54 protein-coding genes and 1 pseudogene (2 of these 55 only partly in view) are annotated in these 56,741 nt (G+C 65.2%); 36 read left to right on the top strand and 19 right to left on the bottom strand.

The window, feature by feature from the left end:
* Positions 1–694 carry the 5' portion of an extracellular solute-binding protein gene (locus tag JQ572_RS11895; protein ID WP_211383192.1) on the bottom strand. 566 nt of this gene lie to the left of the window's left edge, so 694 of the gene's 1,260 nt are visible here — the first part of the coding sequence; its start codon is at positions 692–694; its stop codon lies beyond the left edge, outside the window.
* Between the two features lie 168 nt (positions 695–862).
* Here JQ572_RS11895 and JQ572_RS11890 point away from each other — a divergent pair, with 168 nt between their 5' ends.
* From JQ572_RS11890 to JQ572_RS11790, 21 genes are all read left to right on the top strand, one after another.
* Positions 863–1,621, top strand: a complete 759-nt coding sequence (locus tag JQ572_RS11890) for an SDR family NAD(P)-dependent oxidoreductase (protein ID WP_211383191.1) — start codon at positions 863–865, stop codon at positions 1,619–1,621.
* A 200-nt stretch (positions 1,622–1,821) separates the two neighbouring features.
* The gene (locus JQ572_RS11885) at positions 1,822–3,072 is read left to right on the top strand and encodes an ABC transporter substrate-binding protein (protein WP_211383190.1); all 1,251 of its coding nucleotides are present in this window, start codon (positions 1,822–1,824) and stop codon (positions 3,070–3,072) included.
* 129 nt (positions 3,073–3,201) lie between these two features.
* Positions 3,202–4,029, top strand: coding sequence for a helix-turn-helix transcriptional regulator (locus tag JQ572_RS11880; RefSeq protein WP_211383189.1), 828 nt, complete (start codon positions 3,202–3,204; stop codon positions 4,027–4,029).
* Between the two features lie 201 nt (positions 4,030–4,230).
* A complete protein-coding gene (locus tag JQ572_RS11875) occupies positions 4,231–5,241 on the top strand; it encodes a branched-chain amino acid ABC transporter permease (protein ID WP_211383188.1) in 1,011 nt (336 codons plus the stop codon).
* Position 5,242: 1 nt separating this feature from the next.
* Positions 5,243–6,331, top strand: coding sequence for a branched-chain amino acid ABC transporter permease (locus JQ572_RS11870; protein ID WP_211383187.1), 1,089 nt, complete (start codon positions 5,243–5,245; stop codon positions 6,329–6,331).
* Entirely contained in the window at positions 6,324–7,106 is a 783-nt protein-coding gene (locus JQ572_RS11865; protein WP_211383186.1) for an ABC transporter ATP-binding protein, read from the top strand. Before JQ572_RS11870 ends, JQ572_RS11865 begins: the two co-directional genes overlap by 8 nt.
* Entirely contained in the window at positions 7,099–9,315 is a 2,217-nt protein-coding gene (locus JQ572_RS11860) for an ABC transporter permease (protein WP_211383185.1), read from the top strand. Before JQ572_RS11865 ends, JQ572_RS11860 begins: the two co-directional genes overlap by 8 nt.
* Positions 9,316–9,318: 3 nt before the next feature.
* Positions 9,319–10,152 carry a phosphoenolpyruvate hydrolase family protein gene (locus tag JQ572_RS11855; protein ID WP_211383184.1) on the top strand — a complete coding sequence of 278 codons (834 nt, stop codon included), beginning with the start codon at positions 9,319–9,321 and terminating at the stop codon, positions 10,150–10,152.
* 26 nt (positions 10,153–10,178) lie between these two features.
* Positions 10,179–13,085 carry a flotillin family protein gene (locus JQ572_RS11850; protein ID WP_211383183.1) on the top strand — a complete coding sequence of 969 codons (2,907 nt, stop codon included), beginning with the start codon at positions 10,179–10,181 and terminating at the stop codon, positions 13,083–13,085.
* A 9-nt stretch (positions 13,086–13,094) separates the two neighbouring features.
* Positions 13,095–13,532: an SRPBCC family protein gene (locus tag JQ572_RS11845; RefSeq protein ID WP_211383182.1), complete on the top strand. Its 438-nt coding sequence runs from the start codon at positions 13,095–13,097 to the stop codon at positions 13,530–13,532.
* 3 nt (positions 13,533–13,535) lie between these two features.
* The gene (locus JQ572_RS11840) at positions 13,536–13,979 is read left to right on the top strand and encodes an SRPBCC family protein (protein WP_211383181.1); all 444 of its coding nucleotides are present in this window, start codon (positions 13,536–13,538) and stop codon (positions 13,977–13,979) included.
* A 1-nt stretch (position 13,980) separates the two neighbouring features.
* Complete coding sequence (locus tag JQ572_RS11835; RefSeq protein WP_211383180.1) at positions 13,981–14,799, top strand: FAD binding domain-containing protein; 819 nt, start codon at positions 13,981–13,983, stop codon at positions 14,797–14,799.
* Positions 14,800–14,805: 6 nt separating this feature from the next.
* A complete protein-coding gene (locus tag JQ572_RS11830) occupies positions 14,806–15,282 on the top strand; it encodes a (2Fe-2S)-binding protein (protein WP_211383179.1) in 477 nt (158 codons plus the stop codon).
* Between the two features lie 13 nt (positions 15,283–15,295).
* A complete protein-coding gene (locus JQ572_RS11825) occupies positions 15,296–16,885 on the top strand; it encodes a xanthine dehydrogenase family protein molybdopterin-binding subunit (RefSeq protein WP_211383178.1) in 1,590 nt (529 codons plus the stop codon).
* On the top strand, positions 16,886–17,908 hold the full coding sequence (locus JQ572_RS11820; protein WP_211383177.1) for a xanthine dehydrogenase family protein molybdopterin-binding subunit: 1,023 nt from the start codon (positions 16,886–16,888) through the stop codon (positions 17,906–17,908).
* Positions 17,909–17,918: 10 nt separating this feature from the next.
* Positions 17,919–18,800 carry an AAA family ATPase gene (locus JQ572_RS11815; protein ID WP_211383176.1) on the top strand — a complete coding sequence of 294 codons (882 nt, stop codon included), beginning with the start codon at positions 17,919–17,921 and terminating at the stop codon, positions 18,798–18,800.
* Complete coding sequence (locus tag JQ572_RS11810) at positions 18,797–19,918, top strand: vWA domain-containing protein (protein ID WP_211383175.1); 1,122 nt, start codon at positions 18,797–18,799, stop codon at positions 19,916–19,918. Before JQ572_RS11815 ends, JQ572_RS11810 begins: the two co-directional genes overlap by 4 nt.
* Complete coding sequence (locus JQ572_RS11805; protein WP_211383174.1) at positions 19,915–20,799, top strand: amidohydrolase family protein; 885 nt, start codon at positions 19,915–19,917, stop codon at positions 20,797–20,799. Before JQ572_RS11810 ends, JQ572_RS11805 begins: the two co-directional genes overlap by 4 nt.
* Positions 20,800–20,830: 31 nt before the next feature.
* Positions 20,831–21,679 carry an N-acyl homoserine lactonase family protein gene (locus JQ572_RS11800; RefSeq protein ID WP_211383173.1) on the top strand — a complete coding sequence of 283 codons (849 nt, stop codon included), beginning with the start codon at positions 20,831–20,833 and terminating at the stop codon, positions 21,677–21,679.
* 75 nt (positions 21,680–21,754) lie between these two features.
* Positions 21,755–23,329, top strand: a complete 1,575-nt coding sequence (locus JQ572_RS11795; RefSeq protein ID WP_211383172.1) for an isochorismatase family protein — start codon at positions 21,755–21,757, stop codon at positions 23,327–23,329.
* Between the two features lie 3 nt (positions 23,330–23,332).
* Positions 23,333–23,959, top strand: a complete 627-nt coding sequence (locus tag JQ572_RS11790; protein ID WP_211383171.1) for an FMN-dependent NADH-azoreductase — start codon at positions 23,333–23,335, stop codon at positions 23,957–23,959.
* A gap of 433 nt (positions 23,960–24,392) precedes the next feature.
* Here JQ572_RS11790 and JQ572_RS11785 read toward each other — a convergent pair whose 3' ends face one another.
* From JQ572_RS11785 to JQ572_RS11775, 3 genes are read right to left on the bottom strand one after another with little or no spacing between them, the layout of a single operon-like run.
* Entirely contained in the window at positions 24,393–24,833 is a 441-nt protein-coding gene (locus JQ572_RS11785; protein ID WP_211383170.1) for a RidA family protein, read from the bottom strand.
* 17 nt (positions 24,834–24,850) lie between these two features.
* The gene (locus JQ572_RS11780) at positions 24,851–26,029 is read right to left on the bottom strand and encodes an acyl-CoA dehydrogenase family protein (RefSeq protein ID WP_211383169.1); all 1,179 of its coding nucleotides are present in this window, start codon (positions 26,027–26,029) and stop codon (positions 24,851–24,853) included.
* Positions 26,030–26,045: 16 nt separating this feature from the next.
* On the bottom strand, positions 26,046–28,367 hold the full coding sequence (locus JQ572_RS11775) for a bifunctional salicylyl-CoA 5-hydroxylase/oxidoreductase (RefSeq protein WP_211383168.1): 2,322 nt from the start codon (positions 28,365–28,367) through the stop codon (positions 26,046–26,048).
* 290 nt (positions 28,368–28,657) lie between these two features.
* Here JQ572_RS11775 and JQ572_RS11770 point away from each other — a divergent pair, with 290 nt between their 5' ends.
* The gene (locus JQ572_RS11770) at positions 28,658–29,164 is read left to right on the top strand and encodes a MarR family winged helix-turn-helix transcriptional regulator (protein ID WP_211383167.1); all 507 of its coding nucleotides are present in this window, start codon (positions 28,658–28,660) and stop codon (positions 29,162–29,164) included.
* Between the two features lie 115 nt (positions 29,165–29,279).
* Here the strand turns inward: JQ572_RS11770 and JQ572_RS11765 are convergent, their stop codons facing one another.
* The 7 genes from JQ572_RS11765 to JQ572_RS11735 are packed head-to-tail and all read right to left on the bottom strand — an operon-like array spanning position 29,280 to position 36,651.
* Complete coding sequence (locus tag JQ572_RS11765) at positions 29,280–30,911, bottom strand: ATP-dependent acyl-CoA ligase (RefSeq protein WP_211383166.1); 1,632 nt, start codon at positions 30,909–30,911, stop codon at positions 29,280–29,282.
* Positions 30,912–30,946: 35 nt separating this feature from the next.
* Positions 30,947–32,104, bottom strand: coding sequence for an ABC transporter substrate-binding protein (locus JQ572_RS11760; protein ID WP_211383165.1), 1,158 nt, complete (start codon positions 32,102–32,104; stop codon positions 30,947–30,949).
* 57 nt (positions 32,105–32,161) lie between these two features.
* Positions 32,162–32,944 carry a cyclase family protein gene (locus JQ572_RS11755; RefSeq protein WP_211383164.1) on the bottom strand — a complete coding sequence of 261 codons (783 nt, stop codon included), beginning with the start codon at positions 32,942–32,944 and terminating at the stop codon, positions 32,162–32,164.
* Between the two features lie 34 nt (positions 32,945–32,978).
* Positions 32,979–34,220, bottom strand: a complete 1,242-nt coding sequence (locus JQ572_RS11750; protein WP_211383163.1) for an SDR family NAD(P)-dependent oxidoreductase — start codon at positions 34,218–34,220, stop codon at positions 32,979–32,981.
* Positions 34,217–35,395 (bottom strand): thiolase family protein, encoded by a 1,179-nt coding sequence (locus tag JQ572_RS11745; protein WP_211383162.1) that lies wholly within the window; start codon positions 35,393–35,395, stop codon positions 34,217–34,219. The genes JQ572_RS11750 and JQ572_RS11745 overlap by 4 nt, the downstream gene beginning before the upstream one ends.
* Before the next feature lie 11 nt (positions 35,396–35,406).
* Positions 35,407–35,835, bottom strand: a complete 429-nt coding sequence (locus JQ572_RS11740) for an organic hydroperoxide resistance protein (protein WP_349643092.1) — start codon at positions 35,833–35,835, stop codon at positions 35,407–35,409.
* Positions 35,836–35,868: 33 nt separating this feature from the next.
* Entirely contained in the window at positions 35,869–36,651 is a 783-nt protein-coding gene (locus JQ572_RS11735; protein ID WP_211383161.1) for an aspartate/glutamate racemase family protein, read from the bottom strand.
* Between the two features lie 518 nt (positions 36,652–37,169).
* On the opposite strand from JQ572_RS11735, the gene JQ572_RS11730 reads away from it, so the two are divergent.
* From JQ572_RS11730 to JQ572_RS11690, 10 genes are all read left to right on the top strand, one after another.
* Complete coding sequence (locus JQ572_RS11730) at positions 37,170–38,318, top strand: ABC transporter substrate-binding protein (RefSeq protein WP_211383160.1); 1,149 nt, start codon at positions 37,170–37,172, stop codon at positions 38,316–38,318.
* A gap of 44 nt (positions 38,319–38,362) precedes the next feature.
* Positions 38,363–39,406 carry a branched-chain amino acid ABC transporter permease gene (locus tag JQ572_RS11725; RefSeq protein ID WP_211383159.1) on the top strand — a complete coding sequence of 348 codons (1,044 nt, stop codon included), beginning with the start codon at positions 38,363–38,365 and terminating at the stop codon, positions 39,404–39,406.
* On the top strand, positions 39,403–41,172 hold the full coding sequence (locus JQ572_RS11720; RefSeq protein WP_211383158.1) for a branched-chain amino acid ABC transporter ATP-binding protein/permease: 1,770 nt from the start codon (positions 39,403–39,405) through the stop codon (positions 41,170–41,172). The genes JQ572_RS11725 and JQ572_RS11720 overlap by 4 nt, the downstream gene beginning before the upstream one ends.
* Positions 41,169–41,882, top strand: coding sequence for an ABC transporter ATP-binding protein (locus JQ572_RS11715; RefSeq protein WP_211383157.1), 714 nt, complete (start codon positions 41,169–41,171; stop codon positions 41,880–41,882). The genes JQ572_RS11720 and JQ572_RS11715 overlap by 4 nt, the downstream gene beginning before the upstream one ends.
* A 418-nt stretch (positions 41,883–42,300) precedes the next feature.
* Positions 42,301–43,164, top strand: coding sequence for an outer membrane protein (locus tag JQ572_RS11710; RefSeq protein ID WP_211383156.1), 864 nt, complete (start codon positions 42,301–42,303; stop codon positions 43,162–43,164).
* A gap of 273 nt (positions 43,165–43,437) precedes the next feature.
* Complete coding sequence (locus JQ572_RS11705; protein ID WP_211383155.1) at positions 43,438–43,920, top strand: cupin domain-containing protein; 483 nt, start codon at positions 43,438–43,440, stop codon at positions 43,918–43,920.
* 46 nt (positions 43,921–43,966) lie between these two features.
* Complete coding sequence (locus JQ572_RS35055) at positions 43,967–44,242, top strand: hypothetical protein (protein ID WP_249128957.1); 276 nt, start codon at positions 43,967–43,969, stop codon at positions 44,240–44,242.
* Complete coding sequence (locus JQ572_RS35510; RefSeq protein WP_433996200.1) at positions 44,202–44,309, top strand: DUF3606 domain-containing protein; 108 nt, start codon at positions 44,202–44,204, stop codon at positions 44,307–44,309. Before JQ572_RS35055 ends, JQ572_RS35510 begins: the two co-directional genes overlap by 41 nt.
* 396 nt (positions 44,310–44,705) lie before the next feature.
* Complete coding sequence (locus JQ572_RS11695) at positions 44,706–44,882, top strand: hypothetical protein (protein WP_211383153.1); 177 nt, start codon at positions 44,706–44,708, stop codon at positions 44,880–44,882.
* A 246-nt stretch (positions 44,883–45,128) separates the two neighbouring features.
* The gene (locus JQ572_RS11690) at positions 45,129–45,395 is read left to right on the top strand and encodes a hypothetical protein (protein ID WP_211383152.1); all 267 of its coding nucleotides are present in this window, start codon (positions 45,129–45,131) and stop codon (positions 45,393–45,395) included.
* A gap of 38 nt (positions 45,396–45,433) precedes the next feature.
* Here JQ572_RS11690 and JQ572_RS11685 read toward each other — a convergent pair whose 3' ends face one another.
* The 6 genes and pseudogenes from JQ572_RS11685 to JQ572_RS11665 form a co-directional block, all read right to left on the bottom strand.
* Positions 45,434–46,141, bottom strand: a complete 708-nt coding sequence (locus JQ572_RS11685; RefSeq protein ID WP_211383151.1) for a hypothetical protein — start codon at positions 46,139–46,141, stop codon at positions 45,434–45,436.
* Entirely contained in the window at positions 46,138–46,575 is a 438-nt protein-coding gene (locus JQ572_RS11680; protein WP_211383150.1) for an acyl-CoA thioesterase, read from the bottom strand. Before JQ572_RS11680 ends, JQ572_RS11685 begins: the two co-directional genes overlap by 4 nt.
* Positions 46,575–47,063 carry a fumarylacetoacetate hydrolase family protein gene (locus JQ572_RS35340; protein ID WP_283814073.1) on the bottom strand — a complete coding sequence of 163 codons (489 nt, stop codon included), beginning with the start codon at positions 47,061–47,063 and terminating at the stop codon, positions 46,575–46,577. Before JQ572_RS35340 ends, JQ572_RS11680 begins: the two co-directional genes overlap by 1 nt.
* Before the next feature lie 67 nt (positions 47,064–47,130).
* Positions 47,131–47,364 (bottom strand): annotated as a pseudogene (locus JQ572_RS35335) (fumarylacetoacetate hydrolase family protein); the annotation flags it as partial.
* A gap of 163 nt (positions 47,365–47,527) precedes the next feature.
* On the bottom strand, positions 47,528–48,634 hold the full coding sequence (locus JQ572_RS11670; protein WP_211383149.1) for a cupin domain-containing protein: 1,107 nt from the start codon (positions 48,632–48,634) through the stop codon (positions 47,528–47,530).
* A gap of 84 nt (positions 48,635–48,718) precedes the next feature.
* Complete coding sequence (locus JQ572_RS11665; RefSeq protein WP_211383148.1) at positions 48,719–49,747, bottom strand: carbon-nitrogen hydrolase family protein; 1,029 nt, start codon at positions 49,745–49,747, stop codon at positions 48,719–48,721.
* Between the two features lie 124 nt (positions 49,748–49,871).
* On the opposite strand from JQ572_RS11665, the gene JQ572_RS11660 reads away from it, so the two are divergent.
* The 4 genes from JQ572_RS11660 to JQ572_RS11645 all read left to right on the top strand — a co-directional run bounded on the left by JQ572_RS11660 (position 49,872) and on the right by JQ572_RS11645 (position 54,724).
* Positions 49,872–52,031 carry a thiamine pyrophosphate-dependent enzyme gene (locus JQ572_RS11660; protein ID WP_211383147.1) on the top strand — a complete coding sequence of 720 codons (2,160 nt, stop codon included), beginning with the start codon at positions 49,872–49,874 and terminating at the stop codon, positions 52,029–52,031.
* Positions 52,028–53,593, top strand: coding sequence for an indolepyruvate oxidoreductase subunit beta family protein (locus JQ572_RS11655; protein WP_211383146.1), 1,566 nt, complete (start codon positions 52,028–52,030; stop codon positions 53,591–53,593). The genes JQ572_RS11660 and JQ572_RS11655 overlap by 4 nt, the downstream gene beginning before the upstream one ends.
* Before the next feature lie 154 nt (positions 53,594–53,747).
* Positions 53,748–54,242, top strand: coding sequence for a MarR family winged helix-turn-helix transcriptional regulator (locus JQ572_RS11650; RefSeq protein ID WP_211383145.1), 495 nt, complete (start codon positions 53,748–53,750; stop codon positions 54,240–54,242).
* The gene (locus tag JQ572_RS11645; protein WP_211383144.1) at positions 54,242–54,724 is read left to right on the top strand and encodes a MarR family winged helix-turn-helix transcriptional regulator; all 483 of its coding nucleotides are present in this window, start codon (positions 54,242–54,244) and stop codon (positions 54,722–54,724) included. Before JQ572_RS11650 ends, JQ572_RS11645 begins: the two co-directional genes overlap by 1 nt.
* Before the next feature lie 11 nt (positions 54,725–54,735).
* Here the strand turns inward: JQ572_RS11645 and JQ572_RS11640 are convergent, their stop codons facing one another.
* Together JQ572_RS11640 and JQ572_RS11635 are read right to left on the bottom strand one after the other, a co-directional pair.
* Positions 54,736–55,464: an SDR family NAD(P)-dependent oxidoreductase gene (locus JQ572_RS11640; RefSeq protein ID WP_211383143.1), complete on the bottom strand. Its 729-nt coding sequence runs from the start codon at positions 55,462–55,464 to the stop codon at positions 54,736–54,738.
* Between the two features lie 2 nt (positions 55,465–55,466).
* Positions 55,467–56,741, bottom strand: the 3' portion of a protein-coding gene (locus tag JQ572_RS11635; RefSeq protein ID WP_211383142.1) for an ATP-dependent acyl-CoA ligase. It continues 342 nt past the right edge of the window; 1,275 of the gene's 1,617 nt are visible here — the last part of the coding sequence; its start codon lies beyond the right edge, outside the window — the gene reads right to left on this strand; the stop codon is at positions 55,467–55,469.

Genomic DNA, 56,741 nt, shown 5'->3' with positions numbered 1-56,741 from the left:
GCTTGAACAGCTCGCCGGATTTCTGGAAGGTTTCGCCGGCGAAGCCGCCATTCTCGCCGCGCAGCGCCGCGTCGAAGGCCGGCTTGCCGCCGATCCGCACGGCGAGATGCGTCCAATAGAAGTGCAACGGCCATTTGTCGGCGCCGCCGACCACGATCGGCGTAACGCCGGCGGCCTTCAACGCCTTGACGGCGGCAAGCAGGTCATCCCAGCTCTTGATCCCCGCAGGATCGACCTTCGCCTTGGCCATCAGTTCCCTGTTGCAGAGGAAGCCGACCTGCGACAGCGCGGTCGGCAGACCATAAACGCGGCCATTGCTGGTGAAGGCGGCCAGCGCAGCCGGCGTGAGACTGTCGCTGTAACCCTTCACGGAATCGGTGATGTCGTCGAGGACACCAGCCTCGATCTGCGTCTTCAGAACGCCACCGGCCCAGCTGTAGATGATGTTCGGCCGATCCCTGGATTGCAGGATGGTCGGCAGCTTGGCCTTGTAGGCCTCGTTCTCGAGAAACTGCATCTCGACCTTGACGCCCGGATGCGACGCCTCATAGGCACGCGCAACCTCCTCCCAGATCTTCACCTGGGCCGGATTGGCCTCGATGTGCAGCCATTTCACGGTTGTGTCGGCTGCGGCAGAGTTGGCCCAAAGCAGGCATGCGGCAGCGGCGAGTCCCAGCTTCCCGAGCAGTCTCATCACATCCCTCCCAACAGGCTCTTATTTCTTTGGCTGCAATCCTGCCTTCGATTTTTGAGGTACGCAACTAAAATTCTGATCTATGAACCTCACGACCGAAATGGCTAAGGTCTGCGGCAGAATCGGGCGACGCCTCGCACCGCCCACAACGCAACACAAGAGGTGCCCATGGCCGCCGTTTATTCCGACCTCGCCGGCAAGGTCGTTCTCGTCACCGGTGGCGCATCGGGAATTGGCGCTGCGATCGTGCGGCGCTTCGCGCAGCAGAAATCCAACGTCGTATTCTTCGACATCAAGACCGACGAAGGCCAACGCCTCGCACGCGAGTTGTCGGATCAAGGTCTGGCTGCGCATTTCCAGCGCGTCGACCTGACCGACATCGCCGCGTTGCGCGCGGGTGTCGCGGAGGCGCGAAACGCGCACGGCGCGATCAGTATCCTCGTCAACAATGCCGCGCATGACGAACGGCACGAGACCGAGGGGGTGACGCCGGAGTATTGGGACGACCGCATCGCGGTGAACCTGAAGCACCAGTTCTTTGCGGCGCAAGCCGTGCTGCCGGACATGAAGGCGGCGAATGCCGGCGCCATCATCAATTTCGGCTCGGTGTCATGGATCGCCGGACAAGGCGGCATGGCCGCGTACACGGCAAGCAAATCCGGCGTCATCGGCCTCACGCGCTCTTTGGCGCGCGACTACGGTCCCTACAATATCCGCGTGAACGCGATAGCGCCGGGCTGGATCATGACCGAGCGCCAGCTCGAGAAATGGATGACGCCACAGGGAGAGGTCGAGCTGATGCAGCGGCAATGCCTTAAGCGCAAGCTCGTACCCGATGAGGTCGCCAAATTCACCGTCTTCCTCGCGTCAGACGAGGCCTCCGCCTGCACCGCTCAGCACTACATCGTGGATGGCGGCTGGGTGTGAGATGCTTCGAGTTGCACCGCAAAACCACTTGCGCCGCAACATTCAAAAATGAGACTGCCCGTCAAACCGGACGAGGCGCCCACGCAGGCGCCGCGTTCGACTTCGGCTAGCTTCCCTCCAAAGCCGCGGGCCGTTCGAGAGCCACGGGCGTCGCGCCCGGTTCGGCGCGGCAACAAAGCGACGACACAGGGAGGAGCACAATGTCGAAATGCAGTATGGGACTGCTCGCGCTGAGCAGTCTGTTTCTTTCGGGCGCAGCGATCGCCCAGGAAAAGATCAAGGTCGGCGTCACCGCAACGCTCGAAGGCACCTACACCGTGCTCGGCGAAGACGGTATCCGCGGTTTCCAGACGGCGCTCAACGTGCTCGGCAAGAAGGTCGGCGACAAGGAGCTCGAATTCGTCATCGCGTCCACCGACGCGACGCCCGATTCCGCGGTTCGTGCCGTGCGAAAACTGATCGAGCAGGACAAGGTGCAGATCCTGTTGTCGCCGCTGTCTGGTGACGAAGGCATCGCCGTCAAGAATTTCGCAAAGACCCATCCGGAGCTGACCTTCATCAACGCCGCTTCGGGTGCCCAGGAAACGACCTATGTCGACCCCGCCCCGAATTTCTTCCGCTACAATATGGACGGCGCACAATGGCAGGTGGGCCTCGGCAAATACGCCTATGAAGAAAAGAAGTATCGCAAGATAGCGACCGTCGGCGAGGACTACTCCTTCATCTACACCCAGGTGTTCGGCCTCGTGCTCGAGTTCTGCGGCGCCGGCGGACAGGTCACCAACCGGCAATGGGTGCCGCTCGGCACCAAGGACTTTGCCTCGGTCATCGCGGCGCTGCCCGACGATGTCGACGCGATCTATCTCGGCCTCGGCGGCGCCGACGCCGTCAACTTCCTCAACCAGTACCAGCAGGCCGGCGGCAAGGCGCATCTGATGGGTGGCTCGATCATGATCGACCAGACCATTCTCTCGTCCAAGGGCAACGCCAAGAACGCGCTGGTCGGCACGCTGGCCGCGAGCGGTCAGGCCGATACCTGGGAGGATCCAAGTTGGCAGAAGTTCGTCAAGAACTATCAGGACGCCTTCCCGCCGAACAAGCGCTTCCCGAGCCCGTCGCTGCTCGCCACCAACTATTACGACTCGACCATGGCGCTGATCCTGGCGCTGCGTCAGGTCAATGGCGATCTCTCCAACAACCAGGCCAAGTACAAGGAAGCCCTTGCCAAGATCGAGCTCGACGCGCCCAACGGCAAGATCAAGCTCGACTCCAACCGACAGGCGATCGGCACAAACTTCGTCACCGAAGTCGTCGACGACGGCAAGGGCGCGCTGTTCTCGAAGGTCGTGAAGGTGATTCCCAACGTCAACCAGACGCTGGGCTACGACCCTGCGGTATTCGCCAAGATCGGTTTGCCAAGCCGTACAGTACCAGAATGTAAGAAGTACTGACGTAGTCTCGTTCGCGAGCGATGACTGACCGGGGAGAGATTTGCAAAGAGCGCGACTCCTGCGCCCTTGCATTCTCTCCCCGGTTGTTGAACGCTATAAAAAAAAACAAGAGCTTCTGGGAGGGAAGGCATGAGCCGGGCGCTCGCCGTCTTCCACGGCCGCTTCGGCCGGGCGACGGTCTATCAGTTGAACCGCCCTTTCAACATCCACGCGCATCGTGAAGGTCATTTGATCTTCCATGTCGGGGGGCGTCCCGCATGCATCGATGTCAGCGATGGACGTTACGAGCTCACCGAAGGTTCCGTCGTCGCGGTCAATCCATGGGAGCCGCATAATTTCCTGCCGTCCGATCTCGAAGGCGGCGCCGTTTTCTTCGTGCTCTATGTCAATGCGGAGTGGTTTGCGCCCGATGCACCGGGTACCGACCGCCTGCGCTTCGGCCGTACCCAGTTCACGCGGTCGATCGCACTGGACAAGCATATCAGGCACGCAGCCGCCCTCGTGTGCGGCGCACCCTCGCTCAATAGCCTCGATGGCGAGCTGAGAAGGCTGATCGACATCTGCTACGACGAGAGCTGGCAACAGGCGGAGGCCGCGCGCGATCCGCGCGCAAACGGCTCCGTCACCGATTTTCGCGTGCGCAAGTGCATCAAGATGATGTCGGAAAGCCCCGGCGCCGAGATCGAGCTCGACACCATCGCCCGCGAATCCGGCCTGTCGCGACCGCATTTCTACCGCCTGTTCCGTACCCAGACCGGCGTCACTCCGCACCTCTATCTCAACACGCTGATGATGGAGCAGGCGCTGGAGGCGCTGGTGGCGAGCGAGGCGCCGATCGCCGATATCGGCTTCGATCTCGGCTTCTCCTCGCAAAGCGGTTTCACGCGCTTTTTCGCCGCCAATGTCGGGATGGCCCCGACCGATTATCGCCGCGCCGCCAAGGTTTTGCGAGCCTGAGGGGCGCGCGAAAAGATACTGTCGATCAAGCACCTCCCTTGCAGTCTCATTAGGATGTGCGGAACGCGGTCCCGAAAAGAGGATCGCGCTCGATAGGGAGCGCACGTTCATGGCAGGGCTTGCGGCCGGTGACGGTCTGCGTGCTCCCTCGCCCTGCTTTTGGGGCGAGAGTTGGAGTGACGTTAAGACGGAGCGGCAATCATGACCCGCTTTGTCGAGCGCCATCCCGCCTGGGCGCTGATCGTCATCATCGCTGTCGCCGTGGCGCTTTGGCTCATCTTCGCGGTGTGGCCGCCGGCACTGGAAGAGACAATCGGCCGCAAGCGGGTCTTCCTCAATGCGCTCTTCAACGGCATCACGCTTGGCGGTCTGTATTTTCTCGTGGCCAGCGGCTTTACGCTGATCTTCGGCCTGATGCGCAACGTCAACCTCGCGCACGGCTCGCTCTATCTGTTCGGCGGCTATGTCGGCTATGCCATCAGCGCCTCGACCGGCTCCTGGATCCTTTCGTTCATCGTCGCCTTCTTCATGACTGCACTGGTTGGCGTCCTGCTCCAGGTTCTCGTCTTCCGCCGCATGGAGGGCCAGGATCTGCGCCAGACCATGGTGACCATCGGGCTCTCGATCGTGTTCGCCGATCTGATGCTGTGGGCCTGCGGCGGCGACTTCTACCAGATTCAGACCCCGAACTGGCTGATCGGCCCGATCGAGCTGCCGCTGATCACCGCGGTGAAATCCTCGGGCGAGCCAGTGTACCTGCGCTATCCGCTGGTGCGGCTCGTGATCTTCCTGGCTTCCGTCATTATCGGCATCGCGATGTGGCTCGCGCTCAACCGCACCCGGATCGGGATGATCATCCGCGCCGGCGTCGACGACCGCGACATCCTCGCCGCAACCGGCGTACGCATCCAGATCGTCTTCGTGCTCGTGTTCGCGCTCGGCGCAGGGCTTGCCGGCATCGCCGGCGTCGTCGGCGGCACTTTTCAGTCCCTCTCGCCCGGCGAGGACATCCGCTTCCTGCTCGCCTCGCTCGTGGTCGTGATCGTGGGCGGCATGGGCTCGATTCCCGGCGCCGCGCTCGGCGCGCTGATCATCGGCCTCGCCGAGCAGCTCGGCTCGGTCTACATCCCGACCTACGCCATCGTCGTGACATTCCTGATCATGGTGCTGGTGCTGGCGCTTCGGCCGCAGGGCCTGCTTGCGAGGCGCTGACATGTCCGTCACCCATGACGCCCGCGTCCAGATTCACAAGCCCGCCTCCACGGGCCAGCGGCCCGCCGTGCGAGGGTGGCCCGACATCAACAATCCCGCGGCCTGGGTCGTGGCGGTCATCCTCCTGATCATGCCGCTGATCGCCAACGGCTTCTTCCTGATCGAGATCTTTGCGACGACGCTGATCCTCGGCACCATCGCGCTCAGCCTCATGTTCCTGGCCGGCTATGGCGGCATGGTCAGCCTGATGCAGCTCACCATCGCGGGCTTTGCCGCCTACATGGTCGCGGTGTTCGGCGTCAGCGGCAACGCCAATATCAGCCTGGGCTGGCCGTGGTGGCTCGCCGTCCCGATGGCACTCGCGCTCGCGACCATCTTCGGCACGCTCGGCGGCGCGCTCGCGGTGCGCACCGAGGGCATCTACACCATCATGATCACGCTCGCGATCGGCGCGGCGTTCTATTACTTCACCAACCAGAACTGGGCGATCTTCAACGGCCACACCGGCATCAACACCGTCGCCACGCCGCACTTCTGGGGCGTCAACTGGCGCTCGGATATCCCGTTCTACTATATCGTGCTCGCGGTCGCCGCGCTGTGCTACTTCGCCGTCGACTACATCTCGCGGGCCCCGTTCGGCCTGGCGCTTCAGGGCGTGCGCGACAATCCGCGCCGCATGGCCGCGCTTGGCTTCAACGTCAATGCGCACCGCGTCGCGGCCTATGCGGTGGCATCCTTCATCGCGGGCCTCGCCGGCGTGCTCCAGGTCTGGAACTACCGCCAGATCTCGCCAGGCTCGGTCAGTGTCGGCGCGTGCATCGACGTCCTCATCATCGCCGTCGTCGGCGGCATCACGCGGCCGATCGGTCCCTATATCGGCGCGCTGGTCTTCGTCCTGCTGCGCACCTTCGCGCTCGACTTCCTGGTCAAGATCGGGCTCGACGGCAACCGTTTCCGCCTGCTGATCGGGCTTGGCTTCCTCGCCATCGTGTTCTGGTCGTCGGACGGCGTCATCGGCCTCTGGCAGCGCTGGTGCCAGGGCCGGCGTCCGACCGCAAACCGGCCGGCCGGAGGACACGGTCATGGATAGCGTCGCGCAACGCCTCTCCGCCGTCGGTGCCGGTGCAGCGCTGGAACTTCGCGGCGTGACGCGGCTGTTCGGCGCGCTTGCGGCGTTGACCGATGTCACCATCACGGTGCGCCCCGGTGAGCGCCGGGCCGTGCTCGGCTCCAATGGCGCGGGCAAGACCACGCTGTTCAATTGCATCACCGGCGATTTCCCGCCCTCGTCCGGCACCATCCGATTCTTCGGGGAGGACGTCACGCACTTCCCGCCCTATGAGCGCATCCGGCGCGGGCTGCGGCGCACCTATCAGATCTCCGCCCTGTTTCCCGGCCTCACCGTGCAGGACAACGTCTACCTCGCCTGCCGCGGCGTCTCGCGCGGACGGTTCTCGTTCCTGCGTCCCGGCCAGAACGACGCACTGATGCACGCAGCCGACAGTCTGGTGCACGCCGTGCATCTGGCTGCGGTCAAGGACCAGCGCGTCGCCGAGCTCGCGCACGGCCAGCAGCGTCAGCTCGAGATCGCGCTGGCCCTTGCCGGAGCGCCACGCTTCGTGCTGTTCGACGAGCCGGCCGCCGGGCTCTCGCCGACCGAGCGCGCCGAGCTGGTCGAGATCCTGACCTCGCTGCCGGCACATATCGGCTACATCATCATCGAGCACGACATGGACGTGGCGTTGCGCGTCGTCGAGAGCGTCACGATGATGCACAACGGCCGCATCTTCAAGGAAGGCCTGCCGCAGGAGATCCAGTCCGATCCCGAGGTGCAGGAACTCTATCTCGGAGGCGGCCATGAATGAGGCCCGCCGCAGCGCCGCAGCCCTCGAGGTCCGGGGCCTCGACGTCTATTACGGCCACTCGCACGCGCTGCAGGGCGTCGACCTCTCGCTCGATGCCGGCGTGTTCTCCGTCGTCGGCCGAAATGGCATGGGCAAGACCACGCTGTGCAAGGCCATCATGGGCCTTGTGCCCGTGAGCGGTGGCTCGATCCGCGTTCGCGGCGAGGACATCACGCGGCGGCCACCGGCGCAAATCGCCCGGCTTGGCGTCGGCTATGTGCCGCAGGGCCGCCGACTCTGGCGCTCGCTCACCGTCGACGAGCACCTGCGGCTCGCCGGCGGAATGCGATCCGGCGCCTGGACCGTCGAGCGCATCTACGACACATTTCCGCGGCTGGCCGAACGCAAGAGCCATGGCGGCGGCCAGCTCTCCGGCGGCGAGCAGCAGATGCTCGCGATCTCGCGCGCCCTGCTGACAAATCCGCAACTCCTGATCATGGACGAACCGACCGAAGGGCTCGCGCCCGTCATCGTCGCCCAGGTCGAGGAGATGCTGCTGCGGCTCGGCGAGGACGGCGACATGGCCGTGCTCGTGATCGAGCAGAACATCGGTGTCGCCACCGCGGTCTCGCGCAACGTCGCAATCATGGTCAACGGCCGCATCAATCGCATCATCGAGTCGGCGCGGCTGGCCGCCGACCGCGAGCTGCAGCAGCGTCTGCTCGGCGTCGGCTTGCATGCCGAGCTTACGCCAGATCTCGACGTGCCGGCGGCAGGCGCCGAGGCGAATCCGACGCCGCAGGCCACCCGACCGAGCGGCCCGATCCGGATCTACATCTCCAACCCGACGCCGCCGACACGCTGGTCCCAACCCGCACCGATCGCACGGATCGAAGCGGCCGCACGCACGCTTTCGACGCAGGTTGCGCGCTTCGACGAGACGGCGCGGCGCAGGCTCGAGCCGACGACGTCCCCGTCGTCAGGGCCGCCGGTCGTCCTGGTCGTCGGCACGCTCGACACCAAGGGCACCGAGCTGCGCTTCGTCCGCGACATCATCGCCGCCACCGGGCTGCGCACGCGGCTGGTCGACGTCTCCACCAGCGGCAAGCAGGCAAGCTGCGACGTCTCCGCGCAGGAAATCGCGCTCAACCACGGCCGCGGCGGATCGGCCGTGTTCGTGCCAGATCGGGGCGTCGCGGTCACGGCAATGGCGGAAGCGTTCGCCAACTGGCTGCGGCGCCAGGGTAGCATCGCAGGCGTGATTTCGGCGGGCGGATCTGGCGCAGCATCACTGGTTGCACCGGGCATGCGTACCCTGCCCGTCGGCGTGCCCAAGCTGATCATTTCATCCGTCGCCTCCGGCGATGTCGGGCCCTATGTCGGTCCTGCCGACATCACCATGATGCACTCGGTCACCGACGTTCAGGGGCTCAACTCGATTTCGCGCGCAGTGCTGTCGAACGGTGCCAACGCGATCGCGGGCATGGTCAGGGCGCGCCTCGATCAGCGCGAGGCCAGGGAGCGGGCGGCCAGCACCGGACTGCCTGCCGTCGGCATCACCATGTTCGGCGTGACGACGCCGGCCGTCCAGAAGATTGCGGGCGATTTGGGCGGGGACTTCGAATGCCTCGTGTTTCACGCCACCGGCGTCGGCGGCCGCGCGATGGAGAAGCTCGTCGAGTCCGGCCAACTCGCAGGCGTCGTCGATGTTACGACAACCGAGATCTGCGACCTCCTGATGGGCGGCGTGTTTCCGGCGACGGACGATCGCCTCAGTGCGATCATCCGCACCCGCGTGCCCTATGTCGGCTCGGTCGGCGCGCTCGACATGGTCAATTTCGGCGCGCCGGACACCATTCCCGAACATTACCGCACGCGAAAGTTCCACGTCCACAATCCGCAGGTGACGCTGATGCGCACCACCGCAGAGGAGAACGAGCGCATGGGCCGCTGGATCGGCGAGCGGCTCAACCAGATGGACGGGCCGGTGCGCTTCTTCCTGCCCGAGGGCGGCGTCTCTGCACTCGATGCCCGCGGCCAGCCGTTCTGGGATCCAGAGGCCGACGCCGCACTCTTCCGCGCGCTGGAGCGCACGGTGCGGCAGACCGGCAACCGCCAGCTCATCCGCGTCAAGCAAAACATCAACGATCCCGAGTTCGCCTCGATCGTCGTGAGCGCTTTCCGAACGCTGTTCGGCCGCTCCGGGGTGCGCCGGAGACTAGCGAGGTGACCGATGGCCCGGTTTGAACGCGCAGCACTCCTGAGGCGGTTTCGCGAGATGGCGAAGCGCGGCGAGCCTATCGTCGGCGGCGGCGCTGGCACCGGCCTGTCAGCCAAATGCGAAGAGGCCGGCGGCGTTGATCTCATCGTCATCTACAATTCCGGCCGCTACCGCATGGCGGGGCGCGGCTCGCTTGCAGGACTGATGCCCTATGGCGACGCCAACGCCATCGTGCTGGAGATGGCCGGCGAAGTTCTGCCCGTGGTCAGCAAGACACCGGTGCTCGCCGGCGTCAATGGCACCGACCCGTTCCGCGACATGGACGTCTTCCTTGACCAGTTGAAGACGCTCGGCTTTGCGGGCGTGCAGAATTTTCCGACCGTCGGGCTGATCGACGGCGTCTTCCGCGCCAATCTCGAAGAGACCGGCATGTCCTACGCGCTTGAGATCGACATGATCGCCAAGGCGCGCGAGAAGGATCTGCTGACGACGCCCTACGTTTTCAGCGAGAAGGAAGCCGCCGCGATGGCGATCGCCGGCGCCGATATCATCGTCTGCCACCTCGGGCTCACGACCGGCGGCACGATCGGCGCGCAGACCGCACCAAAGCTGAAGGACTGTCCGGCGCGCATCGACACCTGGGCTTCGGCCGCGCTCAGCGTCAATCCCGATATTCTGGTGCTCGCCCATGGCGGGCCGATCGCGGATCCCGAGGATGCCGACTTCATCATGAAGAACACCCGCTACTGCCACGGCTTCTACGGCGCCTCCTCGATGGAGCGGCTGCCGGTCGAGCGGGCTCTGACGGACCAGGTACGCAAATTCAAGGCGATCGGCGCGCGATAACGCCGGAACGGTTGAGGGAGAGAAACATGTCAGGGATCCTGGTCGGCGAGCTCATCCTCTGGCTGATCGTCGCGATCATCGTCATCGTGGTTGGCGTCTACATCGTCAACTGGCTCTACCACCGCTCCTCCAAGGAGGTATCGTTCGTCCGGACCGGCTTCCTCGGCGAGCGCGTGGTGATCAACGGCGGTGCCTTCGTGCTGCCCTTCATCCACGACTACACGCCCGTCAACATGAACGTGCTGCCGATGGGCATCGTGCGTTCCAGGCAGGATGCGGTCATCACCCGCGACCGCATGCGCGTCGACATCGAGGCCGACTTCTACGTCCGCGTCCAGGCAACCCGCGAAGCCGTCTCGATCGCGGCCGCGACGCTCGGTCGCCGCACCATGGAGCCGGAGCAGTTGCACGCGCTGCTGGCCGGCAAGTTCATTTCCGCGATCCGCTCTGTCGCATCGGAAATGACGCTGGAGGAGATGCACGAGCGGCGCGGCGACTATGTCGCGCGCGTCAAGACCAATGCGGCGGAGGCGCTCGCCCAGAATGGACTTGAGCTCGAGTCGGTCGCGATCACCGACCTCGACCAGACCGATCTCGAATTCTTCAACCCGTCGAACCGCTTCGACGCCGAAGGTCTGACGCGGCTGATGGAGGACATCGAGGCCAAGCGGAAGCTGCGCAACGATATCGAGCAGGATTCGATGATCAGGATCCGCACCCGAAATCTCGAAGCCGAGCGGCAGGCGCTCGACATCGAGCGCGAGAGCGAGACCGCGAGGCTGGAGCAGGAACGCGACATCGAGATGCGCCGTGCGCTGCAGCGCACGGAAGTGGCCCGCGAACGCGCGCTGCGGGAGACCGAGGCCGAGCAGGCCCAGATATCGGCGCGCGAAGCCATCGAACGCTCGCGGATCGCCAACGAGCAGGCGATCGCCGAAGCCCGCATCGCCTCCGAGCGGGAAACCCGCCAGAAGGAGATCGAGCGCACGCGTACCATCGAGGAGAAGGAGCTGCTGGCGCGTGAGGAGATCGAGAAGACCAGGATCGCCAACCAGCGTTCGATCGACACGACGCGGATTGCGTCGGAGCGCGAGGTCCGCCAGCGCGAGATCGAGCGGATGCGCACCGTCGAGGAAGCCGAGATCGCGGCCCGCGAGGCGATCGAGAAGGCCCGCATCCAGCAGGACCGCGTCGTCACCGATGCGCGTATCGCCAATGAGGAGGAGACGCGCCGTCGCGAGATCGAGCGCACCCGCGCCGTCGACGAGGCCGAGATCGCCGCGCGCGAGGCCACCGAAAAGGCACGGATCGCCCAGACCATGATCGTCAACGTCGAGCGCATCTCTTCCGACGAGCGTACCCGCGCCCTGGAGATCCAGCAGGTCCGAACCATCCAGGAGGCCGAGATCGAGGCGCAGCGCGCCGTCGAGGCCGCCCGCATCGCCCGCGAGCGAATGCTTGCCGCGGAGCGCATCGCCGCCGAGCAGAGCACGCGACAGCTGGAGATCGAGCGCAACCAGTCGCTGGAGGTGGCAGGCATCGCCGCGCGCGAGGCCACCGAGGCTTCGCGCATTGCCCAGGAAGAGCGCGTCCGCTCGCTGGAGATCGCTCGCAACCGTGCCGTCGAGGAAGCCGACATCGCCTCCCGCGAAGCGATCGAGGCGGCCCGCATCGCGCAGGAGAAGGCGGTTGCGGCCGAGCGTATCCAGGCCGAGCGCGACACGCGTTCGCTCGAGATCGAGCGCACCGGCGTGCTGGAGGCGGCCGAGCTGAAGCGGCGCGACGCCATCGAGCGCCAGCGCATCACCGTTGATCTCGCCCTCGAAGCCGAACGGATCACCTCGTCCAAGAAGCGTGAAGTGCTCAACATCGAGCAGAAGCGGGCAATCGAGATCGCCGACGAGGAGCGCGTCATCGCCCTCTCGGCCAAGCGTTCCGAGCGCATCGATGCCGATCGCCAGGTCAAGCAGGCCGAGATCGTCGCCCGCAAGGAGGTCGAGACCACCGACGTCTCCCGCGAGCAGGCGCTCGAAGCCGCCCGGATCGAGCGCCGCCGCGCCATCGAGCAGCTCGAGGTCGCCCGCGTGCAATCGCTCCAGGAGGCCGAGATCGCCTCCCGCGAGGAGGTCGAGCGCGCGCGCATTGCGTCGGATCGCGGCCTCGACGAAGCCCGCGTCGGCCGCGAGCGCGAACTGCGCAAGCTCGAGGTCAACCGCGAGAAGGAGGTCGAGACGGTCCTGATGGAGAAGGCGATCGCCATCCACCAGAAGTCGCTGGAAGAATCCGCAGCCAAGGCGATGGCCGAGGAGGCACGGATGCGGGCGACAGAGGCGACCGAGCGCGTCATCACCGCGCGCGAGAGCGAGATCGCCAAGCGGCGCAGGACCGTCGAGGTGATGCTCGCCGAGAAGCAGGCCGAGGAAACGCGCATCGCCGCGGAAGCCGAGCGCGTCCGGGCCGCCGTCGAGGCCGAAGCGCAGCGCATGCTGAACGAAGCCGAGAACGTCCTTACCGACCAGGCGCGCTACTCGCTGTTCCGCCGCAAGCTGCTCGACCGCATCGAGGGCATCGTCCGCGAGAGCGTCAAGCCGATGGAGAAGATCGAAGGCATCCGTATCCTCCAGGTCGACGGCCTCAACGGCAACGGCCATGGCGGCAACGGCGGCCGCAGCGCCACCGACGAGGTAATCGATTCCGCCCTGCGCTACCGCGTGCAGGCGCCGCTGATCGACTCGCTCCTGGCGGACATCGGCGTCGAGGGCGGCAGCCTCGCGAAGATGCCGGGCCTGATCCGGGAGGCCCGCGACATGCAGGGCATCAAGGAGTCCGCGCGCAAAGGCGGCGGTGGCGGCGACAAGCCGGCCAGCTCCCCGCCTGCAGCCGAGGGCGGCGGCGAACCGCCGGCCGAGCGCGGTCCGCGGAAAAAGAGCTGAGGTCAGGCTATGCCCCGCGTCTACGTCTCCACCGTCGTCAATGCGCGCAACGACCGCGTCTGGGCGCGGGTCCGCGACTTCAACGGCTTACCGAACTGGCACCCGGCGATCGCGGAAAGCCGCATCGAGGGGGGCGAGCCTGCGGACAAGATCGGCTGCGTCAGGGATTTTCGCCTGCGTAACGGCGACCGCATCCGCGAGAAGCTTTTGGGCCTGTCCGACTACGACATGTTCTGCACCTACTCGATCCTCGAATCCCCGATGGGCGTCGAGAACTACGTCGCGACCTTGCGCCTCACGCCGGTCACCGACGGCGACCAGACCTTCATGGAATGGACCGCCGAGTTCGATTGCCCGCCCGGGCGGGAGACCGAGCTCGTCAGCAACATCGGCGGCGGCGTGTTCCAGGGCGGCTTCGACGCCCTCAAGCGCGTGTTTGGAGGCTGAGCGGTGCCGCATATCGTCAAGAGCACCATCCTGGACGCGCCGACCGACGCGGCCTGGTCGGTGCTGCGCGATTTCAACGGGCATGACCGCTGGCACCCGGCGGTGGCGACGTCCTCCATCGAACGGGCGCAGTCTCCCGACAGGATCGGCTGCGTCAGGCGCTTCAAGCTCAAGGACGGCTCTGAGCTGCGCGAACAACTGCTGGCGCTGTCCGATCTCGAACAGACCTTCAGCTATTGCCTGCTCGATACCCCGATCCCGATGTTCAATTACGTCGCTCATGTCCGCCTGCTGCCGGTGACCGACGGCGACCGCACCTTCTGGCACTGGGAGTCGCGCTTCACGACGAAGCCGGAAGACAAGGACCGCATCACCCACATGGTCGCGGAAGACATTTACCAGGCCGGATTCGAGGCGATCCGCCGCCATCTGAAGGAGGCCGCCTAGCATGGCCGTGATCGTGAAAACTTTCGCCAGCGCCAGTGAAGCGGCCGGAGCGCTGTCCTCGGACCGCGGCGCACGCTATCTCGGTGGCGGCACCCTGGTGATGCGGGCGCTGAACGAGGGCGACGTCTCGGTCTCGACGGTCGTCCGCGCCAGTGACCAGGCGCTGACCCGGATCGATGCATCGGGCCCTCGGGTCTTGTTGGGTGCGGGCGTCACCTTCGCGCGGATCCTCGCCGAGCGCGATCTCGCCTTCCTGCACGCCCCTGCCCGCTCGATCGGCGGGCCCGCCGTGCGGAACATGGGTACGGTCGGCGGCAACCTGTTCGCGCCAACCCCTTACGGCGATTTCACCGTGGCACTGCTGGCACTCGAGGCCACCGTGGCCGTGCAAGGCGGCTTCGGCTCGCGCGACATTCCGATCGAGGAATTTCTTCAGGCGCGCGACCGGCAGGCCGGCACTCTGGTCCTGTCGGTGTCCTGCACCCGGCCGGCGAGCAGCGAGGCGTTCCGCTATCGCAAGATCGCCCGGATCAAGCCGAAGGGCGGCTCCGTCATCACGATCGCCGCGCATCTGCCGATCTCGGGCGGCCGCATCGCCGGCGCACGCATCGCATTCGGCTCGATGGCGCCGACACAGATCCGCGCTCGCGCGGCAGAGCGTGCCCTGGAAGGGCGTTCACTGGATGTCGGCACGATCGCAGCCGCGGCTTCCGCCGCTGGCGAAGGAACATCCCCGGCGGACAATGCGCTCGGCAGCGCCTGGTATCGCCGCGAGATCGTCGGCGTGCACCTGCGTCGCCTCTTGTCCGGCCAGGAGTAGATCGCCATGCCCAAAATACCCGTGCAATTTCGCCACAACGGCCGCGACGTCGCGATCTTCGTCGATGGCGGCACCAATCTCCTGGTCGCGCTGCGCGAGCTGATCGGCGACATGACGCCCAAGTTCGGCTGCGGCCAGGGCGGCTGCGGCACCTGCAGCGTGCTGATCGACGGCGAGCTGCATTTGTCCTGTCTGACGCTGGCGGAGACGGTCGCGGGCCGTTCCATAGAAACACTCGACGGTATGAAGCAGGGTCCGAACCTGCATCCGCTCCAGCGCGCTTTCGCCGACCACTTCGCAGCCCAGTGCGGCTATTGCACCCCGGGCATGCTGATGGCCGCGAAGGCCCTGCTCGACCGGAACCCCGCTCCGAGCCGCGCCGAAATCGTCGAGGCGATCTCCGGCAACATCTGCCGCTGCACCGGCTACGAGCCGATCATCAATGCGATCCTTGCCGCCGCGGGCGGCCGGGCCAGCGCGTAAGGGGACGTCCACCATGCTGGAACTGCGCAAGGACATTTTTGCCGACGAACGCGACGATAATCTGAAGGAAATCGGCAAGGGCACGCAGCGTCAGGACATGCTCGGCCACGTCACGGGCACGTCGAGCTATTTCAACGACCATCAACTTCAGGGCATGCTGCATTTGAAGGTCGTGCGCTCGACCGAGGCCCATGCGCGGCTGCGCCTCATCGACACCACGGAAGCCGAGCGTTCGGCCGGCGTGCGCCGGATCATCCGCGGCAGCGACGTTCCGCGCAACCTCAACACGCTTCTCAGCCTGATCAATTTCGGCAAGGACGACGAGCCGTCGCTCGCGGTCGACAAGGTCCGCTACAAGGGCGAGCCGATCGTCGCCATCGTTGCCGACAGCGAACGCGAAGCATTCGAGGCGATTGCAAAGGTCAAGGTCGACTATGAGCCGCTGCCGGCCGTGTTCGACGTCGAGGATGCGCTGAAGCCAGGCGCGCCCGTGGTCAACGAGACCTATCCCAGGAACACCTTCACCTATCACGAGACCTATGACCACCAGAAGCTGCGCTTCGGCGACGCCGACGCGGCGCTCGCGACCGCCGATCACGTGCTGGAGCAGCGCTACCAGATGTCGCCGATCGAGCACGCGCCGACCGAAACCAACGGTGCGATCGCCGCGCCCGACACCAACGGCCGCTATGTGGTCTACACCTCGACGCAAGCGCTGTTCTTCTCGGTCGACACCTGCGCCAAGATCCTGGACGTCCCCTCCAACACCTTCCACTTCATCGGCGGCACGGTCGGCGGCGGATTCGGCGGCAAGGTCGACACGCTGACCGAGCCGCTCGCCATTCTCGGCGCGATGCTGACCGGGCGGCCGGTACGCTACGTGTTCGGGCGCGAGGAGGAGATGCAATACGGTCCGCCGCGCGGCGCCGAGCGCATCTACGTCAAGGACGGCGTGATGCGCGACGGCCGCGTCGTCGCGCGAAAGATCCGGGCCTATTTCGACAGCGGCGCCTATACGCGGCTCTCCAGCTACGCCGCCGTGAAATGCGCCGCACACCTGCCGGGCCCCTACACGATCCCGAACGTCTATGGCGACGTCTACTGCGTCTTCACCAACCGCACGCCGGCCACCGCCATGCGCGGCTTCGGCGTCACCGCGATGGATTTTGCGATCGAGTGCCAGATGGACAAGCTCGCGAACCTCGTCGGCATGGACCCGATGGAGTTCCGCATCCTCAACGCCTATCGCGACGGCGACATGAAGGCGCACCGGCGCGAGGCCAAGAACACCGCGCTGATCGAGTGCGTCCAGGTTGCTGCCGAGAAGGCCAAATGGCCGATCCGCGATGAATTCAGGCGGGCATCCTCGCGCAAGGACGGCGGCGGCAGCCGCGCCGTGATCCCGCCGACGCCGACAGATTCGCACGCGCGGCCACCGGCGCCCGCACAGCAGCGTACGAGCTACGACCGGCTCCCACCTACCGTCACCCGCGAACCACCGCGCGATCCGCCTCCCCCGGCTCCGCCGCCCTCGCCGCGACCGGCCGCGCCGTCGCATGGCGCGACCCGTTTTTCCTCGGTCTTCGGCACAAGGAGGCGCTAGATGACCCGGCATCGCGGACGCGGCATCGCGTCGATCAACTATCCCATCGGCATGAACCTCGGAGGCGACCCCAGCCAGGCGCTGGTGCATTCCAACCCCAGCGGCAAGTTCACTGTGGCACTGTCCTCGATCGACCTCGGTCAGGGCATGAAATCGGTGACGCGCCAGATCTGCGCGGAGACGCTGGGCGTGCCCGTCGAAGACGTCTATGTCGACACGGCGGACTCCGACACCGGGCCGCATTGCATGGGCTCGTTCGCCTCGCGCGGCACGCACCGCGTCGGCAATGCGGTGATGGCGGCGGCACGCGAGGCGCGCGGCGTGATGATGGAGGCTGCCGCCGAGGAACTCGAGGTCAACGCCGCGGACCTGGAAACCGACGGACGCGGCAACATCCACGTCAAGGGGGCGCCGCACCGCTCGATCTCGACCAAGGACGTCGCCATTGCCGCCCAGTTCAAGCAGGGCAAGACGATCTCGGGTCGCGGCATCTTCCTCGTGCCTCTGTCCGACGTCGATCCGGAGACCGGCGAGATGTCGCCGGCAACCTGCTATGCGCATGCCTGCTTGGTCGCCGAGGTCGAGGTCGACGACGAGACCGGCGAAGTCGAAATGGTGCGGATGGACTCCGCCTATGAGCTCGGCCGCGCGCTCAACCCGCGGCTGGTCGAGCAGCAACTCGTCGGCGGCGCCTGGATGGGTGTCAGCCACGCGCTCTACGAGACGCCGGAGCCGTATTATCCCGATCCCTCTCACGGCCCCCGCGACTTCGTCGAATATCTGATGCCCGGACCGGGCGACATCTGTCCGCACGACATCGCCGTACTAGAGCGCCCTGCTCCCGATGGGCCGTTCGGCGCCAAGGGCCCCGGCGAGATGTGCGCCAATCCCGTGCTGCCGGCCGTTGCCAACGCGATCTTCAACGCCGTCGGCGTACGCATCGACGATCTGCCGATCACTCCGGAGAAAGTGCTGCGCGCGATCAAGTCCCAGGGCGGCCCGCGGCCGCAGGCGCGGCGCTGAGGTCTGGTCCATGGCGGTCCGCAGCAACATCGTGGGCATCGACAGTCCGGAGGCGCTGGAGAAGGCGCTGCGCGCGGCCTATTACCTCGCCGACGAAGGTCTTGCGACCGCCGCCTATCTCGGTCTTGCGCTCGGCAAGCCGTTGTTGCTCGAGGGCGCGCCGGGTGTCGGCAAGACGGAAGCCGCAAAGGCTATCGCCGCGGTGCTCGGCCGCCGGCTGATCCGGCTGCAATGCTATGAGGGCATCGATGCCTCCGCCGCGCTCTACGAATGGAACTACCCGCGTCAGATGCTCGCGATCCGCCAGGCCGGCGACGAAAGCATCGACATCTACGGCGAGACCTTTTTGATCGAGCGGCCGATGCTGGCCACGCTTCGTGCACCCGACTCCACCGTTCTGCTGATCGACGAGATCGACCGCGCCGACCAGGAATTCGAAGCCTTCCTGCTCGAATTCCTGTCGGACTTCCAGATCTCGATTCCCGAACGCGGCACGGTGCGCGCCACCGAGCGCCCGGTCGTGGTGCTGACGTCCAACCGCACCCGAGACCTGCACGAAGCGTTGCGGCGGCGCTGCGTCTATCACTGGATCGACTATCCCACCGCCGAGCGCGAGGCGCGTATCGTGATGATGCGGGCCTCCAGCGTCGCCGAAGCCACCGCGCGCGCCGTCGTCGCCGCGGTGGAAAAGCTGCGACGCGAGCCGCTAAGCAAGGCGCCCGGGATCGCGGAGGCCGTCGACTGGGCCGAGGCGGCGACGCTGCTGCACAACGGCGGCGCGCGCTGGCCCGACGCCTTCAAACGCTCGATCGGCGTGGCGCTGAAGGACGAGGAAGATTTGCACTTCATGTCGCCACGGCTCGACGCGTTGCTGGCGGAGGCGACCGCATGAGCACCGAGAACCAGCTCCCGCGCGCCGCCCGCATCTTCATCTCCTTCGTTACGCTGCTGCGCGCAAACGGCTTCGCCGTGGCGCCGGAGCAGACCACTGCGTTTCTCGCTGCCATCGAACTGCTCGGCCCGCGCGACCTGGGCGATATCAGGCAGGCGGCGCTCGCCACCCTCGCCCCGCCCCCCGAGCGACGCGCCACCTTCGACCGCCTGTTCGATCTGCACTTCCGCGGCAGCGAGGCCGTCGAGCATGCCGAGGACGGCGAGGACGACGAGACCGTCCGTCTCCAGGAGGAAGGTCGCGGCGACGAGGAACCGCTGTTTTCCGACGACGCCAATGACTCCGGCCTGACCGCGACCCGCACCGAGGCGCTGGTCGAGCGTCGCTTCGCCCAGCTCTCAACCACCGACGCGCTCCGCCGTTTGGCCCGCGAGGCTCCGAGGCGCCTGCCGCGGCGGCGCGGCCACCGGCGCATGCGCGCCCGCCGCGGTCCATTTGCGGACCTGCGCCGCACCTTGCGCGAGAGCGTCCGCAGCGACGGCGAGATCCTGCGGCTCGGCCACCTGAAGCGCAGGCAGCGCCCCCGAAAGATCCTGCTCCTGATCGACGTGTCCGGCTCGATGAAGAGCCGGACCGAGGAGAACATCAGGCTCGCGCATGCACTGGTTCAGGCCGCGCCCAACGTCGAGGTCTTCACCTTCGGCACACGGCTCACCCGGGTCACACGCGCGCTGCGGCTGAAGCGTCGTGAGCAAGCGTTGAATGCGGCGGCCCATCTCGTCAGCGACTGGGACGGCGGGACCCGGATCGGCGACGCCTTGCAAGCCTTCCTCGCGGTGCCCCGCTTCGGCGGTTATGCGCGCGGGGCGGCCGTGGTCGTCGTCTCGGACGGTCTGGAACGCGGCGAGCCCGATGCGTTGCGGGACGCAGTGGCGAAACTGTCGCGCCGTGCCTGGCGCCTGAGCTGGCTGACGCCGCTCGCCACGGGCCCGGGCTTTCGCCCGCAGACGGAAGCGCTGGCTGCGATCGAACGCTATGTCGACGACCTCGTCGACGGCGGATCGAGCGCGTCGATCGTCGCGCACGTACTGGCGTTGGGACGAAGGAGAGTTGCGTGACTGATATTGTCGACGGACATCACCACATCTGGCGACAGGCCGATCTGCCCTGGCTGAGCGGTCCCATGCAGCCGCGCATCTTCGGACCCTACGAGCCGATCCGGCGCGATTATCCCATCCAGGAATATCTCGACGATCTCAAAGGCACCGGCGTCACCCGCTCGGTCTACGTCCAGACCAATTGGGCCAACGACCGTTTCGAGGACGAGGCCGCCTGGGTGCAGCAGACCGCCGACGTGCACGGCTGGCCGCACGCCATCGTCGCCTACGCCAATTTCGCCGCCGATGACGTCCGCCCGCAGCTCGACCGCCTCAAGCGCTATCGGCTCGTGCGCGGCACGCGCATGCAGCTGCACTGGCACGAGAACCCGCTCTATCGCTTCGCGGCAAAGCCCAATCTCTGCGTCGACCCTACGGTGCGCGGCAATGTTGCGCACCTCGCAGACTATGGCTGGAGCTTTGATCTGCAGGTCTTCACGCCACAGATGCCGGATGCGGCGCAGCTCGCCGAAGCCTGTCCCAAGGTGACCTTCATCCTCCAGCACGCTGGCATGCTCGAGGACCTCTCGCCCGCCGGCCGCGCAGCCTGGCGCGCCGGCATGGCGCGGCTGGCGGCCTGTCCGAACGTGGTCTCAAAGCTGTCGGGGCTCGGCACCTTCATCCATCGCAACGACCCCGCGCATATCGCCGCCGTCGTGACCGACACGGTCGCGATCTTCGGCGCCGAGCGCTGCCTGTTCGGCTCCAATTTTCCGATCGAGAAATTGTGGACCAGCTATCGCGAGCTCGTCGACGCATTTCACGGAGCGGCCGCGTCGCTGAGCGCCGAGCAACGGGACGCGATCTTCCGAGGCACCGCCGCGCGCGTCTATCGACTTTGACGGACAATAAACAGGATAGGGAGGGCAACGAATGGCGCTGGAGATCAAGATCCTGGACTATGGCGACATCGAGCTGGAATCGAGCTTTCTGGTGCTCGGCCGTGACTGCGGCCGCACCCGCCGCGTCCTCACGCTTGGCTTCCTGATTCTCGGTGGCAAATACCCGGTCGTGGTCGACACCGGCTACCGCTCCAACCAGATCATGGAGACGCTCGGCATGCGCGGTCTGCAGTACCACGAGCACATGATCGAGAACCAGCTGGCACGCCACGGCGTGCGCATGGGAGACGTGCGCTTCGTCTGCCACACCCATCTGCACATCGACCATGCCGGCAAGGACGACCTGTTCCCAATGAACACGACCGTCGTCCTCAACCGCAAGGAGCTGGAATATTCCGTCTCCGGCCTGATGCACCCGCAATATCCGGCGCCCGACATCAAGCACCTGATCGACCGCCTCCACACCAAGAGCGCGCTACGCTTCCTCGATCTCGAGATCACAGGCCCGATCGAACTGATGCCCGGCGTTTATTGCGACGCCGCCAACGCCCACACCGAGGGATCGATGAACGTCATCGTCGAGACCGCCGACGGAATCGCGACCATCTGCGGCGATGTGATCTACGATTTCAACGACCAGATCGTCACGCCCTTCAACGAAATCCACGACTGGGAGCCGCGTACCACCGGCAACCACGGCACCAGCAAGCGCGCCGAAAAGGCCTCGATCAAAAAGCTGCTCAGCAATTCGCGATACCTGCTTCCGGTACACGACCGTCCGGCCAAAATCGAAGGCGGCACTGTCGTGGGACGGTTGCATGACCAGGTCCCCGGCCCGGTCGTGCAGTCGCTGCCAGCACGCAATTGGTTCCCGGCCTGAGGCTTTTTGTCTGCGCATGATCTTGTCGGAAAATCGCGCCACATTTTTCCGGATCATGCTTCCAAGGATCGACCGATGACGCACGTCACCCTGCGCTCCGAATTCGAGACCCTGATCGACCCCTACGCGCCGGTCGCGCAGGTCGGCACCGGCTTCGACTTCACGGAAGGACCCGTCTGGCATCCGGTCGATCACTATCTGCTGTTCTCGGACATGCCTGGCGACGTGCGGCGCCGCTGGGACGCGCGGCGCGGCGTCGCCGAGGTCAAGCGCCCGTCGAACAAATGCAACGGCATGACCTACGACGCCGAGCTGAACCTGATCGTCTGCGAGCACGCGACCTCGTCGCTGGTCCGCGAGCGGCCGGACGGCCGGCGCGAGGTGCTCGCCTCGCATTTCCAGGGTCAGGAGCTGAACAGCCCGAACGACGTCTGCGTGCACTCCTCCGGTGCGATCTATTTCTCGGACCCCTGGTATGGCCGCATGCCGGTCTATGGCGTCGAACGACCGCGACAACTCGGTTTCCAGGGCGTCTATCGCGTCGTGCCCGGCGGCGAGCCGAAGCTCGTGGTGGACCGTACCCTGTTCGACCAGCCGAACGGATTGTGCTTAGCACCTGACGAGAAGCTGCTCTATGTCAACGACACCGTGCAGGCCCTGATCCGCGTATTCGAAGTCGGCGGCGACGGCTCGCTGTCGAACGCGCGCGTGTTTGCCAGCGGCATCCGCTCCGAGCTCGAGCCCGGGCTGCCCGACGGCATGAAGTGCGACCAGCACGGCAATGTCTGGGTCACCGCGCCCGGCGGCGTCTGGGTTTATTCGCCGCGCGGCGAATTGCTCGGCAAGGTCCGCCTCCCCGAGCTCGTCGCCAACCTTGCCTGGGGCGGCCCGGATTTCCGCACGCTGTATCTGACCTCGACGCACTCCGTCTACGCTATCCCGACCAAGGTCGGCCCGCGCCATGAGCCGTATATGAACGCCAGGCGTCCCGGCGGCACCGCGACTGCCGGCTCCGCACCTGCTGCCCCCATCCTGGCTGATGGCGAGATGCGTCTCGATCCGCAGCGCTGCGCCATGATCATCCAGGACCTTCAGAACGACGTCATCATGGACGGCGGCGCGTTTGCCGACTCCGGAGCGCCGGAGCATGCGCGGCAGCAGCACGTCGTCGAGAACGTCCGCCGTCTTGCCGAGACCGCGCGCGCACGGGGCGTCACCGTCATCCACGTCTGGTTCATCGTCGAGCCCGGCGCGCCCGGCGTGACGCTGAACGCGCCGCTGTTCGAAGGCCTGGTCGACAGCAAGGCGATGGTGCGCGGAAGCTGGGGCGCGGCGCCCGTGTCGGGTCTCGAGCCAAGGCCCGGCGATTTCGTGGTCGAGAAGATGCGGATGAGCGCCTGGGAAGGCACGCGGCTCGAGACGATACTCAAGGCGACCGGCCGCGACATGATCATCAACACGGGCGCCTGGACCAACATGTCGGTCGAGCACACCGCGCGCACCGGTGCCGACAAGGGCTATTTCATGATCGTGCCGGAAGACTGCTGCTCGACCATGAATGCCGACTGGCACAACGCCTCGATCAACTTTGCCATGCAGAACGTCGCCGTCGTCACGCGCGCGGACGCCGTGATCAAAGCGCTGGGATGAGTGGTGGCGAAGCTCCTGCATCTGTCCTGCTCACCCCGCGCCGACTCCGAGTCGAGCGCGGGCGCGCGCGTCTTCCTCGACGGGTTTCGCCGAGCGCGGCCCGACTGGGACATCGACGCAATGGATCTCTGGCGCGAGCGGCTGCCGGAATTCATCGGTCCCATCGTCGAGGCAAAGTATGCGCGCATGAAGGCCCAGGCGTTCGACGACGCGCAGCGCGACAGCTTTGCCGAGGCGGAGCGGATCGCGTTGCGCTTTTCGCTGGCAGATCGCGTGCTGATCTCGACGCCGATGTGGAATTTCGGCATCCCCTACAGGCTGAAGCAATGGTTCGACATCGTCATCCAGCCCGGCCTGACATTCCGGTTCGATCCGGCGCGGGGCTATCTTCCCCTGCTCAAGGACCGCCCAACCATCGTCATCCTCGCCTCCGGAAGCGATTTTGCCACCGGCATGAATCGCGGCCGCATCGACATGGCGACGCCCTATTTGCGCGAGGCGCTCCGCTTCATCGGCGTCAGCGACGTGCGCTTCGTGCCGATCGGGCCGACGACGGGGCCGACCGAGCCCATCCGCGCTGCGCGCGAGACGGCGTATCGGCGACTCGGGGAGATCGCGGCGCGGTTTTGATCGATTGGCCCAGACTCGTTCCGGTCGCAGGCACTGACCATTTCACCATCCTCGAGGCGCTGCGCCGGCCGGACGGCATTCTGGTCGAGGCTGCACGCCGGGCATCGGACTGAAAACTGCGAAAACAACCCCATGCACAGTAGAGTGCCCTTGTTCCAAAGGCGATTTTTCGAAGGCTCATCGGCTTTCTGAAGGCGACTGCACGCGGCGCCTTTGACACGTCGGGCAACACAGGCGCATGATGTCATCATCGCCGTTGTCGTTGCTCCTGCGCTTCGATCCAGACCTGCTCTCCCTGACCTGCACCTGATGGAGCTGCAAGGGCGGACTTGGCCAGCCCGCAGAGATCTGTCCGTCACGCAAGTCGAACGATGCCGCATGGCGCGGGCAGAGCAGTTGATCGATTGATCCCGCGCTCCGTTCCCGCCGCGCGTCAACGCGGGACGACGGCAGTCGCTTCGATCTCGACTCGCGCCGACGCCTCGACAAGACGCACGACCTGGACGAGTGCCATGCTGGGATAGTGAACGCCGATGACCTCGCGGTAGGCCTTGCCGAGCGCCCTGAGGTTGGAAACGTACTCGTCCATGTCGACCACGTACCAGGTCAGACGCACGAGATGTTCCGGTCCCGCGCCGCCCTCAGCCAGGATCGCCACAATGTTCTCGAGGGTCTGCCGGACCTGTGCAATGAACCCGTCGGCAAATCGACCTGCAACATCCCAGCCGACGACCCCACCGGTGACGACGAGGCGTCCGTCGGCCATCATGCCGTTCGCGTATCCCTTCGGCTGTGGCCAGCCGCTGGGCTGGAGCACTCGCGGCCCGCCGGTTGTGACAGCGTCCGCGGCAGATGGTTGTTTCGTCATGGTCATGAGCAACTTTCCGAATCTCAGCGCGGCTTGAGGATGTCGCGCGCAACGATCAATTTCTGGACCTCGGTCGCACCCTCGTAGATCCGCAGGGCGCGGATCTCGCGGTAGAGGCTTTCGACCACCTCGCCCTTGCGCACGCCGCGGCCGCCGAACATCTGCACGGCGCGATCGATGACGCGCTGCGCGGTCTCGGTGGCCGTCAGCTTTGCCATCGCCGCTTCGCGCGTGGTGGGCAACTTCTGGACGTCGCGGCGCCAGGCCGCGCGCCAGGTCAGGAGCGCGGCGGCGTCGGTATCGGTCGCCATGTCGCCGAGCGCAGCCTGGGTCAGCTGGAGATCGCCGAGCGTCGCACCGAACATGTGCCGGCTGCGCGCATGTGCCAGCGCCTCGTCGAGCGCTCGCCGCGCAAAGCCGAGCGCGGCGGCGGCGACCGATGCGCGGAAGATGTCGAGCGTCTGCATCGCGAGCTTGAAGCCACCGCCCGGCGCACCGAGACGCCGGCTTGCGGGAATGCGGCAGTTCGTGAAGCGCAATGTCGCCAGCGGATGCGGCGCGATGACGTCGATGCGTTCGGCGATGCCGAATCCGGGATCATCCGGGAATACGACGAAGGCCGAGATGCCGCGCGCGCCGGGCGCCTCCCCGGTCCGCGCAAACAGCGTGTAGACGTCGGCGATCCCGCCGTTGGAGATCCAGGTCTTCTCGCCATCGATGACGTAGTCGTTGCCGTCGGCCCGCGCGGTGCAGGACATCGCCGCGACGTCGGACCCCGCCTCCTTCTCCGACAGCGCGAACGCTGCGAGCCATTCGCCGGAGCGAACCTTCGGCAGCACGGACTTGCGCAGCTCCGCGGAGCCGCCGAGCGCGATGGCGCCGGAGCCGAGCCCCTGCATGGCGAAGGCGAAATCGGCGAGGCCGTCGGCATAGGCGAGCGTCTCGCGCGACAGGCAGATCGAGCGGGAATCGATCGTGGCCGCATCCCCATCGGGCGCCGCAACGGCGCAATCGAGCAGTCCCGCCGCGCCCATCGCGCGCACGAGCTTGCGGCAGGCGCCGTCGACGTCATCATGGTCGATCGTATCGATCACCCCCGACTGCACGAAGCGGTCGAGCGCCTCGCCGATGGTGCGGTGACGCGCCTCGAAGAACGGCCAGTCCAGCCACTCGCGCCGGATCACTTTGGCGACGGAGCTCATAGGGTGCCTCCTCCGTTCATTGGGCGGCGGCGGCCGCGGCCGCGCGCGCCAGATTGGCTTCGTACTGTCCCTTGGCGGACTGATATTGCTTCGGCCAATTGACCGCGGTGATGCCGATGCGCGCCGCCTCGTGCAGCGTCCAGGCCGGATCGGCGAGATGCGGCCGCGCAATCGCACAGAGATCGGCACGCCCCGCGGCGAGGATCGAATTGGCGTGGTCGGCTTCGGAGATCGCGCCGACCGCGATGGTTTCGATACCGACTTCGTTGCGGATCAGATCGGCGAACGGCGTCTGGAACAGGCGTCCATAGATCGGTCGCTCCTCCTTCCAGACCTGGCCCGAAGAGCAGTCGATCACGTCTGCGCCCGCTTCCTTGAACATCGCGGCGAAGATCGCGGCATCGGCCGGCGTGTTGCCGCCCTCGGTCCAGTCATGGCAGGACAGGCGCACCGACATCGGCCGGTCCGACGGCCATTCGGCGCGCACGGCCTTGAACACCTCCAGAGGAAAGCGCGCACGGTTCTCGTGGCTGCCGCCATGGTCGTCGGTGCGCCGGTTGGTCAGCGGCGAAAGGAAGCTCGACAGCAGATAGCCGTGCGCGCAATGCAGCTCGAGCCACTCGACACCTGCAGCGGCGGCGCGACGGGTCGCCGCGACGAAATCGTCGCGCACGCGGTCCATGTCGTTGCGATCCATCGCCCGCGGCGACTGGCTGTTGGGCAGATATGGCAGCTCGGACGCGGAGATCAGCGGCCAATTGCCGGATTCGAGCGGCTGGTCGATGCCTTCCCAGGCCAGTCTGGTCGATCCCTTTCGGCCGGCATGACCGAGCTGGATACCGACCTTGGCGTGCCCCAGACCGTGAATCAGATCGACGAGGCGGCGCCACTGCGCCTGCTGCGCGTCGTTCCAGAGGCCGAGGCAACCCGGCGTGATCCGCGCATCCGGCGACACGCAGGTCATCTCGGCAAAGATCAGCCCGGCGCCGCCCATGGCGCGCGCGCCGAGATGGGCGATGTGGAAGTCGTCGATGAGGCCGTCCTGCGCCGAATACATCGCCATCGGCGAGACCATGATCCGGTTCGCAAGCGTCAGCCCCCGCACCCGGTGCGGCGTCAACATCGGCGGCGGCACCCGCTCGCCGTCCTTGACGGCGATTCCCGCGCGCGCGGCGAACCAGCGCTCAAAGCCCTCCAGCCAGGTGCGATCGCGCAGCCGAAGGTTTTCGTGGCTGATGCGCTGCGAGCGCGTCAGCATCGAATAGAAGAACTGCGGCGGCTCGAGCGTGTCGGCATAGCGGTGGCCCACCACCTCGAACCATTCCATGGCGTTGCGCGCAGCGTTCTGGATGCGCGCCACGTCGACGCGGCGGACCTCCTCGTAGGCCTCCAGCACGGTCGCAATGCTGTCGCGCCCATGGCCATGGCGGTCGAACTGGTTGGCGAGCTCGATCGCGTCGTCGAGCGCGAGCTTGGTGCCCGAGCCGATCGCGAAATGCGCGGTGTGCGCGGCGTCGCCCATCAGCACGACATGGGATCGGCCGTTGAACACGCTCCATTTTCCGCAGATCAGGCGGCTGAAATTGAGCCAGGCCGAGCCGCGCAGATGGCGCGCATTGGTCAGGAGCTTTGCTCCATCCAGCGTTTCGGCAAAGATCTTCTCGCAGAAGTCGATCGACCCTTGCTGGTCGAGCTCGCCGAGGCCGTGGGCGTCATAGGCTTCCTCCGTGGTCTCGACGATGAAGGTCGAAGTCTCGGCGTCGAACTTGTAGATGTGCGCCTGGAACCAGCCGTGCTCGGTCTTCTGGAAGTCGAACGTGAAGGCGTCGAAGGCCTTCCTGGTGCCGAGCCAGATGTAGCGGTTCGGCCGGATCACCATGTCGGGCTGGAATTGCTCGGCATAGCGGGCGCGGATCCTGGAATTGACGCCGTCGCAGGCGACGATCAGGTCGGCGTCGGGAAATTCGAGATCGGATTCGACGTCACGCTCGAAGACGAGCTCGACGCCGAGCGCCTCGCAGCGTCGTTGCAGGATGTTGAGCAGATGCTTGCGCCCGATGCCGATGAAGCCATGACCGGTCGTGCGCTGCCGTGTTCCCTTGAAGACGAGCTCGATGTCGTCCCAATGGTTGAAGGCGTCCTCGATCTCCGTGGCGCTCTCGGGATCGGCAATCCGCATGGCCTGCATCATGGCGTCCGAGAACACCACGCCCCAGCCGAACGTATCGTAGGGCTTGTTGCGCTCGACGACGGAGACGACATGCTCCGGGTGCCGGCGCTTCATCAGGAGGCCCAGATAGAGTCCGGCCGGGCCGCCGCCGATACAGACTATGCGCATGATCCCTCGCTTCCGCGCACCGCGCCGTTAGCCGAGCTGGCCGTCAAATTATTTTAAGCATAAAATATTTCGCCGGAGCAAGGATTGTCAAGGCGCTTCTCAGCAGGCCCCGGAGATGCCGGTCCGCCGAGGCATCCATCTGTTGGCAAACTGCAATTCCGGTGCGCAACAAGGCCGAATCGGCATCGCTCCGGACCAGCCTTGAATTTACTTTTGGTACGAACTATCTTGCAAGACGTTGACGAAAGCCGTCAGCTTTCGATCGGCCCAGAGGCCCCAGGAGATTTGATTTGGCACTCGCGAAGGAGACCCCGCCTGTTTCGACCAGGAACGGGGCCGATCAGGAGGCCGAGTATAGGGCTCAAACGCGGCTTTGGCTCCGGCTGCTGGCCTGCACGACGATGATCGAGGGCGAGCTGCGGCGCCGGTTTCGCGAAGAATTCGATTTCACGATGCCCCGCTTCGACGTTCTGGCCCAGCTCGACCGCGAGCCGAGCGGATTGGTGCTGGGCGAACTGCCGAAGCGCCTGATGGTCTCCGCCGGGAACCTCACGCCGATTGTGGAGCGCCTGGTCGAGGACGGCTACATCACCCGCACCCCTTCGAGCCTGGACCGGCGCGTGCAGATCGTCTGCATGACCGTGGAGGGACGGAAAGCCTTCCGGCGCATGGCAAAGAGCCATGGCACGTGGCTTGCCGAGCTGCTGGCGGATTTCCCGGCCGGCAGGCTCGACGGATTGACCGGCGAGCTCGACCACCTCAAGGGGGCCCTCAGGGACGCGCTGCAAAAATCGTGAGCCGCCCCCGGGGACTAAAGCGCGATGAGATTGGGACGTATCGTCATCGCGCTTTAGGTTGTTGTTTGAGCATGATCTTTTCGGAAAACCGCTTCGCACTTTTCCGGATCATGCTCTAGCGTCGCACCCGGATGCCGGCCGCTTCGCGGTCCCACGTATCCGTCGTCACGCCGGCGTCGCGCAGCACGCCTTTCTTGATCTTGCCATTCTCCGTCAGCGGCATCTGGCTCACGATCCGCACATAGCGGGGAATGGCGAAATAGGCGATCTGCCCTTCGCAGTAGCGGATGATGTCGACGGGCTGCAGTGATTGGCCGGGCTCCGGCAAGATTGCGACCGCGACCTCGTCCTCTCCCAGTTCCGACGGCAAAGGATAGACCGCGCAGGCCGCAACCGCCGAATGGGACTGGATGGTCTGCTCGACCTCCCACGAGGATACGTTCTCGCCGCGCCTGCGGATCGAATCCTTCATGCGATCGATGAAGCGGTAATGCCCGTCGGCGTCCCGGAGGACGCGGTCGCCCGAATGGAACCAGAGGTTTCGCCACGCCTCGACCGTTTTCTCCGGCATGCCGAAATAGCCGGTCGCGAACGCGAAAGGCTCCAGGGCGCGCAGCACCAGCTCACCCGCCTGCCCGTCAGGCAGGGCGGAATCATCCGCATCGACGATGCGGGCCTCGACGCCGTCAGCCAGATATCCCATCGTCCCCGGACGATCCGAAGGAATCGGACCGGCGAACACGAAATTGGTCTCCGTCGACCCGTAGCCGTCGACCAGCGGCACGCCGAACCGCTCGAGGAACGGCCGGTGGATCTGAGGCGGCACGCCACCTCCGAGCGCGACGCGAAGTCGATGCGCTGACTCGTCCGCGCTCACGGGCTGCGCCAAAAGCATCGATGCCATGGCGCCGAGCAGATAGCCGACGGTCGCATTGTGTCGACGCGCCGCCGCCCAGAAGCCCGACGCCGAAAATTTCGGCTCCAGCACATAGGTGCAGCCGTTCAGGACGGCCTGATAGAACGCATTCAGCGCGTTGGTGTGAAACAGCGGCAGCGTGGTGAACAGCACGTCGCCATCGCGGATGCCAAGCGCCCGCGCCGAGTAGACGCCCCACCAGAACAATTGCGCCTGCGGGCAGCATACGCCCTTGGCCGGTCCGGTGGTGCCTGACGTGTAGAGGATGGCGACGGTGTCGCCGGGACGCACGGCCCCGGCCGGGGCTTCGGCTGCGAGGGCCGGCAACGGCACCGAAGAGGTCGTCTCGCTCGTTTCGGCGACGGGCCCGACGGTCCACGTCCGGGACGGAAGCTCGACGTCCCCGTCGACCGTCCCGATCGCCGCGAGAAGCGCGGCTTCGATGACGAGGAGCGCGGGACGCGAATTGCGGAAGATGTGGGACAGCTGGAAACCACGCAGCGCCGTGTTGATCGGCACCGCGATCGCGCCGAGCCAGGCGCAGCCGAGATAGACCTGAAGAAATTCCGGCCGATTGGAGCACATCAGCGCGACCCGGTCGCCGGCCCTGATCCCGGCGTCGGCAAGCGTCTGTGCAGACGCCGCCGCAATCGCCGCGGTTTGCGCGTAGGTCCAGCGCGTCTCGCCCGACACGAGCAGGACGCGGTCGCCATAGCGCGCAGCCTGCCGCGCGAGGATGGTCGAGAGAATCCGGTCCTGCGGCGGAAACAGCTCGACTGCGCGCGCCCAGGCCGGCGCCACGCCGCCGTCTCCGACGACGGGGCCAGCCATTGCCTGTACGTTGCTCTCCGTCACATCCGCCTCGCTCAGGGCAGCAGCTTGTATTTGCCGTCTTCGATCTGGACCATGATGCGCGAACGACCATCGACGCCGTGCCGATCCGCCGGCGTGTAGGTATAAACGCCTTGCGTCCCAACGACCTCTTTGGTCGTGAACAGCGCCTCACGCAGCGCGGTGCGGAATTCCGGCGAACCGGGCTTGGCACCGGTTGCCATCGCGCGCTTGGCCGCATCGACGAAAACCAGCCAGCCGTCGAACGAATAGGACGAGAACGAATCCGTCGGCGCCTCGCCGTTCGCCTTCTCAAAGGCCGTCCGGAAATCCAGGGCAACCTTCTGGATCGGGTTGCCGGCTGGAAGCTGCTCAGCCGCGGTCACCGGTCCGGTCGGGCAGATGATGCCGTTGGCGGCCTTGCCGGCCAGACGGAGGAAATCGGCGCTGATGAGCCCGTGATTGCCGTACAGCGGTCCCTTGTATCCGCGCTCGGACAAGGCGATGACCGGCAACGCCCCAGGCGTTCCGGTGCCGCCCAGCATGATGGCGTCGGGACGTGCGGCAAGCGCGCGCAACACCTGGGCCGTCACCGACGAGTCGGATCGCGCGTAGCGTTCATTGGCGATGACCTTGATGTCGGCCGTCTTCGCACTTTGCTCGAGCGAATTGTACATGAGGTCGCCGAACGCATCGGAGAAGCCGATGAACGCTACCGTCTTGAGTCCCCGCGTCTTCATGTGGTCGACGATGCCCTGCACGAGAAGCGGCGTCGGCTGCGGCGTTTGCACCACCCATGGCCCGCCGTCTCCGGCCGGCACCGGTGCGATCGGGGACACCGCGATCATCGGGATCTTCATCTCGATCGCCGCCGTCGCCATCGCCAGTGTCTGCGGCGCGCCGGAGGTGCCGATGAGAACATCGACCTTCTCCTGCTCGACCAGCTTGCGGGCGTTGCGCGCCGAGGCGGTCGGATCGGAGCCGTCGTCAAGCTGGATGACCCGCAGCTTCTCGCCGCCGATCTCTCCGACGTAGGCCTGCCCCGCAGCGATCCCCCTCGCGTTCGGAATTCCGATCGAGGACACCGACCCGCTGAGTCCGGTGACGAATCCAATCAGAATTTCCGCTTGCGCATTATTCGAGACGGCAACGAGCAAAGCAGTGGTGACCAGCAGGCTCTTGATCACGTTCATGGCACCTGTCTTTCGTGAGGGTTTCTTGTTCTGATGGGCAAGTGCAATGTGTTCGCTTCAGGTTGACGAGACCAGCGCGATGACGCGAAGCGGACTGCCGGAGCCGTTCTGGATCTTCAGTGGCGAGGCCACGATGACGGCCCCGGTGGCGGGAAGCTGATCCAGATTGCAGAGACATTGCAGGCCGTAGCGGCCCGCGCCGTGCAGGAAGTGATGCGCCGGGTAAGGCGGCTCGAAATGCCCGGCCTGCCCCGCATCGGTGCCGATGGTCTCGGTGCCGAACCCGATGACGCCGCGCTCCTCGACCAGCCATTTCATGACGGCCGGATTCGGACCCGGCGTATGCGCGCCATCGTCCCTGAGATTGGAATAGTCGCGCCAGCCCTTCTTCGACCAGTCGGTCCGCAGCAGCACCCAGTTGCGCTCGGGAATCCGGCCGTGCTGCGCTTCCCAGGCTTCGACGATCGGAACCGTCAGCACGAAGTCGGGATCCTGCGCCGCCTGCGCGGAGCAGTCGATCACGCAGGCCGGCGCGATCATGTCCTTGGTCGGCATGGTGTCGACGGCATTGTTGGGCAGGTTCTTGCCGGTGAACCAGTGAATCGGCGCATCGAAATGCGTGCCGGTATGTTCGCCGAACGTGACATTGTTCCAGTACCAAGCCGGGCCGCGACCGTCATAGCGCGAGATCTCCTGGATGCGGACTGGCGCCGCCTGGCCGAATTCCGGCGGCAGCACGATGACGGGAAAATCCGGACTGAGCGTGAAGGTCAGATCGACGACGCGCACCACGCCGGAAGAAATCGCACCCGCCAGCTCCAGGAGATTCTTGCTTTGCATCGTCACGTCCTCCGGCTTGGTTGAAATCCGCGTTTCACCTGTCGAGCTCGCGCTCGAGCGCTTTCGGATTGGCCGCGAGACGCTGCCGGATTTCCTCGGCGACATCTCCGACATAGATCTCTTCGAGCCCGCCCCTCAGCCCCGACACGATCGCCTGCGCAATCGCGCGCGGGGCCACCTTCGGCGGCGGCACGGTCTGAAACCACTCGGTGTCAACCGGCCCCGTGAACAGGTTCATCAGCTTGATGCCACCCGGCCGCAGCTCCGCACGAAGACAGTGCGAGAGCGACAGGCACGCGGCCTGCGAGGCCGAGTAAGCGCCGAAGGCGGGCCAGTTGGCGAGCGCATAGACCGACAGGACGTTGACCCATGCCACGCTGTTGTTGATGCCGTCGGCGCCGCGCATCCGCATGGCGGGCCCAAAGGCCTGAGCGAGATTGATGAAGCCGAGATAGGCCTGATCGACCTCGTCCCGGGCGATGCTCGTGCCCCTGCGGTCGAGCAGGCCGCCCGGCCGTACATATTCGGTGGTGTTCACCAGGATATCCACCTTGCCGCCGATGTCGGCGGCGAGATCGACGGCGGATTTCTCATCGGCGGCGTCCAGGGTCACGACTTCGATGCCCTGCTGCCCGCGCAGCAGCTCTTCGCCGGCAAACGGCCGCCAAGGTTCGGACACGCCGACGAACACGGTTTTCGCACCCGCGGCCTTCAACGCGGCGACGGCTTCCTGTCCGACCACGCTACGACCGTTGGTCACGAGCGCCCGCCTGAACTTCGGATCGGCCGTCATTTCCCGCCATTGCCTGTCGTCTGCCATATTGGGAGTCTCCCCCTCGGGTCGGGCAAAGGCCACAGCCTGACCGCTCTTGTCGAGCTGAAACGACATGCGGACCGCTGCGCCCTCGACGCAATCGGCGTGCAGATGCGTCACGATCGTCGGACCGCAATCCATCTTGACGAGACCGATCCGCCACGGCGCCCGTTCGCGAAAATAGACATCGCTCGGCACCCGCGCCGTCGTCTCGGCGAGAAGCGTGCCCCGGCGCGGCGCGTCGACGAAGACGAGGTCGGGCGACAGGCAGGACGGACAAGCCTCCCGCGCCGGATAAGCGAAGACGCCGCAGGCTTCGCAGCGCTGCAGCACGAAGCGGCCTTCGGCGGCCGCTCGCGTGAACCCGTGTGACGTGCGGCTGCGCGGCCGCGGCGGCGACGCGGGAAGCCGCGTCCGCAGCAGCGGGTTCTTGCGCCCGGGTGGGTTGATCGGATCGATCATCGCGAAGGCCCTGCAAAGATCACGGCGCCCGAGGCGAGACCGCGATCATAATTGATCATACCGAACCCCGAGGCCAAACCGAGGCTCGCATTCTTCACCTGGGTCGGGCCCGCGGTTCCCAGGACTTGCCGTAGCCCTTCGACGAGACCGAGATAGGCACCGGCGGCGCCGGCCTGTCCGACCGAGAGCTGCCCGCCCGACGTGTTGTGCGGAAAGTCACCTTCGATCGTGAGATCATGCTCGCGCACGAATTCTGCCCCCTCGCCCTTCTTGCAGAAGCCGAGGTCCTCGAACTGCATCATGGTGATGACGGGATAGTCGTCGTAGGTCTGCACGACATCGAGATCGTCGGGCTTCACGCCGGCCATCGCATAGAGCTCGCCGACATCCATCGCCCACCCGCCGCGCACCTGCATCGGGTCGTCGGCAAAGGCGTTGTGCCGCTCGATCGTGGACAGCAGCCTGGCCGCCGGCAAGCCCAGCGACGCCGCGGTCTCCTCGCGCATCACCAGGAAGGCTTCCGCGCCGGCGCAAGGCATCACGCAGTCGAACAAGTGGATCGGGTCGGAAATCGGCCGGGCCGCGAGATACTGCTCCAGCGTCAGCGGTGCCTTCATCAGTGCGTTCGGATTGCGCAGCGCGTTGGCGCGCTGGGCGATCGCGATCCTGCCGACATCCTCACGCGTGATGCCGTAGGTCCGCATATAGTTGCGGGCGATCAGCGCGAAGCTCGAATTGGCTCCGCCCGCACCGTAGGGGTAGACGGCGTCCTGGTTGAAGCGTGAAAAGTTCTCGAGCGTCAGCCGGAAGGAATCGACGTGGTTGGTATCGCCGGCCACGCAGGCAACGATGTCGGCGTCATGGGCCTGAACTGCGCGCGCCGCCTTGCGCAAAGCCGCAATCGCGCTGGCGCCGCCGAGCGGGATGGTGTCGAGCCATCGGACGCAGAGCCCGAAATGCTGCGTCAGTCCGATGCCGCTGTCGGTCCCCATGGTGAAGCTGGAGACGCAGAGACCGTCGATGTCGGCGGCCTTGATGCCCGCCTGCGCGACCAGCGCACTGAGCGCGCGGCCGATCCACCACTGCGCGCTCTCGACGGAGTAGCGCACATAGGGAATCGTGACGGGAGCTGCCATCACGACGCCGTCGTACGGTGTGCGCTGGGAATTATTCACTGGTCGGCACCTCAGATCACCGTCAGCTTGACTTCGATATTGCCACGCGTCGCGTTCGAATAGGGACAACGCTCATGCGCACCGGCAACCACCTCCTCCGCAACCGATTTCTCGATCCCGGGCAGGCTGACCTTCAATTCGACCGCGAGCGCATATCCGACCGGAACCGGCCCCATCGCGACCTTCGCGGTCACCGAGGGCTCGGCGGACGGCACGACCTTCCGGGTCCGCGCCACCAGCTTGACCGCACCAAGGAAGCACGCAGCGTAGCCCGCCGCAAACAGCTGCTCCGGATTGGTCCCCTCGCCGCCAGGGCCGCCCATCGATTTCGGCAGGGACAGCGACACCGATAGCAGGCCGTCGGCGCTTGCGGCCTTGCCGTCCCGGCCTCCCGTCGCGGTCACTTCGGTCTCATAGAGGATCTTCTCAGGGGTCATCATGTCTCGCTCTCCAGACTGGTCATCGCGCCCGGCCTAACTCTTGTTGCGGACAAGCAGGGCGCGGAAATCGTTGCGCGCCAGGTCGCTGGCGCGCTTGAAGCTCGGCCCGCGGCTGGGCTCGGTGCCGTTGAGCTGCCTGAGCTGAACCCACATCTCGGCATTCTTCAAAGCGACCGCTGCGCAATTGACCACGGGGGCGTGCCCGACCTTCAGGCCGTGCTCCCGTCCGATCAGAAGACCGGGCAGCACACCGGCAGGGATCACGACATCGGCGCCGTGTTCCACGAGCGGAAGGGCGCAGGCGACAAAATCCTTGATCATGCGGGCCTGCGCGGCCTGATCGCCCGCGAATGCGCCGGCGAAATCCTCGGGCTTGCAGCCGAGACCGGTCACGTGAACGATGCGATCGCCGAGACCGTACCGCTCGGCCTGCTCGTAGTGCCAGACCTCGAAAACCGGGTCGAGCGTCACGAGACCGAGACGACGGCCAAGCTGCGATGCAGCAAGCAAGGTTGCCTCGCCGGTCCCGATCACGGGAATGTCGAGCGCCGAGCGAAGCTCGTAGAGACCGGGGTCCTGGAAGTGCCCCATCACGAAGGCGTCGTACCCGCTCTCCTCGGCCGCGATCCCGTTGTCGATGGCCTGCACCGCGCAGCGCAATTCGGCGAGCCGGCCGAACTCGCGGTCCGGCGGCGAAATGCCCTCGACATCGACGGTCGTGCCGGGCGCCGCGATCGTGTTGAGGTACTCGGACAGCCGCGCCATGTAGGGCGCGTTCACGCTCGCATCGACGAAGCTCTGCCAGTAGATGCGCATCGTCCTACTCCTCGAACGGGCATGGGAGGATCGGTCGTCGGCGGCCGACCAATATATTTCAACCATAAACTAATTGGCCCGTCAAATGTGCGCGGCAGCATCCGGCGCGGGCGCCCGCAGGGGGCATCGAGCAGGCTGAATTAGGCAGCAAAGATGCGACTGAATTGGCAGAGCCTGGAGAAATTGTATGCAGCAACATTTTTTCTGACGGGGCCATGACACGAGTTGACGGCCCCACCAACAATACTTTAGGCTTTAAATAATTCTTCCGACCGGTGCGTTGCCGGCGGCCTGGACAATGAGTTGCAGGGCATCGATTTTGGAAAACTCGATCGTGCGGACACTCGTCGGGCTTGAACAGCCGGCAGCAGCATTGCCTGCAGCGCCACGCGATCGCGCCAACGCTCTTCCATCGCGGCCCGCTCAGGCGCCGCATGTCCCCTTTCGATCGGTTCGTCCGCAACCGGGAGCTTCGGCTTCCCGGCATTGATGTCCTGCACCCATGGAGGAGAATGCAAATGCGCAAGACCTTGAGCTTATTCGCCCTTGCCGCCGGCATCCTGGCGGCACCCGCGGCGCGAGCCGACATCACCATCGGCTTCGTGACGTCGCTCAGCGGCAACGGCTCGTCGATCGGCATCCCCTATGGGCGGGGCATCAACGCCGCCTATGAATACAAGAAGACCATCAACGGCGAGACCATCCGCCTGATCCAGCTCGACGACGGCTCCGACCCGTCGGCGGCCACCCGCAACGCGCGCAAGCTGGTGGAAGAGGAGAAGGTCGACCTCCTGATCGGCACCGCGACGGCGCCCTCGACCATCGCCATGGCCGCGGTCGCGAGCGAGCTCAAGGTGCCGATGATCGCGGTCTCGCCGATCGGCAAGCTTCCGGAATCGCCGGAGCAGTGGGTGGTGTCGGTGCCGCAGCCGGCCTCCCTCCTCGTCAAGATCATCGCCGACCGCATGAAGCGCGACGGCATGAAGAACATCGGTTACATCGGCTTCTCCGACGCCTGGGGCGACCTCGTCTACAACGGTGCCAAGGCCGCCGAGGCCGCCGGCGAGATCAAGATCCAGAGCAACGAGCGCTATGCGCGCACCGACACGTCGGTGACGGCCCAGATCCTCAAGGTGATGGCCACGCGTCCCGACGCCGTGCTGGACGGCGGCTCAGGGACGCAAGGCGCGCTGCCTCTTCTCAGCCTCTCCGAGCGCGGCTTCAAGGGCAACACCTACGGAACGGTGGCGCTGGTCAACCCGGACTTCGTCAACGTCGGCGGCAAGGCGGCGGACGGCATTCAGGTCTCCGCCGGCCCCGTGATCGTCGCCGAGCAGCTTCCCGACGGACACTTTGCCAAGAAGATCGCGCTGGACTTTCGCAGCGTCTACCAGAAGACCCACAACATTCCGACCACCGACGGCTTCTCCGCCTACTCCTTCGACGCCTGGCTGATTTTCGCCAACGCCGCCGAGCGCGCGCTGAAGACCGCAAAACCCGGAACGGCCGAATTCCGCACGGCGCTGCGGGACGCCATCCTCAGCACCAAGGAGCTGCCGGGCGTGCATGCGGTCTACAACTTCAAGCCCGGTGCGGTGACCGGCGTCGACGAGCGCTCGCTCGTCGTCGTGCGCCTGACCGGCGGCGCCTGGAAGTACGCGCCGTAGCCAGAAAGCGACGCGCGGCAGTCAGAACGGGGGACGGCGTCTCAATGACGAGCGACATCGCAGCCATCCTTGGGATCGACGGGATAGCCACCGGCGCAGTCTATGCGCTGGTGGCGATCGGGACCGTCCTCATCTTCACGGTGACGCGGGTCATCTTCATTCCCTTTGGCGACATCGCCGCGTTCACCGCGCTGACACTTGCAGCGCTCGATGCGAAGCGGTTTCCCGGGACCGGCTCGCTGGTCGTGGTGCTGGCCTGCCTTGCCACGCTGATCGAGATCCTCTCGCTCCTGCGCGCCGGCGAGCTGCGGCTGCTGCCGCGTGCGCTGCTGTTCTATCTCGTGCTGCCCTTGGCGGTGGTCGGCGCCGCCTGGCTGACGATGCGCATCGAGCCGCCGCTTGTGGTCAGGCTCGTGCTGGCGCTGATGCTGATCACGCCCATTGCGCCGCTGCTGGATCGGATCGTCTTCCGCCCGATTGCGGACGGATCGGTGCTGCTGCTCCTGACGGTCTCCGTCGCACTGCATTACGCGCTTGTCGGCCTCGGCCTCCTGTTCTTCGGTCCTGAAGGCGTCCGAACCGAGCCGCTGACATCGTTCTCGACGGAGTTCGCCGGCGTCCTGGTCTCGGGCCAGACCATGCTGATCGTGATCGCGGCCCTTCTCTTCAGCGGCTTGCTCTATCTCTTCTTCGACTTCACGCTGGTCGGCAAATCGCTGCGCGCCACCGCAGTCAATCGCACCGGATCGCGGCTGATGGGGATAAGGCCGGCGCGCGCCGGCACGATCGCCTATCTTTTGGGGTCGCTGATGGCCGGCGTATCGGGTATCCTGATCGCGCCGGTCAACACCGTGTTCTACGATTCCGGCTTCCTGATCGGCCTCAAGGCCTTCGTCGGCGCCATCGTGGGCGGCATGACCAGCTATCCCGGTGCTGCGATCGGCGCCGTCGGCGTCGGCATCCTCGAAAGCTTCGCATCCTTCGAGAGCAGTGCGCTGAAGGACGTCATCGTGTTCTCGCTCCTGATCCCGATCCTGATCTGGCGGTCCCTCGCCTCGCTGCATTCCGAGGAGGAGATCGAGGAATGACGCGCTTCCATGTTCAGCTCGCCGCGATCGCGGCGGTGGTGTGCCTCGCGCTCGCACCCTTCGTCCTGAGCCCCTTCAGCATCACGCTGATGAACTACATCGGCATCTATTCGCTGGTCGCCATCGGGCTGGCGCTGCTCACCGGCGTCGGCGGCATCGTGTCGTTCGGACAGGCGGCCTTCGTCGGCGTCGCGGCCTATGCGACAGCGTGGGTCTCGGCGCTGAACGGGTATTCGCCCTGGCTCGGCCTGGTGTTCGGCGTCGTGCTGACCTGCGCCGTCGCAGCGATCCTCGGCGTCGTCACCTTGCGGCTTCAGGGCCATTTCCTGTCGCTCTCGACCGTCGCCTGGGGCCTCGCGATCGGCTTCCTGTTCGGAAATGTCGAGGGGCTCGGCCGTTTCAACGGCATCTCGTCGATCCCGCCGATCAGCATCGGCTCGTTCGCGCTGGTCTCCAGCGCGCAGATCTATTTCCTGATCTGGGGCATCGTCGCCGCCGTGCTCCTGCTCGGCTACAACCTGCTGGACTCCAGGCTCGGCCGCGCCATGCGCGCGCTGCGCGGCGGCAATACGCTGGTCGAGAGCCTCGGCATCAACGCCTTCCGGATCAAGCTCGTCACCTTCGTCATCGCGGCCGCCCTCGCCTCGCTGTCGGGCTGGCTCTACGCGCATATGAGCCGCTTCATCAGCCCGGGTCCATTCGATGCCGGCATGGGCATCGAATATCTGATGATGTCGATGGTCGGCGGCGCCGGCAGCCTGCTCGGCGGCGTGGTGGGCGCCGCGGTGGTCACGCTGCTCAAGAACAGCGTGCAGGACTATCTGCCGCTGATCGCCAAGGGCGCGTCCGGGCAGCTCGAGATCGTGGCCTTCTCGGCGCTGTTCATCCTGTTCCTGCAATGGGCGCGGCAAGGCATCGTGCCGTTCGTCGCGCGCTATCTGCCGAAGATACGGCGTGAGCGTCCGCAACCGGCGCCGCCCCTGCCCCGCCGCGCGCAACCGGCGCCGGGCGAACTGCTTCTGAAGGTCGAAGGCGCCGAGCGCCGGTTCGGCGGCCTGGTCGCCGTCAACAATGTCAGCTTCGAGGTGCGGTCCGGCGAGATCCTTGCCGTGATCGGCCCGAACGGCGCCGGCAAGAGCACGATGTTCAACTGCCTGACCGGCGCGCTCCGGGTCAACAAGGGCGAGGTCGTCTTCGCGGGACGGCCGATCACGCGCGACGCGCAGTCGCGGATCGCCAGGGCCGGGATCGCCAGAACCTTCCAGCACGTCAAGCTCAGGCCGCGCATGAGCCTGCTGGAAAACGTGATGCTCGGAACCTATGCGCGCACCCGCACGGGCCTGCTCGCCGGCGCCTTCCGGCTCAACCGGCACGAGGAAGCCAGCACCCGGCACGAGGCGCTGATGCAGCTCGAGCGCGTCGGGCTCGGTGACAAGCCGTTCGAGCTCGCCGGCAATCTGCCGCTCGGCAATCAGCGTATCCTCGAGATCGCGCGTGCGCTGGCCGCGGACCCGACCCTGCTCGTGCTCGACGAGCCGGCGGCAGGCCTTCGCCGCCAGGAGAAGCTGCGGCTTGCGGAACTGCTGCGCACGCTGCGCGCCGACAATTTGACCATCCTGATCGTCGAGCACGACATGGAGTTCGTGATGTCGCTGGTCGACCGCATCGTGGTGCTCGATTTCGGATCCAAGCTCTGCGAGGGCGCACCGGCGGCGATCCGCAGCGACGAGCGGGTTCAAGAGGCTTACCTTGGAGGCGTCGCGTGACCTCGATGTTTTCCATGACGGACGTGACGGTCTGCTACGACAATGTCGAGGCCGTCCGCAACGTGTCGCTGTCGGTCGAGGAAGGGCAGATCGTCACCGTCATCGGCCCGAACGGCGCCGGCAAGACCACGCTGCTGATGGCCGCCATCGGGCTGCTCGCGGCGCGAGGCCGCATGGTGTTTCAGGGCAACGACATCGGGAAGATCTCCGTCGAAGACCGCGTCGAGCGCAGGCTGTGCCTGGTTCCGGAGAAGCGCGAGCTGTTCTCCGACATGTCGGTCGCCGACAACCTCCTGCTCGGCTCCTACAGCCTGCGCGATCGCTCCGGCGTGCAGAAGACGCTGGAGGAGGTCTATGACCGCTTCCCCCGCCTGAAGGAACGGCAGCGCCAGGCCGCAGGCACGCTCTCCGGCGGCGAGCGCCAGATGCTCGCGCTCGGCCGCGCGCTGATGGCCAAGCCGAAACTTCTCATGCTGGACGAGCCGAGCCTCGGGCTTGCGCCGCTGATCGTCCGCGAGATTTTCCGTACCATCGCCTCGCTGCGCGATCTCGGCGTGTCGATCCTGCTGGTCGAGCAGAACGCCCGCGCCGCGCTCGAGACGGCCGATTACGGTTATGTGCTCGAGACCGGCGAGGTCGTTCAGTCAGGCCCCGCCAAGGATCTCATCCACGATCCCAGGCTGATCACGGCCTATCTCGGCGGACACTAGAACCGGCTGCGACAAGGCCCGGCGGGCCGCGCAACACAAATATTCGAAAACAACCCCATGCACAGTAGCCGGTGCCAGCGATATCAATGGCTTGATCACCGACGCTTGCGGATTTTACGAAATCGACTTGATCCGTCGGGCAAAACAGTGGCATGATGCCATCATCGCCAACACATTGCGTGGTCCGGACCAACCTGCGGCTTGTCCGCTGGTTGGCCCGACAGGCAGCCCCTCGCTCGGCTGCTGTCCGTTTATCGGGTGGGTGACGTTGTGGCGGAATTAGCACAAGCATCGGCAAGGAGCACGCCTCAACCCTCCGGTTGATGTGGCCTGCATGGGTTTCGGCCACCTTGCCACTGTGCACGGCCAGCGGAGACTCAGCAGGGCCACCATCGGATTTGAGATTGGGGAAGCTTGAATGAAGACAATTGCTCTTGCGATCGCAGCTCTGGCACTCGGCACCGTCGGCGCTTCGGCGGCCGACCTCGCCGTCAAGGCGCGTCCAGCTGCCGTCGCCGCATCACCGTCTTGGACCGGCTTCTATGTCGGCATCAACGGTGGCGGCGCCTTCATGTCGGATCCGTCGATGTCCTATGTCGATGGCGCCATAAACGCCATTACCCCAATTACCGTCACCGGCTCCAGCAACGCGAACGCTGTTGTTGGCGGTCACGCGGGCTACAATTACCAGATGCCGAGCAACTGGTTGGTGGGCATCGAAGGCGACTGGGACTGGACGAACCTGAAGTCCAGCGCCGCGCCGGGAATTATCTGCTCGAACCTCTTTGGCATGCGCGCGCAATGTGGCGGCGTCTCCAACCTCACGGACAACGCATTCCTCCAGACCCAGGTCAACTGGCTCGCGAGTGTGCGTGGCCGCGTAGGTTATGCGACGAGTCAGTGGCTGCTCTACGGCACCGGCGGCGCCGCTTTCGCCGATGTCGGCTACGCCGGCACCATAAATTGCACCGGTGTACCGGCTACGCTTTGCCCAGGTGCCGGACAGGTTCTGCGCAGCAGCGCAAGCGAGACGCGCGTGGGCTTTGTCGTGGGCGCCGGCGCTGAATTCAAGCCGGCGAAGAACTGGGTGCTCGGTGCGGAATATCTCTTCTATCGTTTTGAAGGCGATGCCACCTCGACCGGAGGCTACACGACCGTCGCGACAGGTGCGCCGGCTCCGTTCTATGAGTGCACCGTGGCCGGCCAGAATTGCGGCAAATTCACCTACCGCGGCTTCGACGTTCAAACCGTGCGTGCGCGCCTGAGCTATCAGTTCGACTGACGAGCGCAACAACTCAAGTTTTCATGATGTGAAAGGCCCCGGAGAAACCGGGCCTTTCTTGCGCATGGGGCAATCCGCACCGGCATGCCTTATCGATGATGTCCGCTCCCGCTTCTGGCCCATCGCTTCCGTTGACGCGGTGCAGATACCCGCCGTCTCACAGGGGCAGAGCGGAAGTTTGCAGCCAAGCGCGGAACCGGCGCGATTGACCCATGGCAGACAAAGACTACTTGGGGTAGAGTACCGGCGCCGGGCATTTGAACGGAGGCCGAGATGTCCTTTTTCAAAATTGGGGTTGGTTTGTTGGCCGTACTTGCGACGAGCGGATTCTGTGCGGCGCTGGCGGAAGATAGTTCACTCGAATATAAACGCGTGACCTCGAGCGACCTGAAGTGGAGCCCGCTGCCCTCTATGTCCAAGGGGACGCAATCGACGGTGCTGCACGGTAATCCGGGCAAGCCTGGCCTCTATACCGTTCGGGTCAAAGTACCGGCGAACTCCAAAATGCCCGTGCATTCGCACCCCGATGAACGCGTTCGCGTGATCATTTCGGGGACATATTATTCGGCACTCGGCGACAAGGTCGATGCGTCGAAACTTCTCAGCTTTCCACCCGGGACGTTTTCGCACGTGCCGCCTAAGGTATGGCAGTTTGCGGAAACTAGGGACGAAGAGGTGGTATTCGAGATCACCGGAATTGGACCGACAGGTATCGACTACCTGAACGCTGAGGATGATCCCCGAAAGCAGAAATAATGGTCGTGCTCATTTCCGCTGTTGTGACAGCTGGTCTGGTGACTGCATGACCGATGTAGACCCGATTATCCGCGCTTACGGGCAGGCCTGGCTGCAGGCCGACGAAGCAGAGCGCCGCCGCCTCTTGCATCTCTCCTGGAGCGAGGACGGCCTTTATCAAGACCCGACCGACAAGGTCACGGCATGGAACAAGCATGATGTTCCACCTTTGGTTGCAGACGTCGACTGGAGGGGCCATGACAACCGATCGCGGCAAGGGCAGCCGTACCGACCACACCCGTATCAATATCCGCGAGAACGACGAAGTCAGATACTGGTGTGAGAAGATCGGGTGCACCATGTCCGAGCTGATGGACGCAATTGCCGTAGTGGGCGTAATGTCTACCTGAAGCGCAAGAAACAAGGGCCTTTCCCAAGTCCGCCTACGCGAGATTATCAAAAAGCTGCGCGGCCGATTGAATGGGTGCCGCCTCGGTGTGGCCTGCTTTGAATCTGCGAGCAGCCTGTTTCGGCCAATACCACCCTGGCTGCGCCGGGCCGCAGCACGATGATGGCCTGGGGTCCGACAAGGACGCTTATCGGACACGAGCGCCGGATCGCAAGATGACCGCAAGTGACCCCCAGGCCGACATAAGCGGGAAGATTCGCTGCCTCACACAAGCTTATGGACGCGCCCCGGTTAAATCAGAGATTTTGTGACGGCCGTCACATACCGACGAGAGCGGTGATGTCAAATGTGGTCGCATCGGCGTCGGGATGATCGCGACGATTAAAGGAGACATGTGATGACTGATGCAATCAATGCGAAGAGCGAAGTTCTGGGTGAGCGCGAACTCGACTGCGTGAGCGGCGGCATCAAGGGCGCAGTTGAGGGAGTGTGCAGGAAAGCCGAAGTAACGTCTGGTCAAAATGACCCGGCCCAAATGTTTCAACAGATTTTACAGCAGTTGACCGGGCAGTAAGCGCACCGGGTGCAGGCCGATACCGCGAGTCAGAACTCGCGGGCCAGCGATGCGTGCGGCCTGTTCTTGACCCTGGTTCAGTGCGGCCAGCGGCCAGCGGCGGCGGCTCGGGAGGCCGCTGTGCTGCGATTGCTCACAGCGGCTAATGGCCCATCGCCGCCTCCTGCGTAAATCCCCTTAGGTTACTGACCTGAATTTTCTGACGCTTCATCTCCTGCTATCGGTTATCAAGGAGTGGAGGCGAGCATGCGACTGGGATTGAAGCTCATCGCTCTTGGAATTATTCTTCTGCTGCCGAAGACTCACCTTTATCTGTCCGAGGCTCATCTCCCGGAAGCGCAAACCGCTTCAGAGCGCCAGATGTTAAGCCCGGCAGCTCATTGGGATGTTAGCTCGGCGGGTTGTTTCACGGTCTCTGCGGCTAAAACCTCCAAGTGTGCAGCGAAGCCTGGGCATGACGGCAGCGACACCGTGGCCATTCACGCCATGGATAAGAGCCCGAAGGGGTCGTAAGCATCTCGCGGCAAATATTTTTTCGCGCTCTCGGTTCTCTAAGACCTAGGCCTCACCGTCCGCGTCAGCATCGGAAAATGCTTGTTGCCGCCCGAGAACGCCGGGAACTGGACGAAATCCGCACGCATGCGCCTGATCACGTCGGAGCCGAGCGCGTGCGCAAGAGCAGCCGGACTGTCGAACACGAGCTTGTTGCGCTGCATGTGCTCGACCCGCCGCGACGGCAGCCGGTCGACCCAATCGATGCGGGTGTAGATCTCGATCTGGCGGACGTTGGGGAACATCCGCATGATCGAGGGATGATGCTCCAGATAATGCAGGTTCCAGGCATTCATGTCCTCGGCCGGGCCGGGATAGTGCACGAGGTAGCTGCACGGCGTGGCCGTGCCTGCCGGATGCGCGGCGACATCGACAGGAAACGCGCGCGTCAGCATGACCTGGTGCGTGACGTCCAGTCCGGTGAGGCCGGATAGTCCCGCGCCCGTCGAAAGGCGGGCAAGGATGCCGCTGCGGTCCATCGCCGCCTCGCACGCGAACAGGTCGGCAAACCGCAGTTGGAGCGCAAACACGGGACCGGAGCCATCGGCCTTGTAGGGATGATCGACCGACTGTTCGAGCGGCGTGAACAGCAGGCCTTCGGTCACGTCAGGGATCGATCCGACCTGCTCGGCTACGGCAGCAACATCGTCGGACTCAATCCGCCTTTCGCCTGCGGAAGCGGAGAATGTCATGAAGAGCGAGATCATGCCGGCGTTGCCTCAGCGCCCTCGCCCGCGCTCACATGCGCCATGAGTGCGGTGCGAATGTCATCGGGCCAGGGAATCGCATGATGATCGACCAGCGAGGTCGCGGCAAGGATCTGGCGGGCGCGCCAGCGCACGCCATTCGCGCCCGAGACGACATGCTCCAGATGGAGAGACGATCCGCCGACCCTGGCGATGCGCAAGCTGAACGTCAGGAGATCGCCGAACATCGACGGCCTGGAAAAGTCGCAAGCCAGGTGCACCGTGGGCGTCCCGATCTTCCGGACCGTGATCAGTTCCGGCCATGGAAAACCGATTCCTGCCCAGAAGTCCTCGACGACGCCGTTGAGGATGTTCAGGTAGGACGGGAAGTACGCGATGCCGGAGGGATCGCAGTCTCCGAACCTCAGCTCGCGGTCGAACGAGAAATTCGTCATCAGATCGCGACAACGGGATGCCGGATGACACCGACGCCGTCGACCCCGGCCTCGACCACGTCGCCCGGCCACAGCCATTCCTGCGGGCTCATGCCGGCACCGACGCCCTCCGGCGTTCCGGTCGCGATGATGTCGCCGGGCTCGAGCGTCATGCCGGACGAAATGTCCGATATCAGGACCGGAATGTCGAAGATCATGTATTTGGTATTGGAGTCCTGCTTCGTGACGCCGTTCTTGGTCAGCCAGAGCCGCAGATCATGCGGGTCGGGAATCTCGTCGGCGGTGACGATGCACGGGCCGAACGGCGCATAGGTGTCCATGCCCTTGGAGAAGATCCACTGGCCGGCGCGGCGATTGTCGCGCGCGGAGATGTCGATCATCACCGAATAGCCGAACACGTGCTCCATCGCTTTCTCGGTCGCGATGCGCGTCGCGGTCTTGCCGATGATGACGGCAAGCTCGACCTCCCAGTCGAGCTGCTGCGTCATCTTCGCATTTTTGCTGGATCGCACCACCCGGACCGATCACGGAGGTCGGCGGCTTGGAGAACACAACCGGCTGCTTCGGCAGATCCTTGTCAGTATCCAGGCTCTTGGCGGATTCGGCGACATGCGCGCGGTAGTTCAGCCCGATGCCGAAGATGTTCTTGCGCGGGCGCGGGATCGGCGCCTGCAGCTTCACGTCCTCGACCGGAACGGCGGAGCCGGCCGGCAAACGTCCATTGGCATTGTCCAGGCAATCCCTGAGCGCAGGCAGCAATGTCACGCTGTTGTCGATCAACGACAGCATGTCGCTCGGCCATGCAAAGCCATGCGACGCACCGAGGTGCTCGACGTCCACGACCAGTCCATCGACGAGGACCCCGAGGCGGGCACCGCTGGAGCCCAAGGTATAGGTGACAAGGCGCATGAAGCTTGATCCGGCTGTTTCGATTCAATTCTGCGTGGGACCGTCAGGCCGCAACCGGCTGGTGGCCGGCATTGTCGCCATAGGCCTCTTCCCGATAGAATCCGAGACCTTCGATGACGGGCAGATCGTTGAAGCAGAACAGGCAGGCGTCCTCGCTCTCCGACGCATTGCCGTGCTCGTGCCAGGCCCAGGAGGGAACGCAGAAGATGTCGCGCTCCTGCCATTCGAAGCGCCTGCCGCCGATCACCGAATAACCACGGCCCTTGGCCACCTGGTAGATGAAGCTGCCGGTGTGCCGGTGCGACTTGGTGCGCTCGCCCGGTCGCAGCAATTGCATGCTGGCGCCGATGGTCTGCATCACGTGCCCGCCGGTGACCGGATTGACGTAGTTCATGAGAATGCCGTCGTAAGGCGATCCATCTGTCGCGGCGGCGTACTTCCGCAAGGACTCGTAGGTCGGCTCCCACTCGTATTTGAACATCGGGGAATAGCCCTTCGACCATTTCGAGCCGGCCGGGCGAAGGCCGGGATTGCCCCAGGTCTTGGTCGTGCCGTCCACGGGGTAGCCGGAGTCTTCCTGCTGGACCTTCGGATGAACCGCGAAGAAGTTCGCCTCCAGCGCATTGACCAGCGGGATGTCGAGGCCATCCTGCCAGATGCAGACCGAGCCGTTGCCGTCGACACCATGCTCGTGCCAGGTCCCGTTCGGCGTCAGCACGAAATCCCGCGCTCCGAGCGTCATCTTGTGACCGTCGACGACGGTATAGGCCCCCGCCCCTTCCATGATGAAGCGCAAGGCGGATGCCGAATGCGCGTGCGCAGTTGCGACCTCGCCGGGATGCATCACCTGCAACCCCGAATAGAGCCAGCCGACCGCGGCCGAGACGTCGCGGCGGCCGGGATTGTTGAGATAGATCACCCGCCGTCCCGCCTTCTCGGGCGAGACCAGCTCGACCGAGCGCAGCACGTGCTCGCGCAGATCATCATAGCGCCAGAGTACGGGGACGGACGCCGATTGCGGCTCCCACGGCTCGATCTTGTTGGCGACCGTCCACAGCGCTCCGGCTTCGTACTTTTCGAGATCCTTGTAGTAGGCCTTGAGCTCGGGGGTGTCCTCGACATTGGCCCGGCCGATGATGTTCTCGCGCATCCTGTCCTCCAAGTCGTGTCGCTTTAAGTCCTGTCGCTTTAAGTCTTGTCCGTTGGCGCCAGTCGTTCGACGCCTCCCGAATTCTCATTCCGATTTAGCCGGGATCGACGAGAAGCCCGCCGGCTCCCCGGCATCTGCTGCAACAGGCTCACCCTCCATCAGACCGAGCGGCGCCAGCGGACGACGGTTGACCCGCAGATCAAAGATGTCGAACCGGTTGTAGTGCCCGACGATGTCGTGCATCTGCTTCGGCTGGATGCAGCGCTCGAGGTCGATATCGGCGTAGACGATGCCCTCGTCGTCGATCAGGGGATCGCCGACCACGCGTCCGTCAGGTCCGATGATGCCGGAAAAGGCGCTCGACTTCCGCTGCAGGCGTGCGCGCGCGTCCGGAACCACGGTCTCCATCGCGGTGATGATCTCCTCCGACACCGTCGAGCAGGCGACGACCGTGAAGATCTTTCCTTCGAACGAGTGGGCAATCGCGCGCAACTTGATCGCCTCCGCCATGTCGTAGTCGGGGGGCGCGACGGGAAGCGAGATGTAGCTGGCGACATGCACGAGCTCACCCTGGCCGAGCAGCGCGAAGCGCGCGAGCGTGTTGGTGTTCTCGCCGCACGCCAGCCCGCCGAGACGTCCGATCTCGGTATCATAGACGCGCAGGCTCGATCCGTCACCGCCGGTCCAGGTCAGCTTCTCTGCCCAGGTCGGCACCAGCTTGCGGTGCTTGCCGAGCAGCGCCCCGTCCGGCCCGATGAAGACCATGGTGTTGTAGATCGTGCCCAGCGAGACCGGGCTGCGCTCGTTGATGCCGAGCACGACGTAGCAGCCGGTATCACGCGCGGCCTTGCGGACGATCTCGACCTCCGGACCCGGAACGAGCACCGACGCCCTGGCGAGCTTCTCGAACCACGCGCTGCCCGTGACCGGATCGGTGATCCAGTTCCAATAGGGGTATCCGGGAACGAAGACTTCCGGGAAAGCCACGAGCCTCGCGCCGTTCGCCGCGGCTTCACGGACCAGTGAAGCCGCCTTGTCGGCCGTCGCGCTCGGGTTGAGATAGACAGGTGAAGCCTGGACGGCGGCGGCTCTAAAGCGAGGCAGCTTCAGCATTGGCCCTACCCTGTCGCTAGCTCATGATCGCGCCCGCGAATGAATCCGCTAGAGTGACGGCACGGCGCGGCGTTGACTTACTTCACATGTAAACGTATGCTATCGCATATTTCTGGAGGCTGCAATGGCTGAACGGTCTTTTGCTCGCGAGGTCGAGGATCTCCGGCTCGGCGACGGCGACACGTTCCGCGGCGAAGGCATCCTCGCCATCACCAAGGCGCTGCTGCAATCCGGCGTCGCCTATGTCGGCGGCTACCAGGGCTCGCCGATCTCGCATCTGATGGACGTGCTCGCCGACGCCAAGGACGTGCTCGACGATCTCGGCGTCGTGTTCCAGAGCTCCGCCAATGAAGCGGCGGCCGCGGCGATGCTGTCGGCCTCGGTGATGTATCCCCTCCGCGGCGCAGTTGCGTGGAAGTCGACGGTCGGCACCAACGTCGCCTCGGACGCGCTCGCCAACCTGGCCTCGGGCGGCGTCACCGGCGGCACCATGATCATCGTCGGCGAGGATTATGGCGAGGGCTCCTCCATCATGCAGGAGCGCACGCACGCCTTCGCGATGAAATCGCAGATGTGGCTGCTCGACCCGCGGCCCGATCACGAATGCATCGTCAATCTGATCGAGAAGGGTTTTGAGCTCTCGGAATGCTCGAACACACCGGTCATGCTCGAGGTCCGCGTGCGCGCCTGCCACATGCATGGAAGCTTTGCCTGCAAGGACAACGTCAAGCCCGCGCACACCATCAAGGACGCGCTCAACAATCCCAGGCGCGACGTCAACCGCATCGTGCTGCCACCGGCGGCCTACGAGCACGAGCAGGAGAAGATCAAGACGCGGATGCCCGCGGCCGTCGGATTCATCCGGGACAACAAGCTCAATGAATGGATGGGACCGAAGCAGGGCAAGGTCGGCATCATCATGCAGGGCGGAATGTACAACAACGTCATCCGCGCGCTGCAATATCTCGGCCTGTCGGATGCCTATGGCAACACCCAGGTCGCGCTCTACGTCATGAACGTCACCTACCCCGTGATCGACACCGAGGTTGCCGAATTCTGCCTCGACAAGGAAGCCGTTCTGATCGTCGAGGAAGGCCAGCCGGAATATCTGGAGCAGGCGATCAACACGGTGCTGCGGCGCAAGGACATCCAGGCGCGCGTCTACGGCAAGGACGTGCTGCCGATGGGCGGCGACTACACGGCGCAGGTCCTGCTCGGCGGCGTCAGGGAGTTTCTGGAGAAGACCGAGCCGCGGCTGCTCGGCAACCGGCCGCCGGCGCCGGATGCGGCGCCCGTGCTCAATCACCCCGCGGTCGAGAAGCTCAGGCAGGTCGTGCCGGCACGCCCGCCCGGGCTTTGCACCGGCTGCCCGGAGCGGCCGATCTTCGCCGCCATGAAGCTGGTCGAGGAAGAACTCGGCCAGCACCACGTCTCGGCCGACATCGGCTGCCATCTGTTCTCGATCCTGCCGCCGTTCAATATCGGCGCGACCACCATGGGCTTCGGCCTCGGCCCGGCCTCGACCTCTGCCTTCAACGTCAAGGCCGACAAGCGCTCGATCGCGGTGATGGGCGACGGCGGCTTCTGGCACAACGGGCTGACCAGCGGCATCGGCAATGCCGTCTTCAACAAGCATGACGGCGTCTTCCTCATCGTCGACAACTACTACACCTCGGCGACCGGCGGTCAGGACATCCTGTCGTCGCGCGCGACCAACGAGCGACGCGACACCAACAATTCGATCACCAAGGCCGTGAAGGGTATTGGCGGCCAATGGGTCCGCCAGGTCGACCGCACCTACGACGTCGGCAAGATGCGCGACACGCTGAAGGAAGCGCTGACGACCAAGGACGAGGGTCCCAAGGTCATCGTCGCCTCGTCCGAATGCATGCTGAACAAGCAGCGCCGGGTGAAGCCGCAGATCAACAAGGCGATCAGGGACGGGTTGCGCATCGTCAAGGAACGCTTCGGCGTCGACGAGGACGTCTGCACCGGCGATCACGCCTGCATCCGCCTCTCCGGCTGCCCCTCGCTCTCCGTGAAGCAGCTCGACGATCCCTTGCGCGACGATCCGGTCGCCGCGATCGACAATTCCTGCGTCGGCTGCGGCAATTGCGGCGAGGTCGCCGAAGCCGCGGTGCTCTGCCCCTCGTTCTACCGCGCCGACGTCATCCACAATCCGACCCGCTGGGACATTTTCAAATCGAAGATCGCCATGAGCGTGATCGGCTGGCTGCAGCGCCGGCGCGATCGCCGGCGCCCCGCGCTCGAGGCGCTGGCATGAGAGACGAGACGGTCCGGCTGGCCCTTCCCGCCGCAGGTGACGCGACCGAGCGGCCGATCTCGATGGCGATCGTCGCCATGGGTGGCCAGGGCGGCGGTGTCCTGACCGACTGGATCGTCCAGCTCGCCGAGAACCATGGCTGGGTCGCGCAGTCGACCTCGGTGCCCGGCGTCGCGCAGCGGACCGGCGCCACGATCTATTACATCGAGACTATGCCGCCGCTGGACGGCCGCAAGCCGATCCTGTCGCTGATGCCGACGCCCGGCGACGTCGACGTGGTGATGGCGGCGGAATTCATGGAGGCCGGCCGGTCGATCCTGCGCGGCCTGGTGACCCCGGATCGCACCACGCTGATCGCTTCCAACCACCGCTCGCTTGCGATCGGCGAGAAGATCGCGCCGGGCAACGGCATCGCCGACCAGGGCGCCGTGACGAGTGCGATCGACGTTGCCGCCAAGACCGAGATCATCTTCGACCTGAACGCGCTGGCCATCGCGCATGGCAGCGTCATCTCGGCGGCGATGTTCGGCGCGCTCGCGGCCGCAGCCGTGCTGCCGTTCGACCGCAACAGCTATCTCGACGTCATCCGCGCCGGCGAGAAAGGTGCCAAGGCCAGCGTTCAGACTTTTGAAGCCGCCTTTGACCGGGTCAAAAACGGGGCCTCCGAAATTGCGGCGCCACCGCCATCGAAGCCGGCCAAGGATATCCCCTCCCTCGCGACGCCGGATCCGCAACTCGCCGGGCTTGTCGCAAGATTGGCGCAGGAACTGCCCGAGCCCGCACTGGCCATGGGCCGCGCCGGCCTGAAGAAGGTGGTCGACTTCCAGGACATCGCCTATGGCGCCGAATATCTCGACATCCTCAAATCGCTGCACACCGCCGACCGGAATTCAGGCGGCGCCGCCAAGGGCTATGCCTTCACGGAAGCCGCGGCCAAATACGTCGCCAACGCCATGACCTATGACGACGTCATCCGCGTCGCCGACCTCAAGACGCGGGCCGGACGCCGCGCGCGGATCGAGAGCGAGCTCGAGATGTCGCAAGGCCAGGTGCTCCAGACCACGGAATTCATGCACCCCCGCATGGAGGAGGTGATGGGCATGCTGCCGGTGGGCCTCGGCCGCTGGTTGGGCACGAGGCCGCGCCTGCTCGGCTGGCTCGACCGCCGCGTCAACCGGGGACGCCGGGTGCGGACCTACTCGCTGCCCTGGTTCCTGGCGCTTTATGTCGTCGGCGGGCTTCGCGGCCTGCGCCGCCGCTCGCTGCGTCACGCCGTCGAGACCGCTCATCGGGACCAATGGCTCAAGGCCGCGGCCGCAGCGGTTGCCACCAACTACCAGCTGGGCGTCGAGATCCTGCAATGCCGCCGCCTCGTGAAGGGCTATTCGGATACCCACAGCCGCGGACTGTCGAAATTCGACAAGACCCTGGCCGCGATCAAGCTGGTCGAGCGGCGCGACGACGCCGCCGACTGGGCGCGCCGCCTGCGGGAAGCGGCACTGAAGGACAGCGCCGGCAAGGAGCTCGACGGCGTGATCCAGACCATCAAGACTTTTGCATGATTCCATCGGAGCGGGCGCAGGATTGGATTGCCGTTCGTCCCTCAGGACGTCAGGATCGAACATCTTGACTACGATTCTCAGGTTGCTAATCGGAGCGAAAGACCCGCGATAATTCCTCCAATCGACGCGACAATTTGTACTCGATGGTCATGCAATGCCGGCAGCACTCAAAGAGAACATTGTTCCCGTCCCCGGGCAGGTCGAAACCCGGCTTTGGCTGCAATTGCTGTCCTTGCATGGCGAGCTGTTCGCATCGCTGAATGCGATGCTGAACGCCGAGTTCGGGCTGTCGCTGGCGAAGTTCGACGTGCTGGCGCAGCTCGATCGCTACAGCGACGGACTGGCGCTGGGGCAATTGTCGCAGAACCTGAAAGTGTCCGGCGGCAACGTCTCGGGGCTGGTCCAGCGCCTTTTGGCCGACGATCTCATCAGCAGGGAAATGTCGAGCGAGGACCGCCGGTCCTTCATCGTGCGTCTCACCCCCAAGGGCGAAGCGCTGTTTCGGAAGGCCGCCGACATCCACAAGCGGCATCTCGGCAAACGGCTCGAAAACGTCCCGACCCAGGAGCTCGACACCGCGCTGTCCGTGTTGCGGTCGCTCTCCTCGAAACTTCGCACCGAGAGCAAGAAGCAAAGTCGCAAGAAGTAATGGCCAAGGAATCCAAGAGCAGATGGAAGTCGGGTCCGCCGAGGACCAGGGACCAGCTGCAAAACTACATCCCCTATCTGTTCAATCGCCTGGCCAATCGCTGGAACCTCGACCAGAACCGCGATTTGAGCGAGCACGGCGTCAACAACGTCGTATTCCGGACGCTGTCGGTCCTGTTCATCCACAAGACCCTCACCGTCAACGAGATCGCCGTTCTCGCCGTCACCGAGCAATCGACCGCGAGCCGCATGGTCGAGTCCATGGTGTCGTCGGGCCTCGTCAAGCGCGAGATCGCGGAGGAGGACCAGCGCCGCCGCGTCGTGGGATTGACGCCGGACGGCGAAGCGCTGCTGCGCAAGATCTGGCCGATCATGGCGAACAACTACGACAAGCTGATCGCGGGCATCGAGCCCGACGACATCGAGGTCTGCGCCCGAGTGCTGGCGAAGATGGTCGAGAACATCCGCCTGAACCAGATCTAGCGCGGAGCGAATTAGGGCCCGAGGCCGACCAGGCTGGTGCCGCCGCAGACATAGAGCACCTGGCCGGTGACGAAATCGGATCGCTCGTCGAGGAAGAATTCGATCGCATGGGCGACGTCCTCGCGTGAGCCGAGCCGGCCCACCGGCACGTTGCGCGCCATCCGCTCCTGCTGCTCCGAGCCTTTGGGAATGACACCCCAGAAATTGTCGGTGAGGATCGGCCCCGGTGCGACGACGTTCACGGTGATGCCGCTCGCGGCCAGCTCCAGCGCCCAGGTCCGCGCCATGCCGTGCACGCCGGCCTTGGTCGCCGAATAGGCCGAGCGGGTCGCCGCCCCCATCGCCGCGCGCGAGCTGACGAACACGACACGCCCGAACCGGCGCGACCGCATCCCCTCCAGCGCAGCCTGGGTCAGCAGCATCGGCGCGCCCAGATGCAGTTGCGCCAGCGTCAGGATGTCTTCCGGCCTCGCGTCGGGCAGCAGGTTCGGCAGGATGACGCCGGCATTGTGCACGAGGCAATCGATGGCGTGATCCCGGCAGATCTCCTGCGCGATCGCACGCGTCTCCGCGATGCTGGTCAGGTCGGCGCAATAGGCGGCGAGCAGATCGTGGGTCCAGGCAGGCGTCTGCAGCCCGACCGAGACGACACGCTGTCCTTTTTCGATGAGCTGCTTCGCCAGCGCTTCGCCGATCCCGGAATTGCCGCCGGTGATGAGCGTGGTGCGGATCTGGGTCATGATCAAACCTGTCGCTTCTTGAGGTCGCGGAGGTCGAAGAAGGCGCCATCGTGCATCAGCCTAGCGACAAAATCCTTCAACCCGCCGCGCTGGATCTTCTCGGTTGCGGTCAGCGGCAGGCTGTCGACGAAGCAGATCCAGCCCGGCGCCTTGTAATAGGCCATCTGCTCCAGGCTCCAGCGCACGATGTCTTCGGCAAGCCGCCGGTCGGCGCCGGCCTCCTCGGCAATGATGACCGCCGCGACCTCGTCGCCGCGCACCTGATCGGGGGTGGCCGCGACCGCGGCCTGCCGGATCGCCGGATGGCGGTTGAGGACGGATTCGACCTCGACCGCGGCGATGTTCTCGCCGGAGCGGCGGATCACGTTCTTCTTGCGATCGACGAAATGAAGGTCGCCGTCCGCATCGCGCGACACGATATCGCCGGTATGGAGCCAGCCGCCGTCCCAGGCCTCGGCGGTCGCCTGCGGGTTCTTCAGATATTCCCTGAAGAACCCGTAGCGCGGGTCCGCGCCCGCGCGCCGCACCAGCAGCTCGCCCGGCGTTCCCGTTGCTGTATCGTTGCCGGTCTCGTCGACGATACGGATGTCGACCTCGGCGGCGGGGCGGCCGAAACAGCTGGTGCCGATCTTGCGCGGCTCGACATTGGCGGCGATGACGCCGCCGCTTCCCGTCTCCGTCATCGCCCAGGCCTCGATCAGCGGAAAGCCGAAGCGCTGCTCGAACGGCGCGTGCAAGAGCTTGTCGACGCCGGCGCCGAACCCGAACCGCACTGTGTGGACCTTGTCCTGTTCCGATGCCGGCGCGCTCATCAGCATCGAGGGCATGACGCCGAGATAATGCAGGCACGTGGCGCGGCTGTCCAGGACCGACTGCCACCAGCTGCGTGGATGGAAGCGATCGAGCATGGTCAGGCTGCCGCCGACCGACAGCATCGCCATCAGCGACACCGCCATGGCGTTCATGTGAAACAGCGGCAGCGGCGTGATCATGCGCTCGCCCTCCAGCTTGAGGTCGATCAGCCCGCCGACATCGCGATACCAGTTGCCGGAATGCAGGAAGTATTCGTTGGTGAGCACGCAGCCCTTGGGCTGCCCGGTCGTCCCGGACGTATAAAGCAGCGCACATTCGGTCGCGCCGTCGCCAGTGGTCGCTGCCTGCGCGCCGCCGAAGGCAGCAGGAACGTCGTCGCTGTCGGTCACGACCGGAATTGGCCGAACGGCCTGGCGGGCCGCGGTCTCGACCTCGTCCCGCCGCTCGGCAAGAACGAATGCCGC

Origin of the sequence: Bradyrhizobium sp. SZCCT0153, from assembly GCF_018129995.1 — a bacterium.
GTDB classification, from domain to species: domain Bacteria; phylum Pseudomonadota; class Alphaproteobacteria; order Rhizobiales; family Xanthobacteraceae; genus Bradyrhizobium; species Bradyrhizobium japonicum_G.
This window is presented reverse-complemented; position numbering and strand designations above follow the sequence as displayed.

What these genes read in the sequence shown, in the direction of transcription:
- JQ572_RS11890 (WP_211383191.1), top strand. Translation starts at nt 863, where the DNA reads ATGGCCGCCGTTTATTCCGACCTCGCCGGCAAGGTCGTTCTCGTCACC.
- JQ572_RS11885 (WP_211383190.1), top strand. Translation starts at nt 1,822, where the DNA reads ATGTCGAAATGCAGTATGGGACTGCTCGCGCTGAGCAGTCTGTTTCTT.
- JQ572_RS11880 (WP_211383189.1), top strand. Translation starts at nt 3,202, where the DNA reads ATGAGCCGGGCGCTCGCCGTCTTCCACGGCCGCTTCGGCCGGGCGACG.
- JQ572_RS11875 (WP_211383188.1), top strand. Translation starts at nt 4,231, where the DNA reads ATGACCCGCTTTGTCGAGCGCCATCCCGCCTGGGCGCTGATCGTCATC.
- JQ572_RS11870 (WP_211383187.1), top strand. Translation starts at nt 5,243, where the DNA reads ATGTCCGTCACCCATGACGCCCGCGTCCAGATTCACAAGCCCGCCTCC.
- JQ572_RS11865 (WP_211383186.1), top strand. Translation starts at nt 6,324, where the DNA reads ATGGATAGCGTCGCGCAACGCCTCTCCGCCGTCGGTGCCGGTGCAGCG.
- JQ572_RS11860 (WP_211383185.1), top strand. Translation starts at nt 7,099, where the DNA reads ATGAATGAGGCCCGCCGCAGCGCCGCAGCCCTCGAGGTCCGGGGCCTC.
- JQ572_RS11855 (WP_211383184.1), top strand. Translation starts at nt 9,319, where the DNA reads ATGGCCCGGTTTGAACGCGCAGCACTCCTGAGGCGGTTTCGCGAGATG.
- JQ572_RS11850 (WP_211383183.1), top strand. Translation starts at nt 10,179, where the DNA reads ATGTCAGGGATCCTGGTCGGCGAGCTCATCCTCTGGCTGATCGTCGCG.
- JQ572_RS11845 (WP_211383182.1), top strand. Translation starts at nt 13,095, where the DNA reads ATGCCCCGCGTCTACGTCTCCACCGTCGTCAATGCGCGCAACGACCGC.
- JQ572_RS11835 (WP_211383180.1), top strand. Translation starts at nt 13,981, where the DNA reads ATGGCCGTGATCGTGAAAACTTTCGCCAGCGCCAGTGAAGCGGCCGGA.
- JQ572_RS11830 (WP_211383179.1), top strand. Translation starts at nt 14,806, where the DNA reads ATGCCCAAAATACCCGTGCAATTTCGCCACAACGGCCGCGACGTCGCG.
- JQ572_RS11825 (WP_211383178.1), top strand. Translation starts at nt 15,296, where the DNA reads ATGCTGGAACTGCGCAAGGACATTTTTGCCGACGAACGCGACGATAAT.
- JQ572_RS11820 (WP_211383177.1), top strand. Translation starts at nt 16,886, where the DNA reads ATGACCCGGCATCGCGGACGCGGCATCGCGTCGATCAACTATCCCATC.
- JQ572_RS11815 (WP_211383176.1), top strand. Translation starts at nt 17,919, where the DNA reads ATGGCGGTCCGCAGCAACATCGTGGGCATCGACAGTCCGGAGGCGCTG.
- JQ572_RS11810 (WP_211383175.1), top strand. Translation starts at nt 18,797, where the DNA reads ATGAGCACCGAGAACCAGCTCCCGCGCGCCGCCCGCATCTTCATCTCC.
- JQ572_RS11800 (WP_211383173.1), top strand. Translation starts at nt 20,831, where the DNA reads ATGGCGCTGGAGATCAAGATCCTGGACTATGGCGACATCGAGCTGGAA.
- JQ572_RS11795 (WP_211383172.1), top strand. Translation starts at nt 21,755, where the DNA reads ATGACGCACGTCACCCTGCGCTCCGAATTCGAGACCCTGATCGACCCC.
- JQ572_RS11785 (WP_211383170.1), bottom strand. Translation starts at nt 24,833, where the DNA reads ATGACCATGACGAAACAACCATCTGCCGCGGACGCTGTCACAACCGGC.
- JQ572_RS11780 (WP_211383169.1), bottom strand. Translation starts at nt 26,029, where the DNA reads ATGAGCTCCGTCGCCAAAGTGATCCGGCGCGAGTGGCTGGACTGGCCG.
- JQ572_RS11775 (WP_211383168.1), bottom strand. Translation starts at nt 28,367, where the DNA reads ATGCGCATAGTCTGTATCGGCGGCGGCCCGGCCGGACTCTATCTGGGC.
- JQ572_RS11765 (WP_211383166.1), bottom strand. Translation starts at nt 30,911, where the DNA reads ATGGCTGGCCCCGTCGTCGGAGACGGCGGCGTGGCGCCGGCCTGGGCG.
- JQ572_RS11760 (WP_211383165.1), bottom strand. Translation starts at nt 32,104, where the DNA reads ATGAACGTGATCAAGAGCCTGCTGGTCACCACTGCTTTGCTCGTTGCC.
- JQ572_RS11755 (WP_211383164.1), bottom strand. Translation starts at nt 32,944, where the DNA reads ATGCAAAGCAAGAATCTCCTGGAGCTGGCGGGTGCGATTTCTTCCGGC.
- JQ572_RS11750 (WP_211383163.1), bottom strand. Translation starts at nt 34,220, where the DNA reads ATGATCGATCCGATCAACCCACCCGGGCGCAAGAACCCGCTGCTGCGG.
- JQ572_RS11740 (WP_349643092.1), bottom strand. Translation starts at nt 35,835, where the DNA reads ATGATGACCCCTGAGAAGATCCTCTATGAGACCGAAGTGACCGCGACG.
- JQ572_RS11735 (WP_211383161.1), bottom strand. Translation starts at nt 36,651, where the DNA reads ATGCGCATCTACTGGCAGAGCTTCGTCGATGCGAGCGTGAACGCGCCC.
- JQ572_RS11730 (WP_211383160.1), top strand. Translation starts at nt 37,170, where the DNA reads ATGCGCAAGACCTTGAGCTTATTCGCCCTTGCCGCCGGCATCCTGGCG.
- JQ572_RS11725 (WP_211383159.1), top strand. Translation starts at nt 38,363, where the DNA reads ATGACGAGCGACATCGCAGCCATCCTTGGGATCGACGGGATAGCCACC.
- JQ572_RS11720 (WP_211383158.1), top strand. Translation starts at nt 39,403, where the DNA reads ATGACGCGCTTCCATGTTCAGCTCGCCGCGATCGCGGCGGTGGTGTGC.
- JQ572_RS11710 (WP_211383156.1), top strand. Translation starts at nt 42,301, where the DNA reads ATGAAGACAATTGCTCTTGCGATCGCAGCTCTGGCACTCGGCACCGTC.
- JQ572_RS11705 (WP_211383155.1), top strand. Translation starts at nt 43,438, where the DNA reads ATGTCCTTTTTCAAAATTGGGGTTGGTTTGTTGGCCGTACTTGCGACG.
- JQ572_RS35055 (WP_249128957.1), top strand. Translation starts at nt 43,967, where the DNA reads ATGACCGATGTAGACCCGATTATCCGCGCTTACGGGCAGGCCTGGCTG.
- JQ572_RS11695 (WP_211383153.1), top strand. Translation starts at nt 44,706, where the DNA reads ATGACTGATGCAATCAATGCGAAGAGCGAAGTTCTGGGTGAGCGCGAA.
- JQ572_RS11690 (WP_211383152.1), top strand. Translation starts at nt 45,129, where the DNA reads ATGCGACTGGGATTGAAGCTCATCGCTCTTGGAATTATTCTTCTGCTG.
- JQ572_RS11685 (WP_211383151.1), bottom strand. Translation starts at nt 46,141, where the DNA reads ATGATCTCGCTCTTCATGACATTCTCCGCTTCCGCAGGCGAAAGGCGG.
- JQ572_RS11680 (WP_211383150.1), bottom strand. Translation starts at nt 46,575, where the DNA reads ATGACGAATTTCTCGTTCGACCGCGAGCTGAGGTTCGGAGACTGCGAT.
- JQ572_RS35340 (WP_283814073.1), bottom strand. Translation starts at nt 47,063, where the DNA reads ATGACGCAGCAGCTCGACTGGGAGGTCGAGCTTGCCGTCATCATCGGC.
- JQ572_RS11670 (WP_211383149.1), bottom strand. Translation starts at nt 48,634, where the DNA reads ATGCGCGAGAACATCATCGGCCGGGCCAATGTCGAGGACACCCCCGAG.
- JQ572_RS11665 (WP_211383148.1), bottom strand. Translation starts at nt 49,747, where the DNA reads ATGCTGAAGCTGCCTCGCTTTAGAGCCGCCGCCGTCCAGGCTTCACCT.
- JQ572_RS11660 (WP_211383147.1), top strand. Translation starts at nt 49,872, where the DNA reads ATGGCTGAACGGTCTTTTGCTCGCGAGGTCGAGGATCTCCGGCTCGGC.
- JQ572_RS11655 (WP_211383146.1), top strand. Translation starts at nt 52,028, where the DNA reads ATGAGAGACGAGACGGTCCGGCTGGCCCTTCCCGCCGCAGGTGACGCG.
- JQ572_RS11650 (WP_211383145.1), top strand. Translation starts at nt 53,748, where the DNA reads ATGCCGGCAGCACTCAAAGAGAACATTGTTCCCGTCCCCGGGCAGGTC.
- JQ572_RS11645 (WP_211383144.1), top strand. Translation starts at nt 54,242, where the DNA reads ATGGCCAAGGAATCCAAGAGCAGATGGAAGTCGGGTCCGCCGAGGACC.
- JQ572_RS11640 (WP_211383143.1), bottom strand. Translation starts at nt 55,464, where the DNA reads ATGACCCAGATCCGCACCACGCTCATCACCGGCGGCAATTCCGGGATC.